Annotated in this window: 34 protein-coding genes and 19 pseudogenes (2 of these 53 only partly in view); 26 read left to right on the top strand and 27 right to left on the bottom strand. The window is 60.0% G+C overall.

What is annotated here, in order from left to right:
• A protein-coding gene (locus JN279_RS36910; protein ID WP_202351618.1) for an acetoacetate decarboxylase crosses the window boundary here: on the bottom strand, nt 1–508 show its 5' portion. The gene continues 236 nt to the left of window position 1, outside the view; the window shows 508 of its 744 coding nt (coding positions 1–508); it begins with the start codon at nt 506–508; its stop codon lies off the left edge, out of view.
• A gap of 1,219 nt (nt 509–1,727) precedes the next feature.
• Here JN279_RS36910 and JN279_RS36905 point away from each other — a divergent pair.
• Nucleotides 1,728–2,573, top strand: a complete 846-nt coding sequence (locus JN279_RS36905; protein ID WP_244734331.1) for a radical SAM/SPASM domain-containing protein — start codon at nt 1,728–1,730, stop codon at nt 2,571–2,573.
• Between the two features lie 85 nt (nt 2,574–2,658).
• Here JN279_RS36905 and JN279_RS36900 read toward each other — a convergent pair.
• A pseudogene (locus JN279_RS36900) lies at nt 2,659–3,430 on the bottom strand (GDP-mannose 4,6-dehydratase); the annotation flags it as partial.
• A 529-nt stretch (nt 3,431–3,959) separates the two neighbouring features.
• Between JN279_RS36900 and JN279_RS36895 the strand changes: the two are divergent.
• The 10 genes and pseudogenes from JN279_RS36895 (at nt 3,960) to JN279_RS36860 (ending at nt 13,230) form a co-directional block, all read left to right on the top strand.
• Nucleotides 3,960–5,264 (top strand): SidA/IucD/PvdA family monooxygenase, encoded by a 1,305-nt coding sequence (locus tag JN279_RS36895; RefSeq protein ID WP_202353885.1) that lies wholly within the window; start codon nt 3,960–3,962, stop codon nt 5,262–5,264.
• A gap of 765 nt (nt 5,265–6,029) precedes the next feature.
• Complete coding sequence (locus tag JN279_RS36890) at nt 6,030–6,809, top strand: phytanoyl-CoA dioxygenase family protein (protein WP_202351616.1); 780 nt, start codon at nt 6,030–6,032, stop codon at nt 6,807–6,809.
• Between the two features lie 326 nt (nt 6,810–7,135).
• Nucleotides 7,136–8,575 (top strand): class I tRNA ligase family protein, encoded by a 1,440-nt coding sequence (locus JN279_RS36885; protein WP_244734329.1) that lies wholly within the window; start codon nt 7,136–7,138, stop codon nt 8,573–8,575.
• On the top strand, nt 8,550–9,134 hold the full coding sequence (locus tag JN279_RS38605; protein ID WP_244734327.1) for a hypothetical protein: 585 nt from the start codon (nt 8,550–8,552) through the stop codon (nt 9,132–9,134). The genes JN279_RS36885 and JN279_RS38605 overlap by 26 nt, the downstream gene beginning before the upstream one ends.
• Nucleotides 9,135–10,969: 1,835 nt before the next feature.
• Nucleotides 10,970–11,434: pseudogene (locus tag JN279_RS38600) on the top strand (DUF269 domain-containing protein).
• Nucleotides 11,435–11,459: 25 nt separating this feature from the next.
• Complete coding sequence (locus JN279_RS36880; RefSeq protein WP_027033222.1) at nt 11,460–11,663, top strand: CCE_0567 family metalloprotein; 204 nt, start codon at nt 11,460–11,462, stop codon at nt 11,661–11,663.
• On the top strand, nt 11,660–11,977 hold the full coding sequence (gene fdxB / locus JN279_RS36875; RefSeq protein ID WP_202351615.1) for a ferredoxin III, nif-specific: 318 nt from the start codon (nt 11,660–11,662) through the stop codon (nt 11,975–11,977). Before JN279_RS36880 ends, fdxB begins: the two co-directional genes overlap by 4 nt.
• A gap of 37 nt (nt 11,978–12,014) precedes the next feature.
• Nucleotides 12,015–12,335 (top strand): exopolysaccharide production repressor protein, encoded by a 321-nt coding sequence (locus tag JN279_RS36870; RefSeq protein ID WP_202351614.1) that lies wholly within the window; start codon nt 12,015–12,017, stop codon nt 12,333–12,335.
• A gap of 209 nt (nt 12,336–12,544) precedes the next feature.
• A pseudogene (locus JN279_RS36865) lies at nt 12,545–12,893 on the top strand (IS21 family transposase); the annotation flags it as partial.
• 58 nt (nt 12,894–12,951) lie between these two features.
• Nucleotides 12,952–13,230, top strand: a complete 279-nt coding sequence (locus JN279_RS36860) for a hypothetical protein (RefSeq protein WP_202351613.1) — start codon at nt 12,952–12,954, stop codon at nt 13,228–13,230.
• A 63-nt stretch (nt 13,231–13,293) separates the two neighbouring features.
• Here the strand turns inward: JN279_RS36860 and istB (JN279_RS36855) are convergent.
• The 7 genes and pseudogenes from istB (JN279_RS36855) to istA (JN279_RS36825) all read right to left on the bottom strand — a co-directional run.
• A pseudogene (istB, locus tag JN279_RS36855) lies at nt 13,294–13,827 on the bottom strand (IS21-like element helper ATPase IstB); the annotation flags it as partial.
• A gap of 107 nt (nt 13,828–13,934) precedes the next feature.
• Nucleotides 13,935–14,156 carry a hypothetical protein gene (locus tag JN279_RS36850; RefSeq protein ID WP_202351560.1) on the bottom strand — a complete coding sequence of 74 codons (222 nt, stop codon included), beginning with the start codon at nt 14,154–14,156 and terminating at the stop codon, nt 13,935–13,937.
• Nucleotides 14,153–14,917, bottom strand: coding sequence for an IS21-like element helper ATPase IstB (istB, locus tag JN279_RS36845; RefSeq protein WP_202351559.1), 765 nt, complete (start codon nt 14,915–14,917; stop codon nt 14,153–14,155). Before istB (JN279_RS36845) ends, JN279_RS36850 begins: the two co-directional genes overlap by 4 nt.
• Nucleotides 14,907–15,155, bottom strand: coding sequence for a hypothetical protein (locus JN279_RS36840; protein ID WP_202351558.1), 249 nt, complete (start codon nt 15,153–15,155; stop codon nt 14,907–14,909). Before JN279_RS36840 ends, istB (JN279_RS36845) begins: the two co-directional genes overlap by 11 nt.
• The gene (gene istA, locus JN279_RS36835; protein ID WP_202351557.1) at nt 15,149–16,405 is read right to left on the bottom strand and encodes an IS21 family transposase; all 1,257 of its coding nucleotides are present in this window, start codon (nt 16,403–16,405) and stop codon (nt 15,149–15,151) included. Before istA (JN279_RS36835) ends, JN279_RS36840 begins: the two co-directional genes overlap by 7 nt.
• An 848-nt stretch (nt 16,406–17,253) precedes the next feature.
• Nucleotides 17,254–17,481 (bottom strand): annotated as a pseudogene (locus JN279_RS36830) (ATP-binding protein); the annotation flags it as partial.
• A 12-nt stretch (nt 17,482–17,493) separates the two neighbouring features.
• Nucleotides 17,494–19,005: an IS21 family transposase gene (gene istA / locus JN279_RS36825; RefSeq protein ID WP_202351541.1), complete on the bottom strand. Its 1,512-nt coding sequence runs from the start codon at nt 19,003–19,005 to the stop codon at nt 17,494–17,496.
• Between the two features lie 119 nt (nt 19,006–19,124).
• Between istA (JN279_RS36825) and JN279_RS38595 the strand changes: the two are divergent.
• From JN279_RS38595 to JN279_RS36805, 3 pseudogenes are all read left to right on the top strand, one after another.
• A pseudogene (locus tag JN279_RS38595) lies at nt 19,125–20,159 on the top strand (IS630 family transposase).
• Between the two features lie 72 nt (nt 20,160–20,231).
• Nucleotides 20,232–20,766: pseudogene (locus tag JN279_RS36810) on the top strand (ATP-binding protein); the annotation flags it as partial.
• 173 nt (nt 20,767–20,939) lie between these two features.
• Nucleotides 20,940–22,492 (top strand): annotated as a pseudogene (locus JN279_RS36805) (ISL3 family transposase).
• 324 nt (nt 22,493–22,816) lie between these two features.
• On the opposite strand, the gene JN279_RS36800 reads toward JN279_RS36805, so the two are convergent.
• Nucleotides 22,817–23,932 carry a saccharopine dehydrogenase family protein gene (locus JN279_RS36800; protein WP_202351610.1) on the bottom strand — a complete coding sequence of 372 codons (1,116 nt, stop codon included), beginning with the start codon at nt 23,930–23,932 and terminating at the stop codon, nt 22,817–22,819.
• A 943-nt stretch (nt 23,933–24,875) separates the two neighbouring features.
• Between JN279_RS36800 and JN279_RS36795 the strand changes: the two genes are divergently transcribed.
• The 4 genes and pseudogenes from JN279_RS36795 to JN279_RS36775 all read left to right on the top strand — a co-directional run.
• Complete coding sequence (locus JN279_RS36795) at nt 24,876–26,171, top strand: ATP-grasp domain-containing protein (protein ID WP_202351609.1); 1,296 nt, start codon at nt 24,876–24,878, stop codon at nt 26,169–26,171.
• 686 nt (nt 26,172–26,857) lie between these two features.
• Complete coding sequence (locus tag JN279_RS36790; protein WP_202351608.1) at nt 26,858–27,778, top strand: LysR substrate-binding domain-containing protein; 921 nt, start codon at nt 26,858–26,860, stop codon at nt 27,776–27,778.
• A gap of 1,057 nt (nt 27,779–28,835) precedes the next feature.
• On the top strand, nt 28,836–30,266 hold the full coding sequence (locus tag JN279_RS36780) for a hypothetical protein (protein ID WP_202351606.1): 1,431 nt from the start codon (nt 28,836–28,838) through the stop codon (nt 30,264–30,266).
• Between the two features lie 374 nt (nt 30,267–30,640).
• Nucleotides 30,641–30,903, top strand: a pseudogene (locus JN279_RS36775) (transposase); the annotation flags it as partial.
• A gap of 238 nt (nt 30,904–31,141) precedes the next feature.
• Here JN279_RS36775 and JN279_RS36770 read toward each other — a convergent pair.
• From JN279_RS36770 to istA (JN279_RS36755), 4 genes and pseudogenes are all read right to left on the bottom strand, one after another.
• Nucleotides 31,142–32,194: pseudogene (locus JN279_RS36770) on the bottom strand (IS110 family transposase).
• 61 nt (nt 32,195–32,255) lie between these two features.
• A pseudogene (locus tag JN279_RS36765) lies at nt 32,256–32,552 on the bottom strand (IS110 family transposase); the annotation flags it as partial.
• Between the two features lie 203 nt (nt 32,553–32,755).
• Nucleotides 32,756–33,496 carry an IS21-like element helper ATPase IstB gene (gene istB, locus JN279_RS36760; RefSeq protein ID WP_202295168.1) on the bottom strand — a complete coding sequence of 247 codons (741 nt, stop codon included), beginning with the start codon at nt 33,494–33,496 and terminating at the stop codon, nt 32,756–32,758.
• A 10-nt stretch (nt 33,497–33,506) separates the two neighbouring features.
• The gene (gene istA / locus JN279_RS36755) at nt 33,507–35,033 is read right to left on the bottom strand and encodes an IS21 family transposase (protein ID WP_202350295.1); all 1,527 of its coding nucleotides are present in this window, start codon (nt 35,031–35,033) and stop codon (nt 33,507–33,509) included.
• Between the two features lie 196 nt (nt 35,034–35,229).
• Here istA (JN279_RS36755) and JN279_RS36750 point away from each other — a divergent pair.
• A pseudogene (locus JN279_RS36750) lies at nt 35,230–35,771 on the top strand (DDE-type integrase/transposase/recombinase); the annotation flags it as partial.
• Between the two features lie 221 nt (nt 35,772–35,992).
• Here the strand turns inward: JN279_RS36750 and JN279_RS36745 are convergent.
• From JN279_RS36745 to JN279_RS36725, 5 genes and pseudogenes are all read right to left on the bottom strand, one after another.
• Nucleotides 35,993–37,281: pseudogene (locus tag JN279_RS36745) on the bottom strand (IS110 family transposase).
• A 213-nt stretch (nt 37,282–37,494) separates the two neighbouring features.
• Nucleotides 37,495–38,692, bottom strand: a pseudogene (locus JN279_RS36740) (IS110 family transposase).
• 157 nt (nt 38,693–38,849) lie between these two features.
• Complete coding sequence (locus tag JN279_RS36735; RefSeq protein WP_202351604.1) at nt 38,850–41,552, bottom strand: lyase family protein; 2,703 nt, start codon at nt 41,550–41,552, stop codon at nt 38,850–38,852.
• Nucleotides 41,549–42,607, bottom strand: coding sequence for a cysteine synthase family protein (locus JN279_RS36730; RefSeq protein ID WP_202351603.1), 1,059 nt, complete (start codon nt 42,605–42,607; stop codon nt 41,549–41,551). Before JN279_RS36730 ends, JN279_RS36735 begins: the two co-directional genes overlap by 4 nt.
• 9 nt (nt 42,608–42,616) lie before the next feature.
• Nucleotides 42,617–43,561 (bottom strand): GHMP family kinase ATP-binding protein, encoded by a 945-nt coding sequence (locus JN279_RS36725; RefSeq protein ID WP_244734325.1) that lies wholly within the window; start codon nt 43,559–43,561, stop codon nt 42,617–42,619.
• 476 nt (nt 43,562–44,037) lie between these two features.
• Here JN279_RS36725 and JN279_RS38590 point away from each other — a divergent pair.
• Nucleotides 44,038–44,381: pseudogene (locus JN279_RS38590) on the top strand (transposase); the annotation flags it as partial.
• A gap of 159 nt (nt 44,382–44,540) precedes the next feature.
• Here JN279_RS38590 and asnB read toward each other — a convergent pair.
• The 4 genes and pseudogenes from asnB to JN279_RS36705 form a co-directional block, all read right to left on the bottom strand.
• Entirely contained in the window at nt 44,541–46,370 is a 1,830-nt protein-coding gene (gene asnB, locus JN279_RS36720; RefSeq protein WP_202351601.1) for an asparagine synthase (glutamine-hydrolyzing), read from the bottom strand.
• 805 nt (nt 46,371–47,175) lie between these two features.
• Nucleotides 47,176–48,069, bottom strand: a complete 894-nt coding sequence (locus tag JN279_RS36715) for a LuxR family transcriptional regulator (RefSeq protein WP_244734323.1) — start codon at nt 48,067–48,069, stop codon at nt 47,176–47,178.
• A gap of 271 nt (nt 48,070–48,340) precedes the next feature.
• A pseudogene (locus tag JN279_RS38585) lies at nt 48,341–48,849 on the bottom strand (IS5/IS1182 family transposase); the annotation flags it as partial.
• A gap of 790 nt (nt 48,850–49,639) precedes the next feature.
• Complete coding sequence (locus tag JN279_RS36705; protein ID WP_202351599.1) at nt 49,640–49,888, bottom strand: hypothetical protein; 249 nt, start codon at nt 49,886–49,888, stop codon at nt 49,640–49,642.
• Nucleotides 49,889–50,298: 410 nt separating this feature from the next.
• Between JN279_RS36705 and istA (JN279_RS36700) the strand changes: the two genes are divergently transcribed.
• The 6 genes and pseudogenes from istA (JN279_RS36700) to istB (JN279_RS36675) form a co-directional block, all read left to right on the top strand.
• Nucleotides 50,299–51,825: an IS21 family transposase gene (gene istA / locus JN279_RS36700; RefSeq protein ID WP_202350295.1), complete on the top strand. Its 1,527-nt coding sequence runs from the start codon at nt 50,299–50,301 to the stop codon at nt 51,823–51,825.
• A 10-nt stretch (nt 51,826–51,835) separates the two neighbouring features.
• Nucleotides 51,836–52,087: pseudogene (locus JN279_RS36695) on the top strand (ATP-binding protein); the annotation flags it as partial.
• Between the two features lie 122 nt (nt 52,088–52,209).
• Nucleotides 52,210–52,554, top strand: a complete 345-nt coding sequence (locus JN279_RS36690) for a transposase (RefSeq protein WP_244734095.1) — start codon at nt 52,210–52,212, stop codon at nt 52,552–52,554.
• The gene (tnpB, locus tag JN279_RS39050; protein ID WP_202350284.1) at nt 52,551–52,895 is read left to right on the top strand and encodes an IS66 family insertion sequence element accessory protein TnpB; all 345 of its coding nucleotides are present in this window, start codon (nt 52,551–52,553) and stop codon (nt 52,893–52,895) included. The genes JN279_RS36690 and tnpB overlap by 4 nt, the downstream gene beginning before the upstream one ends.
• A 74-nt stretch (nt 52,896–52,969) precedes the next feature.
• Nucleotides 52,970–54,616, top strand: coding sequence for an IS66 family transposase (gene tnpC, locus JN279_RS36680; protein ID WP_446720356.1), 1,647 nt, complete (start codon nt 52,970–52,972; stop codon nt 54,614–54,616).
• A gap of 5 nt (nt 54,617–54,621) precedes the next feature.
• Nucleotides 54,622–55,128, top strand: a pseudogene (istB, locus tag JN279_RS36675) (IS21-like element helper ATPase IstB); the annotation flags it as partial.
• Nucleotides 55,129–55,209: 81 nt separating this feature from the next.
• Here istB (JN279_RS36675) and JN279_RS36670 read toward each other — a convergent pair.
• The 4 genes and pseudogenes from JN279_RS36670 to JN279_RS36655 form a co-directional block, all read right to left on the bottom strand.
• Nucleotides 55,210–55,767 carry a transposase gene (locus tag JN279_RS36670; protein ID WP_244734321.1) on the bottom strand — a complete coding sequence of 186 codons (558 nt, stop codon included), beginning with the start codon at nt 55,765–55,767 and terminating at the stop codon, nt 55,210–55,212.
• Between the two features lie 76 nt (nt 55,768–55,843).
• A pseudogene (locus tag JN279_RS36665) lies at nt 55,844–56,080 on the bottom strand (IS6 family transposase); the annotation flags it as partial.
• Nucleotides 56,081–56,232: 152 nt separating this feature from the next.
• On the bottom strand, nt 56,233–57,312 hold the full coding sequence (locus JN279_RS36660; RefSeq protein WP_202351598.1) for an ABC transporter ATP-binding protein: 1,080 nt from the start codon (nt 57,310–57,312) through the stop codon (nt 56,233–56,235).
• A gap of 4 nt (nt 57,313–57,316) precedes the next feature.
• Nucleotides 57,317–57,671, bottom strand: partial view of an ABC transporter permease gene (locus JN279_RS36655; RefSeq protein WP_202351597.1) — the 3' portion only. 473 nt of this gene lie beyond the right edge of the window; only the last 355 of its 828 coding nucleotides appear in the window; its start codon lies beyond the right edge, outside the window — the gene reads right to left on this strand; its stop codon occupies nt 57,317–57,319.

Genomic DNA, 57,671 nt, shown 5'->3' with positions numbered 1-57,671 from the left:
TGAGGAGGAAGTTCGGTTCAGCGAGCGAGGCCCTCACGCTCGCGAGGTCGGCGGCTCGGTGCTTGTAGCCCATGGTACCCGTCGCGATGCGGACCGGCCCGTAGTCCAGCGTGCCAACAAGGGTATCCGTCTCGGTTCGGAGCGTTGGGCTAGCGAGCTTCTTTGGAAAGCCCCACAACTCGCGTCCGCCCGCTATCGGCGGATGGTCGTCGAGAAACATGCAGTGGGTGTAGCTGCCCTTGCGGCCTCGGAAGGAGACCGGGATGACCTGCCCGCTTTCAGTGTAGTCGCCAAAGCCGGTCGAGTCCGGCATGCGAATGAACTCGAATTTGACCAGAGGGTCGCACACCTGAAGCGGCTCCGGCACAAGGTCGCGCAGTTTCTGCGGATCGGTGCGATATGTGATGATCAGATACTCCCGGTTGCCGAAGCGATATGGGCCGGCCGGGAAGGCCGGGCTGGTCAGGGGCATGGCGAATGCGCTCGCCCGGACGGTATCTTGGTGCATGTTTGAAATTCCTTTGTGCTGGATCAAGTGGGCTTATATCGGTCTGCATGATGGCGGCGAGGCTCTCCGAGGTGCTGTCGCAGCCTCGTAAGGGATGCATGGCGTAATCGCGCGTAGCCATTTTGCGCTGGGCAATTGCCTTGGGGCGCGATCATTGGCGACGGTCGCGCTCGCGGTTCCATGGCTCCGGTTGTGATCGAGGGAGGCAAGATTCGAGGTAAGGTGATTTTGTTCCTCATTTGAAGGCGCTGCTTCCCGTCTGCCCTCGTGGTAGGAGGAGGTGGAGTGGCGGCCAGGTCCGATTTCTCCTCGACGGGGTTTGCGGATCGACGCGCATGCGCCATGCCAAATGAGAAATCGTTCGAGGCTAGCAGGACAGACGGCCTCGGCGAGCCAGTCGAGAGAGAAGGTCTTCGCCTCACGCGGATCAGATACGAATTCCCGAGCACTGCGGTGATGTAGCAGGAAGGCCCGCGACGCCACCAAACCTCTGTCGCGAAAATATGGAGGTGACGCGGTATCCGCCGTCTAGCGAAACAGCTTACGCAGCATCCGGCAGCACGCACTCGACGGCCCGGCCTCATCGCCGGCTTCAGGAGAAAAGATCAGCTATGAGCCGGCAGGCAATCGCTGCACGCGGCGGTCAGGTCGTGTAGATCTTCCGCGCACACAGCCGGCGCCGGAATGATGCTAGATGATGAGCCGACGCCAACATTACCGCAGGGGAGACAGCCAAGTCTGTCCTCAAGCGTCTGAAATGCATGTCCAAAAGCTGACAGCGACAAAAAACATGTCTGGTCCAAAACAACCGGCCGCCTTGGGCGTGAGGTTTCTCGAAGCCTACTCGTGCAGTTGCGCGGCTAAGCGCGCTGGCACGGCCTTTGCTAGAGATGCGGCAATATTGAGTCGGGGCTGACCGCATAAGAACGCGAGACGATTGATGGTCTGCTGCGCCATCTCGGCGGCGCGTTCGCTCAACGGTCACGGCTACACCCTTGGCAACGGCTGACGCGCGACTTTGCGGTTGCGCCGCCCTGCCGCGCCGATGCGCCCAAAGTTCGTTGATAGTCCGCTCGGCCGATTGAGGAAACCGGCTGTTGACTGCTGCCAAGGCGGAGATGGCTGGGCTCATTCGGACTGTCTTGACCGTCGGTGTCATGAAGCCAAAGACACCATACTGGACGTTATGCATGACCAAGACGAGTGGGAGTCACAACGAATGATTTTACCGGAACTGCGCTCTGCTATCCCAGCCGGCAGAGTTTTGGAGATAACGACGACCACAGGATGCATCGTGGGATGTTCATATTGTCCGCAGGACAAGTTCGCTGACCGGCAAAGAAAGGTATCTGATACGAAGCATCTTAGTCTTGGAGATTTCAAGCGCTGTCTGGCGCGCGTACCAGCCTCCGTCGACATTAGTTTTGCCGGGTATTCTGAGCCATGGCTCAATCCGGATTGCACCGAAATGGTCGAGCACGCTTCCGCCAAAGGCCACGGCATCAGGATTTTCACGACGCTTGTGGGAATGAAGGGGCAGGATCTACAACGCTTGCAGGCGCTGCGGTTGGGGGTATTCGTGGTTCATGTTTTTGATGATGGCGCCCACATGAATAGCCGCCTTGTCGGAGCCAAGTATCGCGATTTGGTTGGTCAACTCGTCGACGCCGACATCCCTTCGATCCGATTCGTGGTTTTGGGTGAGCCCCATCCCGATATCGCCGACATTATCCCTGCCCAAGCCCTAGTTCGCGCGCGACCGGTGAGCAGCAGGGGTGGAAGCGTAGACCCTAAGATTGTAGAACCACGGCAGCCAGTCGTCGGAGCGCTGATATGCGTGGACGAACGGCAGTATCGGAATGTACTCCTTCCAAACGGCGAGGTCACTCTCTGCTCCATGGATTTTGAGCGGCGTCACGTATTGGGCAACCTTCTATGCGACGAATATGACGATCTCTTTAAAAGCCCAGTTTTTTGCGAAATCGTCGATCGCATGAATGGAGCGGCTGGTTTTCTGCTTTGCAGGATGTGTGAGTTTGCCGATCCAAACGATAGAACTGACTGACGCCGGCTGACCGCGGCGGGCCTGAAATGCCGACGTCCCTGAAACGGCAAGATGCACATGCCCGCGAAGTCATCGTGTTTTCACGTCACGCTAACACGATCCCGTAGGCGCGGCAGTCAGCCTCGACCATTTCCGAGACGAACTCATCGAAAGTGGTCTTCGGCTTCCAATCGAGTTTTGTCGGCTGCCTTGGAGGCATCGCCGATCAGCAGGTCAACCTCGATTGGCCCGAAACAGCGTTTGTCGATCCGGATCAGCGCTTGATTACTCATGCGTTCACGGCCCACCTCGTCAACGCCTTCGCCCTCCCAGGCGATCTCCTTTTCGACTCGCCTGAAGGCAAGCCCGACAAAGGTGCGGACCGTGTGTGTCTCGCCGGTTGCCAGCACGAAATCGTCCGGTTGATGCTGCAAGATGCGCCACATGCCCTCGACATAGGCGCGCGCCGAGCCCCAGTCGCGCTTTGCTTCCAGGTTTCCGAGATAGAGACAGTCCCGTTTGCCGGCCATGATCGAGCCACCGCACGCGTCACCTTGCGCGTGATGAAAGTTTCGCTGCGCGTCGGCCCTTCGTGATTGAACAGGATGCCATAGAGCCCGTATACCTCGCGGTAGTTCATGGTGATCCAGTAGGCGTAGACCTTCGCCACCGCACAGATCGAGCGTGGATAAAACGGAGTGCTCTCCTGCTGCGGGATGCCCTGGACCGAACCAAAGAGTTCGGAAGTTGACGCCTGGTAGAACCGCGTTTCTTTCTCGAGACGAAGAATGCGGATCGCTCGGCAGCAGCAGCGTGCCGAGCGTATCGGCATTGGCGGTGTATTCCCGGTCCGAAGGAGGCTGCACGTGGCTTTGCGCAGCCGGTGCAAGGTTTCGGCCTCAATGTCGGATACTCGACAGGATCGCAAACCTGCTTCCGTTGCTTTGCTCATGTTTTGCTCTGGCACGTTCGATGCAGGAGACCCTCCCGAACGCAGCAGCGGATGTCTTCTATGATCAAACCCACGGGAAAATGCTGTCGCCGCACTCATGACCGCGCCCTCGCTGGTCGCCAAGCAGGCCGAAGGTCGGCTCATCACGGTCGAGGCGGGCAACTGAGCCCAATTGCAATGAGGGATAGGCTGCGAAAGCATGTCACTGACCACGCGGGGGTCATCGAGGCGGGATTCTCGATGCCAGCCACGCGCAACATATCGCCGGCATGAGTGCCGATCTCATCACGGAGCCGGCATCCGCGGGCGTCACACCCGATACTACGAACGCGCGGACAAACTGTTGCAAGTCCTGCGGTGTCGACGATGCGTGCGGGAAGGGCAAGCCCAGCGGCCATGGCCGACATTCGCCGCATATAGCGCCTGATTGGGAGGCGTCAGCAGGAGCAGGACAACTGGATCTCTCTTGCATTGGGATCGGTGCTGGCCCGTCCAATTTGAGCCTTGCGTGTCAGATACACGAGCAAATCGGGCACGGGGCATTGTTCTTGGATCGGCAAGTTGACTTCCGCTGGCATCCAGGCAGCGCATTCGACTCTTCAGAACTCCAGGTCAGCCACGTCAAGGATCTGGTAACGCTGGTGAATCCGCGATCCGCCTACACTTTCATAAACTACCTGCACGAGAACGGGCGTCTGTACCACTTCCTGAATGCACAGTTCGATGCTGTGCTCAGGGCTGAGTTCGAGCAATACCTGAACTGGGCGTTCCGCAGGAACCCACTTGTGCGCGGCGGCGAGACCGTCCGCGAAATACGCTATGATGGCGAGTTTCGGGTGCGGACGGACGATGCAGTTCTCAGTGCAAGAGACCTGGTGGTCGGCATCGGCAAGCAAGCGCGGATTCCACCTCAATTTCAGGGCTGGATCGGACGCAACCTGTTCCATTCATCCGATTTGCTGCACATCCATCCTGAGGTGCCGCAAAAACATGTTTGCGTCGTTGGTGGAGGCCAGTCGGGAGCCGAGGTACTGTTGCATTTGGTCGCTGGGCCAAGAGAACGGCGGCCTGCCTCGATCACCTGGGTCTCGCAGCGCGAAAACTACCTGCCCCTCGACAACAGCCCGTTCACAAACGAGTTGTTCATGCCCTGTTTTTCGGATCGTTTCGCGGCAATGAGCGAGCCGCAGCGCAAGCTGTTCCTGCGGCGTTTCGTGCTCGCCTCGGATGGTATTTCGGATCGCACTTTGCGCGCCGTCTACCAGGCGCTGTATCGCCACGAATTTCTTGAGCCAGACCTATGTGACATCGCACTGCGGCCGGGTTGCAACGTTTCGCGCTGCATCAACGCCGGCGCGGGTCACAACTTGACGCTGCAGCGCGGCTTGGGCGACGTCGAAGAAGTCACGGCCGACATCGTCATCCTGGCCACCGGTTACGAGAACGCCGTGCCAAGCTTTTTGGAACCGATGGCGGATCGGCTGCAACAGACCGACAATGAGTTGGTCATCAACGCGGATTTTTCGGTGTGCTGGGACGGACCGCGTGACAGACGCATCTTCGTACAGAACGCCAATCCCGGGCAGCACGGGCTGGCCGATCCGAACCTAAGCCTGCTGGCCTGGCGAGCTCGCCGCATTCTTGACAGCCTTCTACAGCGCGCGCCGTGCGCGAACCCTGAGCATCTTGGCTTTATCAGCCGTACCACCGTCGAGAGCTGGCCCGACCCGGTAGCCGAAGAAATGGGCAGCGGGATATGACCCAGCGACTACTGATCATCGGCGGTGGCATCCAAGGAATGATGTCCGCCTCCGCTGCGGCGCAGTCCGGAGCCCGCTCCGAACTCATCGTGACTGAACATGCCCTTGGACCTATGGGCGCATCGCTTAATTCTGCGGGCGAGAATTTGCCCCACGGTCGTCGAAACCGTACAAGGTCGCTCACTCGAAAGTGCCCAGTGGCCCTAGCGGCCATGGCTGCGTCGGCCGTTAGCGGAGGCCTCCCGCCCGTAGCGATGCGTGTGGTGGCTGGACCGGGTGAGGTAAGTGATCGGGACCAGCTTAGGGAACCCGAGGACCCGGCTTGGCCTCGGATGGGTCAGTCTAGCGCCGAACTTGTGCGGACAATACTCGTTTTTGGAGCATCGATGGACCCGATGCCAGCGACGTGCCTCCCTGATCGCCCGACCGGAACGGGAACTTGTCGCAAAAATTTTCGCGGCGCACGACTTGCGTTGCGTCAGGCTGCACGAAAGGTCGTCTTATCGGGCAGTCGTACCATCAACAGCATGCTCGGCCGTGACTACCATGCAGACGTACCGGATCGATAGATCTTTACGGGCCTGGGCGATCTCTCCATTGAGGAGGGACAACAAAGCCTTGCAATCCACCCGGAGCGGAACGCACTTTGCGTCGCCGTCTGCATGCCGTGGAGTATCGTCTCCGTGGGCCCACACCCTGACGGCGCCCGACTGTCTCTAACCGGAATGTTTGACCAACCACTCTTTCCAACAGGAGGCTTTTCGCATGTTGACCGATGCACAAAGAGAAAAGTGGAAGAAAGACGGATACGTCAGGCTCGAGAGGTTCTTCGATCCCGCGACTCTGGAAGGTATTTCCAGATCTGTTGAAGACATATCACGCTGGGATGTCAGCGACGATAAATGGCTCATGTGGTTCGAGAAAACGACGGACAATCGGAAGATCATCTCCAAGGTCGAGAATTTTCTGGACTTCCATGACCCATTGCGTCTTCTCCTGCTAGAAGATCAGCGCATAGAGTCCGCGGTCGAGGATTTGCTTGCCGAAGATTCGCGCAGGCTCAAGGAGTTGCTGATTTTCCACTATCCCGATAGCGGCGGCTATCGCCCGCATCAGGACATTTATCACATTCCACACAGGCTGCCCGACCGAATGGTCCATGCGGTCGTTGCCATAGGCATTGACGACTCCGACCCGGACAATGGTGGCCTTTTCTTCAGCCCCGGCAACCACAACAAGGGGGTATTTCCCATGGATGCCGGCGGGGTGATCGATCCTGAAGTCACCGAAAGGTTTTCCTGGGAGCCCATAGTATGGAAGGCTGGCGACATCTTCATCTTCGACGATTACGCACCGTACTACTCACAACCGAACAAAAGCAATCGTTCTCGGCGAACACTCTACTTGGTGTTCCAGCGTGCTTCAACCGGTGGACCGAGCCGCGCTGAATATAACGTGCTTAAGCGCGCCCTTAATCCGCCAGAGGGCAAAGTGGCTGATCTCGACAACCTCAAGCTCCCGAACGGCATTTTCTATCGCGATTGAGCTCACGGAACCAGGCGGGAATGCGCACGAAACTGATCGGCCGCCAAAAAAATGCGCGGAGAGCATGGTTTTGATTGCCGGCTACTGGAGCATCGCCTGCAGTCCGTCACGACGCTTCGGTATGTCGATGTGGAGGTGTCGCCGGGCGCTCTTCTGTGACGCCTAAAGCCCTCCTGGCGGCCGTCGTCGCCCGCCTGGTCCCCAGAGCCGGATTATTCTGACGGAGGCGGCCAACGTGTCGGGCTACCGCCTCTCTTCGCAACTTGCAGCAGAGGCTGTTGCGTTGGCAGCCGAAGAGACCATTGCTTCAACAGCTGAGGTTCGTCATGCGCAAATCCACGTTTTCTCGAACGGAGCTGTCGCGGACGTTCGGTATCGACATGGCTGCGCTTGGGACGGGAAGCGCGGGCACCGGGTTTTCATTTGGCAAGGTGGCACCAGGCGTCACATCCGAGCCCCATCGGCACGACGAAATCGAGGCCTTCGTGGTCCTGTCTGGAGCGGGCAAGGTCAGGACCGACCTTGGGGAAATCTCGGTCGCAGCCGGCGATGTCGTTCTGTTCCATCCTTTTGAAGCGCATGTGCTGCACAACGATGGGCTCGAAAACCTAAACTTCGTCGATGTCTACTGGTGCGACGGCAAGGCGGCCCTCGAAGCTGCTGCACAGGTCGCGATTCCCCGCGGGCCGATCTTCGTCTTCTCCACGCCGCCGACGCCTAATGGCGATCTGCATCTGGGGCATCTTTCTGGCCCTTATCTTGGCGCCGATGTCTACACGCGTTTCCTGCGCATGAAAGGGGTCGAAGCCTATCACCTGACTGGAAGCGACGATTACCAGAGCTACGTCGCCACGCGTGCCGATGCCGATCAATCGACGCCCGGAAAGGTGGCGCGCCACTACGCCGACGAGATTCGAGCCACGCTTGCGCTTCTCGACTGTGAGGTCCACAGCTTCCTCCCCACCTTGGGCGATAGCGCTTATGCAGAGTTTCAAGCCGCGTGTTTCCGCAGTCTTCTGAGCAGCACGGCGGTAGATCTGCGCCAGAGCCCTGCGCTTTTCGATGCTGTGACAGGCGACTACCTTTACGAACCGGATGTAAGTGGCCGCTGCCCCGATTGCGGCGGCTCCGCTGGTGGCAACATCTGCGAGGAATGCGGCGCGCCGAACCTATGCCACGACCTAGATGCAGTCCGGTCGCGGCACTCGGCTGAGGCGCCGGTGGTAGGCTTCATGCGCCGCCCCGAACTTGCGCTGGAACGGTGCTACGTCAATATCGACCGGCATTTAAGGGCTTCGGGCGCCCCCGTTCGGATCATGGACCTCTTCGCGCGTCTACGCCAACGTGGCGACTTTTCCGTGCCCATCATCCACCCGTCGGACTGGGGGCTACCGGCCGAGGGGTTCCCGGGGCAGGTGACCTGGGTCTGGCCAGAGATGGCGTTTGGCTTTCTTTACAACATCCAGACGCTAGCTACATCGCTCGGTCGAGACTGGAATGCGGCCCTGCCCAGCAATGACTGGCAGATTGTCCATTTCTTCGGCTTCGATAATTCCTTCTATCACGCCCTGCTTTATCCGGCGCTTTATGCTGAGGTCTTCTCCCACTGGACCCCGCGCATCCGGTATCATGTGAACGAGTTCTACCTGCTCGACGGCCAGAAGTTCTCGACCAGCCGCGGTCAGGGTCTGGGGCAAAGAGGTTCTGGGCCCAAAGACAGTCGATGTTGTCCGTCTTCATTTGGGCCTGACACGCCCGGAAGGTGAGCGAACGAACTTCACGCTGGACGCGCTACGCCGCACCGAGAACGACGTGTTCCAAGGGATCTGGCTGAATTGGCTTGATGCGCTGCACCGCGAAATCAAGCAGGACTTTGGCGGCTGTGTGCCCGATGCAGGCGACTGGGCTCCCGCCGATCGCGCTTTCTTTGCTTGGATAGAGATCCATCGCGCGGCGATGGAACGCGCCTATTCGGACGATGGCTTCTCGGTCCGGCGCGCGGCCGCGCAGGCCTGCGATTTCGTGAGCGATTGCGTAGTCTACCGACAGGCGCAAGACTATGAAGCGGCGCGACGTCTCTATCCCGCCCGCACCCGCACTTCGCTCGCCCTTCAGACGACGGCTGCTGCGATCCTGGCGCAGACGCTCGCACCGCTCATGCCCCGATTCGCCAGGACGCTGGCGCGAGGTATCGATGGCGTCTCAGCCGAAACATGGCCCACGTCCGTCCGGCGCCTTGCGCCAGAAACGACCTTTGATCTCGGACCCGTGCTAGGCTTCTACGCCAGAGCAGACATTCCTGTTCTCGGTCAGGAGGAGGCATAATAGCCTATCGTGATTTCGACCAGATTTGGGCGGCAATCAAAGCCGAGGATGCCGAAGCTTACTCGCTACCACTGGCTGCCCAAAGGCCACTCCCAGACCATAGGCACAAACACTGGCCGGCCTCAACCAACATATCGTCGAGACGCCGGCCCGCGCCTTGGAGGATTGCTCGGTTGAAGCTTTCGGGCGCTTGCCATTCGTGCGGCAAATGCCGAGCGGGCTGCACTGCGCTGACCAACTTTTTCGGAATCGCGGATTTCAAGAAGGTCATGCGGTTCCGGCGCTGGGTCAGCCTAGCGCCCATGATAGTGCCCGATGGCGGACAACGCCTCTCGTCTATAGGGATGACCGGCCCCTATTTGCTGGCCGAATGCCTGTTCGACCCAATCGAGCTTCTAAGGACGACGGGCCATCTACGGCGCAGATTTAGTATGGCCGCGCTCGAACGTGAGCCGATCGTGTCGCTCGATTCCTGGCTGGAGAAGGGGAGGCAGCGCAGAACAACCGTACTGTGGTGCAGCATTGCATGTTGTCGGCGCTCAACGCCGCGCGGTCGAACGAAATGCCCGCCGACATGCCAATCGGATGGTGAATTATACGATGGAAGCAATGATCACATGCGGCGGTGGCCGCGCTTCGAGACAGCTTGGACCTCGGCGACAGACCCGTGTCCTGCGCGATGTCACGTTCCGCATGGGGCCGGGTGAGATCCAGGACCTTTCAACGGCATCGTCGGGCTTACCCCTCGCGACGACGGGGCATCCACTTCGCCTCGCAGCGGAAGCAGACGCGAATCCTGAGCACTGCGGTAGTGTACAGGAACCTGCAACGCTTCCCAACCCTCGTCACGAAAATATGGGAGGTGCATGCGGCAAGCTGCATCCGGCGTCTAGCGAGACAGCATACGCAGGCTCTGGTGGCAGCACGCGACGCGCTGGGCCTCGTCGGCCCGGCTCTCGGAGAAAAGATCAGGCATGAGCCAGCAGCCAGTCGCTGCACACGGGAGCCACTTGTGGAGATCGCCCGCGCATCGCCGGCGCCGAATGATGCCAGATGAGCCGATGCCAACATTACCGCTGGGCAGATAGCCAAGCGGTTCTCGCCCTCAAGCGTCTGACGCATGATGCGTGTCCACGTGTCCAAAAGCTGACAGCGGCAGAAAACATGTCGGGTTCAAAACAACCGGCCGTCTTGGGCTTGAGAGTTTTTCGAGGCAGACTCATGGCATTTACTGCGGGCAAGGCGCTGGCATGACGTTTGCTGGTTGAGATCGGCAATACTGAGTGAGGGCTGATCGCATGAGAACACGCAAGACTTTGATGGTCTCCTAACCCGTGTGTTCCGTTCTGAGAGAAGAACCAGCTCGCGCATAAACATCAGGAAAGGTGTGGGAATGGAGAACAACATGTTGCGTAGAGAGTCACCGGCTCCTCCGATCAAAGTGGACGACTGGCTGCGTGGCGGACCCCTCACGAACTTTCAGCCCGGCAAGGTGTAGGGATGACAAGTGGAACCCTGGTCAATTCGCCATTTTCTGCGGCGCGCCCGCAGTAACTATGTCCATGGAGCACGGGGTCGACCGTTTGCTGCAAGGTCAGGGCTCGGACCTTAATGACCTCCAACCGAATAGCCGCGGCCGCAATATTCGACGCGAATTTGGTCCGTCGTTGAAGACGTCACAGTCCAGGACGTGTTCAAGGTCGGCCACAGGGGCAGCATTTACGTGGAATCGGCCTGGCCAGGCCGGACGCCGGCTGCGTAAGCGGGCCCGAAGTCGGCCTAACCGAAAGCAGAAATCCTCCGTTGAGGACGAGACCTGAAATTGAGGAAACGAAATGTCTCACGCAGCGCTTGGCCCTGCCGTCAACAAGGACGGCAAGGCCCTTGCCCGCCCGTTCGTCAAATGCATCTTGCGTCTGATCCGTGCTCAGGACTTCCACGGCTCATGCCAACGGAAATCGGACACCGGGCTGCTGGCCGATTTCATCATCACCAAGGAACTGCGCCGGAATATCCAATCATTGGCAATCCGGATCCGGACGCGCTGTGGAGGCTCGATATGTTTTGGACCGTAGGGGAACTTGCGATCGAGGAGCGCTCAGGCGTGACATAGTCAACAACAGAAATCAAACCGACCGGTGCTTTCGGACGCGAGCTTTTCACGGTCGGGCAGTTCGCCGGTCTGTCGAAGGCGTCTACCGGTTCGCCTTCGAGACTCCCCGTAAACTCGCGGATACCGGCGCGAACTGGTCGGCGATGTGACTGCAGCTATTGCCCATCCCGACGTGGCGCGGGCGTGAAGAAACCGATTTTCGAGGAAGGATCATGTCAAACCTGGATGAGATGGCGAAGAAAGTCCGAAAGCTTCAACTGCGCGCGGCAATTGCCAAGACGAACTTGCGCGACCTTGCCGAGGGTCTCCCGGTCAAATGGATTGAAATAGAGGAAGTCGCCGAGAAAACGCATGCCGTTTATGCCGAGTTGGATGGTGCCAGGAGAGAGCTCGCCAAAATGAAGACTTTGCGATGAGGAGCACATTCATCAGCCGCGACGGCTCCACATGGGTGCCGGAATATCTGATCGCTATAGAAGGCAAGATCTGTATCGGCTGCGGCCGCTGTTTCAAAGTCTGCTCGCGCGAGGTCATCCATCTTTACGGCGTCGATGACGCGGGCGAAATCCTCGGCGCCTGCGACGGCGGTGACGACGATTTCGATGGTGAGCTCAATCGCATGATCATGGTTGTCCACCATGCCGGCCGCTGCATTGGCTGCGGAGCCTGCGGCCGCGTCTGCCCAAAGAACTGCCAGACCCATGTCGCGGCCGACCAGGTCGCAGCATGAGCTGCATGATTTGACGAGACAAAATCAGGAGAACGGCATGCGCTTCATCATCTTTTGTCGGCTCCTCGGGCTGGTCCTGTGCGGCAACGCTGTGACGGTTTACTTCGCCTCGCACTCTTTCCTTCTAGCAGTCGTCACGACGCTGGGCTGTTCGCTACTTCTTCAGCTGGGCTATTTCGCAAGTGTGCTCTTTCTGATTTGGCGATCCAGCTGCGCTGGCAAAGCCGGGCAAGAAGCTGAGCTTGTCGATAGGTCCCAGGAAGTTCGGTACCAGTCGAGCGACGATGAGCATAGGAATGAAACTCAAGATGTGCCCCAGCGTAATCAAACGCTCGGCATATCGCTGCTCCTCCCTTGAGGCGCTGTAACAAGATCAGAGCTCAGATTCATCACTTTGTTCAAAGTTGATTAGTCAGGCCATGGTTCCCTGATAAGGTCGAAGGCGACGGCATTCTCATCGTTCTAACGCTAGGGGAATGCAGTTTCGGTTCTCCGGGCAATGGTAGTCGATCGCAGCGCACGGCGCGCAGGTTGCTCCGTCTCGAAGGCGAACCGGCGGAAAACATAACACGTGCGAAGGTGGCACATGTCCGGCTCTGCCACAGCCGTATGATGTTCGTGCGGGCCTATCCACGCGAGACGCAGGAGATGGTGTTCGATGCCCACGACCGGACCTTCGCTTTCTGCGGCGGGGCCTGCACGCGCGGCATCTACGACAACATGAAGACGGCGGTGGAGACGGTCTTTTGGGCAAGGACCGGCAATACAATCGCCGCTTCCTGCAAATGTGCAGCCATTACCCGGTGCAGCCGGTCGCCGCACCCCGCCCTCCGGCTGGGAGAAGGGGCAGGTCGAGAACCACGTCGGGCTGGTGCGCGAGCGCTTCTTCACACCACGGCTGCGCTTCAGGAGCTACTAGGAGCTGAACGACTTGCTGCTCGACAAGTGCGTCGCCGGGGCTAATACCAACGGTCTTGGCTGCTGACTCTTTTGTGATTTTGGCCGATTTGCGCGCCGTGATTCCCTATTGCCGAAGGAGATTCGGCGATGGGATCAGCGGTGAAGTTACGGACGGACTTTTCGGCGGGGGAGCTTCGCCGTCTTGCCCGGAACTCAAAGGATGCGCGCCAGAGCAGCCGGCTGTTGTCGATCGCGGCGGTTCTGGACTGCGTATTCCGATGAAGCCGGCCACCGATTCCGATTTGAAGCCGGCCAGTCATTCCGATTTCATTCCGGCCACCATTCCGATTTGAAGGCGGCCAGTTTTCGGTCTGATCCTGGGTCTCGTTGATGTTTGGGTTGGGTTTTGTTTCAGGTCAAGCTTCGGTGTTTTCGGGGACGATCGGCGGGCGCTGTTTTCGCATGCTTTCACCGGTGAGATCGATGCGATAGGCGTTGTGAACGAGGCGATCCAGGATGGCGTCGGCCAAAGTTGGGTTTGCAATAATTTCCCACCAGCGATCCACGGGCACCTGACTTGTGACGATGGTTGAGCGTCGTTCGTAGCGATCCTCAACGATCTCCAGGAGATCGCGGCGTTGGTCGTCATTGAGTTTTTCCGGTCCCCAGTCATCGAGGATCAGCAGGTCGGTCCTGGCAAGAGATTTGAGGATCCTGCCGTATCGCCCGTCGCCTCTTGCAAGCGCGAGGGCGGCGAACAGCCGGGGAACCCGGTGGTAGGCGACTGAGAAGTCTTCCCGGCAGGCCTGGTGGCCAAGAGCGCAGGCAAGCCAGCTTTTGCCGACGCCGGCTGGCCCGGTGACAAGAAGACCGTGATGCTTTCTGATCCAGTTGCAGCCGGCAAGCGCCATGAACATATTGCGGTCGAGGCCGCGTGCGGCGCGGAAGTTGTTGATGGCTTTTCAAAAGCGCGTCTAAACGACGACAAGCGTTTGGTGCTCGTGGACGGAACAAAAAGGCGGCCTTTGCAGGCCGCCGAGTGTCGAGGATGTGTGCTTCAGAGCGAGGACGGGGCGTTTTCGATATCGCTGTGATCCGTCGGTGTTCGTTGCTGCTCCTGGATAAGTTCCTGGAGTTTGACGCAGTAGTGCGACCAGATGCTGTCGGCGAGATCGTTGAGGAACTCGAAGACAGCGAGCGCCTGTTCGGGTGTCCATTCGGGATTAATGAGGAACTGGATTCCACGACTGAGGCCGGACGGTTGAGGATCTGGTTTCATGCCGCGGGTACCTTTTCGCCGGAGGAGCGGCTGGTGCGTTTTTCGCGCTGTGCCTTTGATCGCTCGGCCGCTTCCTTGAAGCGGTAGGAATCGCCTTCGATTGAGATCACCTCGGATCGGTGCATGAGGCGGTCGACGAGGCTGACGACACAGGCGGCATTGGGAAAGACCTCCGACCAATCAGCGAAGGGTCTGTTGGTGGTGATGATGGTGGAGCGTTTTTCGTAGCGCCGGCTGATGAGCTCGAACAGCAGGTCCGCATGCCGGTTCGAGTAGGACAGATACCCGACCTCGTCGATCGCCAGAACGTCGGCGGCGGCGTAGTGGTGAAGCCGTCGGCGCAAGGCTGCGTCGCTGTCGAGGGCGGCGAGTTCGCCGAGCATCTCGCTGGCGGTTCGGAAGAGGACGGTGTGACCGCAGATGAGCGCCTGGTGCGCGACATTGCGAGCAAGTGTCGATTTTCCGACGCCGTTTGGACCGATAAAGACGATGTTGGCGGCATCGTTCATGAAGGACAGGGTCATCAGATCCTCGACGGCGGCGCGGTCGATGCGGCGAGGCCAGTGCCAGTCATAATCGGACAGTTGCTTGAAGTGGCCGAGCCTGGCGGCACGCATGCGTCGCCGCATCGAACGGTCGGAGCGCCATTGAAGGACGGCGGCCAGCCAGTCCGCGCCAGCGATTTCGTCCCAATGGGTGATCAGGCCATTGAGGCGCAACGCCTTGGCCCTGTTGAGCAGGATATCGGGATTATTCATCATCTTTGCCTCCAAAGGTCAGTTGGTCGTAGCTGTCGAGGCGATGCGGCCGTACCGTCGTATCCTTGCGCCGCACGTGTTCGGGCAGGCTCGTTTCGACCGGCGGCGGAGCACCGCGGGCGACCCGGCGGCGTTCCAGTACGTCGCGAACCGACCTGGAATGGGAGGCGCCGGCATGCAAAGCTTCCTCGACGGCGGCCTGCAGTTCCTGCGCGCCGTACAGGTCAAGCAGTTTCAGCATCGCGTTGTGATCGCACCGATATTGGCGCCACGCTCGGCGGCCCGGATCATCAGCGTCCGGCAGGCCGGCACGGCGCGCGCCAGGCTGTTGAGGCCGCGATGCTGGCGCGCCTCGCGCTTGATTGCGACGAGAGCCTTGAGGTGCTGAGGGTCCTCGATCTGCTGGTCACGATCATAGCTGCGACGGTGACTGGCGATCATCTTTGCGCCGTCGAAGACGCGGACCAGGCCGAGATCGGCGCGCACGCTGAGCGTGCGCCGGACATGAGCATGCGGTACCGAGTAATCGTTGAGGTCGAAGCGCACATAGGGCGTTTTGCCGACCCTGGCGGCGACCTGCTCCTCGACGGGGTAAGGGTTGGCGGGCAGCGGCAGAAGCAGTGGCTGCTCTTGCGCAAACGCCTGGCGGACCGTTATCGTCCGGTCCTCTGGGCATGGCCGGTCGGCTGCCTGGTTGCGGCACCACTGTTCGGCCTGGGCATTCAGATCGTCGAGATCGGTGAACTTGCGGGCGATGAAGAATGCTTCCCTGATATGTCGTATGGCGCGCTCGACGCGGCCTTTTTCGTTGCCCCGGGCAACCGCGACAGGACGTGGCTCGAACCGATAGAAGCCGGCGAAGGCAAGCAGCGTCGGATGGAAGCGGATTGCATCGCCCTGGCGCTCGAGCACCGCACTCTTGAGATTGTCATAGAGCAGGACCCTGGGCAGCCCGCACCATGTGTTGAACGCGCCGACGTGACCGCGCAGAAAGTTTTCCATGCGCGCGTCGAGGAAGAAGCGCAGGTAGATGTCGCGTGAGTAGGAAAGCACCATCACGAACGCCATTAGCGGCCGGCGGGCGTTGCCGATGTCGATGTGACCGAAGTGGGCCCAGTCGACCTGTCCCTGCTCGCCCGGCAATGTGCGTAGCCGCAGGAACGCCTCGGCCGGCTTGCGTGGACGGTGCAGGGCAACCAGGTGCCGAAAGTGCGTGGGCAAGCCCCGGTAGCCCCGCTCGCGCACCATCGCATAAAGGCGGCTGGCGGTCAGCGAGGGGAACTTTTCCAGCGTCTGCTCAATGAATGGCAGATACGGTTCAATGATTGAGGCTCTCTGCAGCGGCTTATGCCGGGGCAATCCCGCCTGGGCCAGAACGCGATGCACCGTCGTGTGATGGACATGCAATTGCCTGGCGATGGTGCCGCAGCGCCACTTCTCGGCGTGATACAGGCGCAGGATCTGCGCTTCCAGTTCGGGGCTGATGGTCATGATGCGGGCTCTCCGTCTGCGTAGTCAGCTTCACGGGCATAACGAGGCCCCCGGCGACGCACGAAGCCGGTGCGAACGAACGGCGACAGCCGACAGTCGCAGCGCCGACAGCACGGCGTGGGCATGACCGATGTCGTCGCCCGCCCGACGACGTCAGCAAAAGCAGCGACGACATCGTTCGAGGGGCTGCCCGGTAGTGCACCGGCAGGAGATGAAGGTGGAGAATGATGCGTCACTTTATTGTGCCGAGCCCGATATCGTCGGGCCCGGGTCGCATGAGCCAAGCGTCCACGGCGGCTGCGCTGATAACGCCGCCCCGCCTCGCGCACACTCTCGCGGCGGGCAGCACGGGCGCAGACCTCCCCGCAGTAGCGCTGTCCCCGGTCGCAGCTGCGGCAGATCGTTACCTGCGAACGGCAGCGGCCGCACAGAAAGAAGCGGCCCGTAAACATCCGCGACGGTCCTTTCGGAGCGCCGCTGGGAGTTCGGAGAAAAGGTCGACGGAATGCGCTGACAATGCGATAATGCAGGTCGCGCACCGTCAGTGGAGCGTGACACCGAGCCCGGACTTGCCAGTTGAGATCGGTGTTACGCCGGATTGGTTCTGCGGCGCTGATTACCCGCAGATCTACCACAAGGCAGGCGCATGGCGGGGTACGTCGAAAGCCGCCTCAGGGCGACTGGAGACGTGCCCCGCGTCTTCTCAACCTCAGATGATCAGCACCGCGCCGCAAAGGCGGTCGCCCGCTACAGCGCTAGTTGAAGAGCGCGCGGGCGACCGCCTTTGCTCTCTCCAGCGCTTCAGATCTTGTCGTCGCTTATCAGCGGTTTTCGACCGTCGTCGACAGGAAGTCGGCATTCTCGATCTGCGCGTCATGGCGAAGCTTGGCAGCCCTGGCGCGAGCCTCGAAACGCTTCTGACGGCGCATGGTCGCCTCGCGTTCGAGCAGCATGGCAAGCCATTCGCCGTGCTCGAGGCCGCGCACTTCGGACTGTGCGTCGAGTTCCTGGAAAGCGGTTGCCATGCCGTAAAGGCCGAGCTCTCGCAGCATGTCGATGGTGGGATTGATCAGCATGGGTGGATCTCCTCAATGAAAGTAATCAGGGCCACGCAGATTGGCGTGATCGACGATGGCGGTTGGTTCGGTGGAATGGCGTGCGGCTTTGTGGTTGGCGATGAGCGAAGCAATGCTCTTGCAGTTCAGGCCACCGATCTCGACAGCGCGGGCTGACACGGATTCGGCCCGATTGCGATCGATGTCGCGAAACAGACGTAGGATGCCCAGACATGTTCGAAAGCCCTGCTCGGGATGCGGACGGCTGGCGAGAATTGCGATGACCAGACCTTCGGTCTGCGGCCCGATCGACGTGGCCCAGCGCCGAAAGCGCTCCGGCGTCCATTCGGCATAGCGCCGGTGGGAACTGGGCATGTGATCCGGATCGGTTCCATGGCGAGGACCTCCATAGCGGCGCTGATGCACCGCGACGCGCTTGCCGCGGTGGAAGATCTCAATGGTGCGCGCCGTTGCTCTCAGATCGACCTGCTGACGAATGAGGCTGTGGGGCACCGAATAAAAGAAGGTCTTGAACTCGACATGATAATCCGTCGAGACGCGAGCCAAACGCCATTCGGCAAACTCGTAATCCTCCAGTGGAAGACTGGCCAAAGCCGGGCGCTCGACGGTCTCGAAGAGCTGCCGGCGACTGACGCCCAGCCGGCGCATGACGTGGTCGTTGATGCGATCGAGTGCCCGGCCAATGGCGGCATTGGCTTCAGCAAGCGAGAAGAAGGTCTGATTGCGCAGACGCCCCAGAATGCAGGACTGGGCGAAACGCACTCCATTCTCCACTTTCGATTTATCCCGAGGCTTTCTTGGCCGTGCCGGAAGAACGCCGACGCCATAGTGGGAAGCCATCATGCCGTAGCTGCGGTTGATCTCGGGATCGTAGAAACTGGCGCGACTGACGCCAGACTTCAGATTGTCGGGAACGACGAGTCTGGGAACGCCGTGAAAAAAACGAAACATCCGGACATGCGAGCCAATCCAGTCGGGGAGCGTTTGCGTCCAGGTGGCCTCGGCAAAGGTGTAGCTGGACGCACCCAGCACCGCCACGAAGATCTCCGCCTCGCGGATCTCACCGGTCTTGCGATCGACAATCGGAATCTTTTTGCCGGAATAATCCACGAAGACCTTGTCGCCGGCCGCATGCTCCTGGCGCATCGTCGGTGACAGTCGCTGCTTAAATCCCCGTAGAAGTTCACAAAAGCGACTATAGCCGTAACCGTCGGGATGCGACCCGCGATACTCCTCCCACAGGATGAGCAAGGTGACGCCGGGCTTCTTGAGCTCGACCGCAAGATCGGCCCAGTTCGGTTCCGTGCGTCGCCGCGTGCCCTGTTTGACGCCGTTGCGACTGAAGAGCTTGTGCTCAAGCGCATCGTCGGTCAGCTCCCCCGGCAAGGGCCAGCTCAATCCAACCGCGGCTGCACGCTGCAGATTATCCTGCACCGTACTGCGCGCTATTCCCAATACGACCGCAATCTCGCGGGAGCTCGTCCCGCTTCCGGCAAGCCGCAGCATTTGTCTCAATTGTCTCATGGTCAGCCTTCTCTTTGCCGGCATCAAAATGTCCCCGTTCATGGCGAGGTGATTGATGCCAAAGTTGCTGACCCAGGAGGTAATCTTCAGTGCCGAAAACTGGCCGGCTTTTGATTGGAATGGTGGCCGGCTTCAAATCGGAATGGTGGCCGGTCTTTGATCGGAATGGCGGCCGGCTTCACGTCGGAATCCGCATTCTGGACGGCATGAGCCGGGCCGATGCGGCCCGGATCGGCGGGATGGATCGCCAGACGCTACGCGACTGGGTGCATCGGTTCAACACGGCCGGCCCCGATGGTCTTGTCGACCAATGGGCGCCGGGACCAGCGTCCCGGCTGTCGCATGAGCAGCAGGCCGAACTCGCCGCGCTTGTGGAGAAGGGCCCGGATCGTGCCGTCGATGGCGTCGTTCGCTGGCGGCGGATCGACCTGAAGAAAGCCATCAAGGACCGCTTCGGCATTGATTATGACGCGCGCTATGTCGGGAAGCTGCTGCACAAGCTCGGCTTCTCCCACATGAGTGTGCGACCGCGTCATCCGGCGCAGGATGCCCATATCATTGAGGAGTTCAAAAAAACTGGCCTCGCACGCTGAAGGCGCATCTTTGCGACTTGCCGCCGCGCACGAAGGTGGAAATCTGGTTCCAGGACGAAGCAAGGATCGGCCAGAAGAACGGGATTGTACCGGCAGTGGGCCAGACGCGGCACGCGGCCGCGACAGCCGGCCGACCAGCGCTACAAGAGCGCCTACCTGTTCGGCGCCATCTGCCCAGCACGTGGTACCGGGGCGGCTCTCGCACTGCCGTTTGCCGATACCGAGGCCATGCAACTCCATATCAACGAGATCAGCCGCCATGTCGAAAAGGGCGCCCATGCCGTACTCGTCATGGATCGCGCCGGATGGCACACCACCGCAAACCTCAGCATACCGGACAACATCACCCCGATCTTCCTGCCGTCGCGCGCGCCGGAGCTGAACCCGGTCGAGAACGTCTGGCAGTATATGCGCCAGAACTGGCTCTCCAACCGTGTCTTCGACAGCTATGACGATATCATCGATGCAGCCTGCGACGCCTGGCAGAAACTCCTCGCAGCTTCCGAGACCATCACATCAATCGGGATGCGCCAATGGGCCCATGTCGGTCAAACCCCATGACTCTTGGTATAAGGCCCACGCCATGTCGATCAGCCGGACCGCACGAATCTGGGAGGTGTTCGAGGAGGAACGCGGCAGGCGCGCTCCATCAAATAGCAGCTGACCGTCGCCAAGCTGCCGCTCGCCAAGGAGATCGAGGACTTCGACTTCACCGACACGCCGGTCAACGAGCCCCTCGTCCGCGGGCTCGCCAACGGCACCTTCGTCGCCGACCAGCGCAATGCCGTGCTCATCGGCGGCACCGGAACCGGCAAGTCGCATCTGGCAATCGCCATCGCGCGCGCCCTGATCCGCAACGGTTCACGCGACCGCTTCCTCAACAGGCAAGCAGGGACGCATCGCTGACTACCTCACCCGACCCGTCTTCGTCGTCCTCGACGAACTCGGCTATCTCCCCTTCGTCCAAGCGGGCGGGCAGCTTCTCTTGAATCTCATCAGTCGGCTCTACGAACGCACCTCCATCGGCGTCACCACCAACCTGGCATTCGGCGAATGGCCGAGTTTTTTGCCAGCGACGCAAAGATGACGACGGCGCTGCTGGCTCACCCATCACAGCGAGATCATCGAGACCGGAAACGAGTCCTGGCGCTTCAAGAACCGCGCCTGACGCGCGCCCCACCGCCCAAACAATCCGCACTCGCCGGGCTGCGCAACCCCGACCAGCTCCGCCCGGCGAGCGCTCCCCGTCGCGCTTATTCAAGGGGTCAATATTGGGGTCAGACTCAATCTCGCTGCATGTGCAGGGTGATGTCGCGCAATTTTCGAGAGGGAATCAGCGCGATGGAACAGAGATTTGGGTCGACGAGACTGGCGCCGGCGGGGTTGCTCGTCGAGCATGCCGAAATCAACACGGATTGTGTATTTCTTGACGTGCGCGCTACGGCGCTTTCGGCAACGTGCCCGTGCTGCGGGACGAGTTCACGCCGGACCCATGGCCGATATATGCGGCAAGCCGCCGATCTGCCCATCGCTGGCCGGCGGGTGGTCTTGCGGGTGACGGTTCGCCGTTTCTGGTGCGACGCCGTTCTTTGCCGCCGCCGCATTTTTGCCGAGCGGTTTGGCGCCGCTGTTTTAGCCCCGTTATCGCGGAGAACCGGACGCCTTGAGACCATCGTTCATCACTTGGGACTGGCGCTGGGCGGCAGGCCTGCCGCAGCCTTTGCCGACCGCCTGATGATGCCGGTGAGCAACGATACCCTGTTGCGTGTCGTGCGCCGGCGGACTGAACAGCCGCGCGATAAGCTCGCCATCATCGGCATCGACGACTTCGCGTTCCGGCGCGGCCAACGATACGGGACGATTGTCTGCGATCTTGAGCGCCGCAGGCCAGTGACATTGCTGCCTGATCGCGAACATGCGACATCGCAGGCTTGGCTGGCGAACCATCCTTCCATTGTGACTGTCGCTCGCGATCGGGGTGGCGGATATGGCGAGGCGGCCAAGGCCTTGCCTCATGCCGATCAGGTGGCCGACCGCTGGCATCTGATGGAAAACGCCAGCCGCGCTTTCCTTGATGCAGTCAGCAAGTCCATGCGGCATATCCGAAAGACCGTCGGCAGCACCATCATCGATCCAAAGCTTCTCACCTATGCCGAACGGCTGCAATATGAAGGATATCTGCGTCGTCAGGAGACAAACGAGGCCATTCTGGAATTGTCGAAGCAGGGTGTGCCGATCAAGCAGATCGTCAAGCGTACCGGACATAGCCGCAAGCTCGTCCGCTGCGTCCTGCGCGGTCAGCGCTCCGACATGTTCCGCGTCCGGCAGAGTTCGCTCGAGGAATGGCTTCCCTGGCTTGACGGCCGCTGGGACCAAGGCGCGCGCAATGCTTCGGCGCTCTGGCGCGAAATGCGTAAGAAAGGTTTTCGTGGCCAGATCGGCGTCGTCTCTAATGGGCGCGGCGCAGACGCCTTGCTGAAAGGGCCAATCAAAGCGCACTTGCCCGCACGCCTTCGGCACGAAGCATCGCCAGGCTCATGACGCTGGCGCGTGACGACCTGTCCAAATCGGACGCTATACTGATCGCGGCAATCGAGAGCAATGTTCCTGACCTCGTCACCGCGCGAACGCTGATCGACGACTTTCAGCAGATGATCCGATCAAAGGCGGTCGCAAAACTGGACGCTTGGCTCGAGGGCGCGAAGGCAAGCCTCGTCGGCTCCTTTGCAAACGTGGTCCAAAAGGACATCGCCGCAGTCCGCAACGCCATTATCTCTCCGTGGTCGAATGGCCAGACCGAAGGCCAGATCACCAAGCTCAAACTCATCAAGCGGCAAATGTACGGCCGCGCCAAGATTGATCTGCTCCAGGCGCGCCTCGTCGGTGCAACTTAGGCTGCGGCCGCAGCGAGAGTGCGTCAGAGCCCCTTTTGCGCGAAAAAACAGGGTCCCGATTCCGTGGTCATTGACACGTTTGCGTCCCAGTTGAAGGACGAGCCGTTATCGTTGCAGGTGGGCAGCTCTGGCGCGATCGCCCGGTCGAATGAGCCGCGCAAGGGCACCAACCTCGATCCGCTCGACGGGAATGTAGCCGTCGGGTGCGGCAAGTTTTCCCGGGTTGAGCATGTGACTGTGATCCGCCTTTCCAAATTGGCTAGCTAGTCGCCGAAACGACCGCCGATCGATAGGGACCGCCAAAATGCCACTGGAAAGCCCTGTTCAGGCCGCAACAGTGGCGCCATGGTGCTTCGCCGCGTCTCCCTGCCGATAACACACCCCGAAGCGGTTCTCCAGAAATGCGTTGAGCCCGATATCTTCCTGCCGGATGAAGCCCTGGGCTGAAATCTTGTCGCCGACAAGCAGGTCGAGGACCGCGCAGATGCTGGATGCGGTGGTGATCTGAATCGCGCTTGTAATGCGCCCGCCGACCTCGGCGCTGTAGATTTTCTTTGCGTAGGTTTCCTGGACTAATCGGCCGCCTCTGCGTCCAGAGACGGTCACGAAGATGATCACGACATCCTGCAGCGTGGTCGGCAGGGCGCGTTCGAGCATGTCCTTCAGCACATCTCGGCGGTGCCGTAGCCCCAAGTCGTGCAAAAGCGCCTTCATGATCGCGGCATGACCCGGATAGCGTATGGTCCGGTAGTTGAGTGTGTTGACCTTGCCCTTCAGCGTTTCGCAGAATGTCCCAAGGCCGCCAGAGGTGTTGAAGGCCTCATAGGTGACGCCGTCGAGCGAGAATTCTTCACGTTCCTCCAGAGCGGGAACTTCGACTAGCTCGCCGTTGACGATCGCTTCGCAGGGCTGGATGTACTCGTTGATGACCCCGTCAGTGCTCCAGGTGAGGTTGTAATTCAAGGCATTGCTCGGAAACTGCGGGAGGGCGCCGACGCGCAACCGTACGCTGTCGAGGCTGTCGAACTTGTGCGATAGGTCGCTTGCTACGATGGAAATAAAACCTGGTGCCAGACCGCATTGTGGAATGAAAGCGGTTTTGGCGGCTTTAGCAATCCGTTTCACCTGCCGCGTGGATTCAACGTCTTCCGTGAGGTCGAGATAATGGATGCCGGCTCTGGCCGCAGCGGTGGCGATGGCGACGGTGAGCTGGAAGGGCGCCGCGCTCAAGACCGCAAGCTTGCCGGAAAGCTGCGCAGCCAAGACTGCGTCGTCGGTGACGTCGAGCTTGGCTGTGGAACGCGCGGGACCGCTTTCAATCTCCGCCAGCTGTTGGGCGCTGCGGTCAACGACAGTGACATGATAGTCCCCGGTGTCCGCGAGCAACCGTGCAATGGTGGCGCCGATTTTGCCTGATCCGATCACGACGATGTCTTTCATTATTTCCTCCTGCAACAGCACGACGTTTGACGTCGTTACACTTAATCAGATTGCGCAGCCGATTTTTATAAAAGTTCCATTAATCTTGAGCAGATGGCAGGGGCGATTGGCAGGTGCAGGTTTAACGCTTCGGCTCTTTCCCGGAGCGAAGCCCCCGCAATCGGACCATCGAGTGACTGGAGCACGAACCGGAGGCGTGGGCCACGCGCTTCCGCGGAAACAGCCTTTTCGGCGGGCGTCCGTATGCCGTAAGACTGTTGAGGCATTGAAGTTGCCATAGGCGGGTGCTTCAACTGGCCGGCAGGCCAGATCGCGTCGATCTGGAGTCGGACGGGAAGCAGGACGCTAGCATCAGACAAGCTATAGATGCTGGTCGGCGCGCCGCAACAGAACATGTTGGCTGCCCTCGCCCGCCAGCAAGGACCGTTGTGGCAGCGCCGTCAGGTCGAACGGCGGTGCCGCTGAGGAGACGTGTTCCTCAACGACTGACAAGACGTGTGGGCCCAACAGCCTGCACACCAGAACACCACCGCATCACGCCAGCCCCAGCGCGCCAAGTCGACGCCCGACGCAATGATGTCGAGCGATATCTGATTTCCAGCTGCCCGGCGCGGTGGGAATGAGTGCCAACCTGCGCAGTCTGGCCTCCAAGCTTCAGAAGCTCAGCCCCATCCTACGAGACTGGCCGCACCACTACCGCCACCGCGCTCAAACTGGAGTCCCCTGAAGCCCGAAATCTCCGAAGTCGGTCCAGGGCTTTCGTGTCACACCGCCGGCAACCAAAACGTTGCAACAGATCCTTCAACTAAATTTACAGAGACTTTGCGACCGCAGATAGCCTTCCAGTGCTAGCTTCACCACAAAGCCTGAGGCAGGCAAGGCTGAAAAGCTGATGCCTGCTACGCTCGGGTTGCCGCATAGCCTGCAACGGAGGTCGGTGCCAATGACAAGAAGAGCGCTCATCCTGCTTGAAGGCCATGGGAGTATTGGTCTGCTATACGTGAAAGCGGCCCAGCGTCTCGGGCTTCATCCAATTACTCTGTCGGCTGATCCAACTCAGTACGACTATCTTGCGGCGGAGGCCACTGAGGCGATCCGGGTCGACACCGACAATCTTGATGTGCTGATCCACGAATGTTCCCGGCTACGCGCGACCTATGACGTTGTTGGCATTACTGGCTTTTCGGGCGCCGACGAGTCGGCCTGTGTAACGGCTGGCAAGCTCTGCCGGCATTTCGATCTACCGGGACCAAACCCCGCAGCGATTGAACGATGCTGCGACAAGTTCGCTCAACGTCAGCTCCTCGCGGAGGCCGGCGTTCCAATACCTGCATATCGCTTGGCGGCGAATGCGACGGAGATAGAAAGCGCTGCCGAGGAGGTTGGGCTACCGGTGATTGTTAAGCCAGCCGTAGGCAGCGGCAGCAGCGGAGTCCGATTGTGCCGGAACAACGACGAGTTGGCCGAGCATGCGACCTATCTGTTGGGCGGGCAGCACATATGGCGGTCTTCGCCGAGGATACTGGTCGAAGAATTCGCACAAGGCCCCTTTTTTAGCGCTCATATGATGGGAAGTGAGATCATTGGGATTGACACAGCCGACTTCGACCGCCCACCGTATTTCGTCTTCCGTCATTTTACCTGCCCGGCCCCGCTAACTGATGATGAGCATGAGCGCATCGCCGATATTTCGCGGAGCTGTTTGCCAGCTCTCGGTCTTGGCTGGGGGCCTACGAACGTTGATCTCCGCTGGACGAATCTTGGTCCAGTCGTCATCGAAGTCAATCCGCGTGTTGCGGGGGGGACTAGTCCCCGGCTGGTTCAGGCGGCCTGCGGTGTCGATCTCATTACCGAGCACATCAAGCTTGTCGTCGGCAACGAATGGGATTTGCGCAGAAGTCATTCCCACATTGCGGCCGCGCAGTGCCTAAATGCTGATCGCGATGGCATCCTCGATTGGATCGATGGCGACAGTCGCGCGGCCGCTGTACCAGGTGTCGCCGAGGTCAAATTGTACATTAAACCCAAGACGCCGATCGTCAGGAAGGGCGACTACCGAAACCGCATCGGACATGTCATCGCCGCTTCACCCAACCGTGCCCGGACCGAGGCGATACTTCAGCGTGCCATCGACTTAATTAGTTTGTCGATCACACCATTTCCGATAGTTAGCGAAGAGGAACAATCTGCAGCCCCTCATCTCCCCGCACCAGCGCAGGTACCGCCAGGTGTGAGGTGATCGTCGCCGACCATTTTTGTGCAATTAAGAGCTTGAGAGTGCTGTTTTTGCTGCAAGGAGCTGAATTGGGCCGCATGGGAGGCTTGGTATGCTGCGGATCAGGCGGCGAGGATGGCGAATTGCTCGGCGAGGGTCGGATCGGATTGAAGGCCTCCCTTAGCTGTCTCTTGTGCATCCGAACGACCTGCATGACACTCCCTCCTTCATCGCAGTTGACTTTCGAGCTTCCACCGCGCCGCGAGAGCGAGGTCCATACCATTGCCCCCCTGCTTGCAAGAATGGATTTGGTTATGTCGATGGAAGGGCGGCTTCTATCCCGATCACGGCGCGCTTGCCTCGTCCCACATCTGATCAACCTTAAGCTAAGGCACTTGGGAGGGTCGTTCAGGCGCTTCGTGGCCTTCCGGCGTATCCGTTCATTCCCTGAGCGGGGCCTTTGACGTGATTACCGAGATAGCCGCACCATAGTCTGTGAACTCGATAGGACGGTCGACGTGACCGGGGAGGTCGCTGGCGTCGAAAAAACGCAATCGTCAATCATCCTCTCAACCGGATTCCGGCGCTAGGTTGAGATGGTTTGACCCGGGGGAAGCGAACTCTGCGCATCTCAAAAGGGCCGTCGTCGTCATTCTCGCAGGCCAAATTAGCTATGGACTCTGAGTTCCGCTCATAGAAGGTGTTGTGTCTTGCAGTCCGTAGGTCACCGCAATCTGCCGTCCTACCCCCTGTTGCGCAGCTTTGAGTGCGCTGCGCGGCACGAAAGCTTTACGCAGGCGGCGGAGGAACTTCATCTCACGCAAAGCGCCGTCAGCAGACAAGTCAAGGAACTTGAGGAGACGATCGGCGTGAGAATGTTCCGGCGGGTGGGACGACGCGTCACACTGACCGAGGCTGGCAGGCGGTTTGCGGCAGATCTGGCAGTCGATCTCGAGAACCTGAAGCAATCCGTAGCGCGGGCGATTGCCGCCGGCGAGCGAAATGCCACGTTGCGTATTGCCATCCTGCCAACATTTGCCATTCGTTGGCTGATCCCGAGGTTAGGGACTTTTCTGAACGACCATCCCAGCGTCGAAATCAGGCTGGAGACCCGGACCGTACCGTTTGACCTCATACGAGAGCACTTCGATCTCGCGATCCATTTCGGAAAGGCCAATTGGCCGGACGCACGTTTGAACAAGTTGTTCGATGAGGAAATGCTGCCGGTTGCATCCCCCAAATTCCGCGATACGTACTCGGCGAGCGACCCTGCTCGCCTCGCGGAGGCTCCACTTCTGCATCTCATTACTCGCGAAAGCGCGTGGATGGACTGGTTCGCCATAAAAGGAAACTCTGGTAAGCAGCAGATGAGCGGGCGACATTTCGATCAGTTTTCCATGATCATCTCGGCTGCCGTGTGTTCAATCGGCGCCGCCCTTATACCCAGATATCTGATTGAAATGGAGCTCGAGTGCGGCGTTTTGATCCCGCTAAGCGACACACCCCTGAAGACGCACAACAGCTATTTCGCAGTCAGCGCGGCGGGCGACGTTAACCCACAGGTTAACGCTTTTACGCGCTGGCTTATGACGACCGGACGGCGCGCTAGCGTGACGAATAGCCGCGAGTAGCTTCGCATTATCAATATTGATCCATGCTTCGCAACTCAAGTGCAGTGGTTGACGATGCGGGGCGCTACACTTCCGGTGATCGAGCAGCGTACTGCCGCTTGGCGTGAGACCGAAATAGGCGCCAGCGATGGAGGAGCGGCGGAAGCGGGAAGCAACTTAATAGGTCGAGGCGACTGTGCGTGCAATCACAGCGCACGCCAGGAGCTGTCATGAACAGGCGGGTAATGGCGTTCTGCTTGGCGACGGCGCGGACTCGCGTCGAGAAGTCGCGACCGCGCTAGGTAGTTTCGGCGCGCGCCGTCGAGATCGGCGGCCTGACCTGCAAGACCATTGCCTCGCTGATTGCCACCCACAAAGGCGCACGGCATTCCCACCGAACCCATCGCCGTCGTGGAGCACGCCAACCTGCGCGGCCCGGTTACTTTCACTGAGGAAACACCTCGGCGTTACGGCATGGCCAGTGCCTATCAGGAGCTCGAGGCGCAACGGAAGCCCAGAAGCCTCGAACATGACGAATGGCTCGCGTTGCTTCTCGAACGCGAGGCGACCATGGGCCGCCAGAGGCGTGGGATAGCGAGATCTGCGGCGGCTTTTGATCAAAGGAGCAATGGCCGTGGTCCAATAGGCATCACGGACGGAACTCGACCGTCTTGCTCATCGGCAAAGTGAAAGAAATCACTCATTCTCGGAGTGTCCACACACGCATCAAGGCGATCTCGCCCGCTTCGACATTCGCAGCTTCCGCTTGAGCCTGGGCAATGCGGCCGTCCGCGTAGCGGAGGGAACGCCGCCGCCGAACAACACCCGCCGAGTAGCACCGCTTGCTTGAGCGGCTCGGCGTTGGGCGTGCGCAGATCGGCGCCATTGAGGCGGAAAGCTACGGCCTTCAACACCAGTTCGAAGAATACTCTCTTCATGAATATGAGTCATGAACTGGTGACGAACATGGGCTTGTAACTCGGTGCGGTGCATCCGAAAAATAGACAATAAACGTTCACGCGGATCGGCCTCTGCTGCAGGCCGTGCCGATCGGATATTCAGCCCGGAGGTGTGCGCTATGAGTACCCTAGAAAAATACCTGCCATCAGAGCGTGAGCAGGCTTTTCTGGAAAAAGTCGTCAACGGCAAATACGACCGGCAGATCATCACTGGCATAGCCAAGTTCGCCAGAGAGGATGTGCCCCAAGATATGCGCGCATTCTATTCACGAGAAGAACTTCATCAGATCCTGGAGTTGAAAGGCACCCCGAGAGATCTGGAAGCCAGGATGCCGATCAAGATCACGCGCCACTACTACGAGCAGGCGCAATACAGCCGGCCCATGCAGACGCTGGTGAAAGCCAGCCCCAGAGAGACATACGACCTCGACGGTGCAGAAGATCCGGGCAAGCAGATGACCTACAGCCCGCGCGAGGGGCTGATCCATAAGTACGAGCTTGGTCTACTCTACGTGGCATCCACCTGCTCCGCACACTGTCGCTTCTGCTATCGCGAGGAACTGATCGGTCGCAAGCAGATCACCCGCGAGGACGGCACGGTAGCTCCAAAGGGCCTGGCGCAGTTGGGTGAGATTGTCGAATACATTCGCGGGCACAACATGCTGGTAGCCGCCAATGGTGGCCGCCATCCCGAGACCGGCCGCGAGAAGCTACGCGAGATCCTTATGTCGGGCGGCGATCCCATGGTTCTGGGAAACAGGAACATCGCCGCTTGGCTGGCCGGGCTTGCGGAAGCCGGCGTCGAGAATGTCCGCATTGGGACCAAGGAACTGGCATTCCACCCGCAACGCTTCGACCAGACCTTCTTTGCGATGCTCGACGGATTCCACCAAGCTTATCCCGAAACCAGTCTGCGGATGATAGTGCACTTCAATCATCCGGACGAATTTCTGCGCAAGACGCCGCAGGGCGGCTATATCGACAATCCTGGCGGTGGGCTCGAATGGATCGCCGAAACGCGGGCTGCTGTAAACGAACTCGCCCGGCGCAACTGGATCACCATGCACAATCAGTCGCCGATTATTCGCGACATTAACGACGACGCGGACTCGTTACGCATCATGCAGCGCGAGATGCTCCGCAATGGTATCGAAAACCACTACTTCTTCTGCGGCCGCGACATTATCGGCCACAAGGCGTTCAATATTCCGATTGAGCGGACATGGCAGGTCCTGAACGAGTCGCAGAAGGGCCTCTCCGGCGTCGAGGCGCATGCGCGGCTTTCAATCACCCATTATAAGGGCAAAACTGAAGTCGCCGCCGTCACGAACGAGCCCGTACCAGGCGTCCCTGGCGGTGAAAGGGGCGTGGTGATTTTCAAGCTGCTGCGTTCGGCCGCGGATGCGCGGGACCGATGCAAGGTGACCATCGTTGGTCGAAACCCGGACGCAATCTGGTTCAGCGGCTATGACGACCGTGTGATCTTCGATGAGGCCGGTCTCTACTCGATGTACGGAATTAAGCCTGCATTCCTCAAGGCGGTGGAGTAGCCGCCGTGAAGGACGGCCGAGCGCGCCCTTTCTTGGCGGCTTTCCCCGCCCGTAGCTCTATCAAGCGCACCTTGTGAGCAATCAGACTGGGCCGCGCCCACACAGAGTGCTTCTCCTTCGTCAGCTTACGCCACAGAGCATCGTCAGCTTGCGCGTCTGTGACGGCGGTCACCGAGACCATGTTTAGTCCTGACCCGGACGAAACAAGGCGTGTAGCCGACCAGGCGCTTCGCGGCTGCCCAGACGCCTACGCGAGCAGGGCGCTGGCATGGCTGCGCCCAACTTTGCTGATGCGGCCATGATGGGCAGTGACCTTGCCCCTCTGATCTAATCCGGTTTGAAGTCCGTCCTGGCCCCATCGAGAGGACCTGGACATGAAAGGTAGCCGCTTCTCTGAAGAGCAGATCATCGGAATTTTGAAGGAACATGAGGCTGGGGCATCGGTTGGCGATCTGGCCCGCAAGCACCGGATCAGCGAGGCGACGTTGTATAACTGGAAGGTCCGCTTCGGCGGGATGGATGTCTCCGAGGCTCGGCGACTGAAGGCTCTGGAGAACGAGAACACGTGGCTGAAGCGGCTTCTGGCCGACGCCAGGTCGACAATGCGGCGTTGAAGGATCTTGTGGGAAAGAATGTATGGTCCGCCCCGTCCGTGCAAGGGTTCGCGACATCGCCGATGACGCTTCCAGTTGCATAAATGTATCCGGCCTCTCGCGAGTGGGCTGCTGTTGCAGCCAGGCCATGATGAGATCCGCGCACGCCGTTCCCAATAAATGGTTCGGGCACGAAGCCCGCTTTTTTGCACAGGGCTTACGGCATGCTGATCCACTGTTTCGTCATCGCTATTCCCGAGCCTTGCAATCGAGCCGAGAGGGTCAGGCGAATGCAGGATCCCTGCGTTCGTAGAGCGCTCCCGGCTTGGTCAGGACAACCCAGACAATGCGCGCCATCTTGGCGGCGAGTGCGACAACGGCCTTGTTCGGGTGCATCCGGCTCTGCAAGCCGTCGAGCCAGCTTCCAAGGCGATCCCGGGCTCGATCCAGGTGTCGAAAGCAGGAGCGCGCGCCATGAACGAGGAGCTTGCGGACGTAGCGGTTCCCGCGCTTGCTGATGCCAAGGAGCTTCTGCTTGCCTCCGGTCGAGTGTTCCCGGGGGACAAGGCCCAGCCATGCGGCCAGATCGCGGGCCTTCCGGAACTGACGTCCGTTGCCGACGGCCGCAAGAAGGGCGGTGGCGCCCAGTGCTCCGATTCCGGGGATCGTCATAAGCCGGCGGGCAACATCTTATCGATCTGCAATCGCAGCGATCTCCCTCGTCACGTCGTCGATGCGCTGCTCCAGCCGGCGTAGGTCGGCGAACAGGTCCGTGAGCAGTTTGCGCATCGCCGGCGAGAGGTCGTTCGACGCGTCGTCCAGAACCAGTGGCAGGTCGAGTTTGAACAGGCCCGCTCCCTGTCTCAACGCGATGCCATATTCCAGGCAGAACGCTCGCATCTGGTTGATCAGACGGGTTCGCGTGCCGATCATCTGGTCGCGCACCCGATGCAGCGCCTGGAGGTCAGCCTGTTCCTCACTCTTGATCGCAGCGAACCGCATTGTCGGTCGCGTGGCGGCTTCGGCGATGGCCTCGGCATCGATGATGTCGCTCTTGTTCGACTTCACGTAGGGCTTCACGAACTGCGCCGGGATCAGGCGAACCTTGTGCCCCAGCGCATGCAGTCTCCTGGCGATCCATTGTGATCCTGCGCACGATTCCATCCCCACGATCGCCGGCGCTGCTCGTTCAAAGAATTGCAGCAGCGAGTCGCGTCGGAAGCGAGCTCGCTGGATGGGCTCGCCGCCGCTATCCAGGCCGACGACGTGAAAGATGTTCTTGCCGATATCGACTCCATAGACTGCCGCGGGGCGCGGCGCATTGCGTGGGGACATTGCAACCTCCTTTGGTGGGACCGCCCGGATGATGCTGCGGGAGGACGGGGCGGACCATCCCATCGATGATGTCGCTCTTGTTCGACTTCACGTAGGGCTTCACGAACTGCGCCGGGATCAGGCGAACCTTGTGCCCCAGCGCATGCAGTCTCCTGGCGATCCATTGTGATCCTGCGCACGATTCCATCCCCACGATCGCCGGCGCTGCTCGTTCAAAGAATTGCAGCAGCGAGTCGCGTCGGAAGCGAGCTCGCTGGATGGGCTCGCCGCCGCTATCCAGGCCGACGACGTGGAAGATGTTCTTGCCGATATCGACTCCATAGACTGCCGCAGGGCGCGGCGCATTGCGTGGGGACATTGCAACCTCCTTTGGTGGGACCGCCCGGATGATGCTGCGGGAGGACGGGGCGGACCATCCCATTAATGGTGACGCCCGCGGCCTGCGGATTCCGACGATGGCGCGCATGTATTCCGATCTGATGCCGCGCAGCGTTCCGATCTGATCGCGCGCAGGTGGAGCACCTGATCGTCGGGGAAGATGTCACTGCATTTGCGGTTCGGTCAAGCGGCAGCGGAGATGATGGATCTGCGCATGGATTCGCCGTTGAGTTCGAGCCGGTGAGCGTTGTGTACGAGGCGGTCGAGGATGGCATCGGCGTAGGTGGGATCTCCGATCAGATCGAACCAGCGGGCCACCGGGAGTTGGCTGGTCACCAGCGTTGAGCGACGCCCGTACCGGTCTTCGAGGATTTCGAGCAGGTGGTGACGGGCATTGCCGTCGAGCGGTTCGAGGCCCCAATCGTCGAGGATAAGGAGATCGACCCTGGCCAGGCTTTTCATGCGCGCGGCGATGCGGCCGTCGCCCTTGGCCAGGGACAGGTCATCGATGAGCCGCGGCAGTCGGGTGTAGAGGACCGAACGGTTGTCACGGCAGGCCTTGTGACCGATGGCGCAGGCCAACCAGCTCTTCCCGACCCCGGCCGGCCCGACGATGGCCAAGCTCTCATGGGCGGCGATCCAGTCGCCCTTGAGCAGCTTGTCGAACAGCCGGCGATCGAGACCGCGCGCAGCACGGTAATCGACATCCTCGGGCACGGCATGGTGGCGTAGCCGCGCATGACGAAGGCGGAGCGCAAGGCGCCGGTCATTACGGTATGTCGCCTCGTGATCGAGCAGCAGGGCAAGCCATTCGGCGTGGCTGAGGTTGTCGGCATCGCTGTTGCTTTCCAATTCGATGAACGCATGGGCCATGCCGGCCAGGCCGAGTTGCCCCAGCAGTTCGAGTGTCGGATGTTTGAGCATTGTAGTCCTTTCAGTTGTAATATCCGGAGCCCCGGATGTTGGTGTGGAAGATCGGCGTGTGGTCCGAGGCTTCGCGCGCCGGAACCTTGTCGAGCCCCTTCTCGAGGATCGATTTGACCGAGGGATAGTTGCGCGCCTGGATCTCCAGCGCGCGCCGCGCGGCCGCTTCCAGGCGTTCGGCGCCGAAGCGCTTCGCTAGCCCGATGATGCCGAGGCATGAACGGTAACCCTGCTCGGGATGCGGCCGATCCTCGATGATCTTTTCAACCAGCAACGACAGCATCGGCCCGATCCGCGCCGCTTCCTCCCGGATCTTCACGGGCGTCCATTCACGGTAGCGCCGATGGCTCGAGGGCATATGTTCGGGGATCGTCGTATGCCGCCCGTTGCCGCTGCCACGCATGTGCGCGGCGATGCGTTCGCCATCGAGGAAGATTTCGACGGTGCGTGTGGTAATTCGAGCCTCGACCTCGCGGCGGGCGAAGCGCCAGGGCACCGAGTAATGGTGGTGCTCAATCGCGATGTGATAATCGAGTCCGACTCGGCAACGCTTCCACTCAGCGTGGACCCACCGTTCCGCCGGCAGCGGCTTGAGGTTCGGCGCGTCGATCTCCTCGAACAGCTGGCGCCGCGTTTTGCTGAACTGGCGAAGCACCCGTGTGTCGTTGAGATCGGTGATGCATTCGGCGACCGCCGCGTTCACCTCGGCCAGGCTGTAGAAGATCCGGTTGCGCAAGCGGCCCAGGACCCAGCGTTCGACAATGCCGACACAGGCCTCGACTTTCGCCTTATCGCGTGGCTTCCTCGGTCTTGCCGGGAGCACCGCCGTGCCGTAATGACGCGCCATGTCGGTGTAGCTGCGGTTGACCATCGGATCGAAGTGACACGCCTTAATCACCGCGACCTTCGCGTTGTCCGGGACCAGAAGATGGGCCACGCCGCCGAAGAAGGCGAAGGCGCCATTGTGCGCCTCGATCCAGTCCGCGAACTGCTCGGTCCACGTCGCGCAGGCAAATGACAAGCTCGATCCGCCGAGCACCGCCACAAACAGATGGGCATCGCGCACCTCACCGGTCCGGCGGTCGACCACAACCGGCACCGTGTCGCCGGCGTAATCGACAAACATCTTCTCACCGCCCGCGTGGCTCTGCCGCATCGTCAGAGGCAGGCGGCCCTCCCAGCGCCGGAACAGGTCACACCAACGGCTGTAGCGATAGCCATCCGGGTGGGCGGCGACATACTCTTCCCACAGAACCTGCAGCGTCACATGCTTGCGCTTCAGCTCACGTGCTACCGCCGACCAGTCCGGTTCCGGCTGTTTGCGCCGGCCGGGCTTCATCCCAGGTAAGCCGTATAGGCAAGCTTCCAGGTCGGCATCGCTCATCTCGGCCGGGACCGGCCAGTTCAGCCCGGAGCGTGCAAACCGCTTCAGCATATCCCGGACCGTCGTCGGCCCGACCCCGGCACGCTCGCCAGCCATCCGCGTCGATAGCCCCGCTTCCAAGCTCAGACGTAAAATCTCGCGCACGTGGCGCATCCTAACCCTCCTCGTCGGCATCCATTCCTCCGGTCGTTGCCCGACCGGAACATGCCCCAAGGATCACGTTCTCCTAACTCCGAACTGCGCGCGATCGTGTCGGAATCCCGCGCGGGTAATTCTCGGAATGCTGCGCGCCATCAGTTCGGAATGCCGCGCGCGATCAAATCGGAACGGTGCGCGCGATGATCTCGGAATCCGCACCGCGGCCAAGCGGAAAGCTGGCGCTCGCCTGAAGGAGGCTTCGGGATGAGCGAACGGCGGCGTGTAAAGCCATCGGCTGTTGCCGCATGACGGTTCGCTACGAGACCAGCAGGCCGGACGACCGCGAGCTTCGCGAGCGGATGAAGGCGATCGCGCAGGAGCGTCGCCGGTTCGGCTACCGGCGTCTTCTCGTGATGCTGAGGCGGGAGGGCCTGGTCGTGAACCACAAGAAGCTGTTCCGGCTCTACGGGAGGAGAAGCTTGCTGCTCGCCGCCGTGGCGGCCGCAAGCGGGCGATCGGGACCAGGGCGCCGATGCTGGTGCCGCTGAGGCCGGACGAGCGCTGGTCGCTCGACTTCGTATCGGACCAGATCACGGACGGGCGCCGCTTCCGCATCCTGGCCGCCGTCGACGACTGCACGAGAGAGTGCCTGGCACTCATCGTTGATACGTCTCTCTCGGGCATGCGGGTTGCCGAGAATTGGACCGGCTCATCACCGAGCGCGGCGGGTCGAGAATGATCGTCAGCGACAACGTCCTAAGCGCGGAACGAAATGGAGCCTGCAGTCAAGGTCTCTCTATCCGCCAGCATGCTCTCGCTGCGTGACGTTGGTCAAGTCGTCGAAACAGGCGGCTTCCACCGGCAAGGGAAAAGGTCTCGTCCATAGCAAACAAAGGGTACGCACGGAGGCGGCCCTCACCGTCCTCAACACGAGCTTCTGATCCAGGCGAAAGACCCGAACATTATCTACAGGGTCATCGAAGCGATGCCCTCACGGCCCTTAGCTGACAGAGGTTCTTCCACCTGGCACCCGCCCTTCAACGAAGGGCCGGTAGTCGGAACCACCTTTGACGACAGCGTGCACGACGCGCGCCATCTTGGCGGTAATAGCGGTCATTGCCTTGCGGCGTAGATCGGGATTGTCGCGATCCCTGGCAATGTAGCGTTCGAACTTATGACGGAAGCCATTCTCCCGCTGGCGGATGGCGACTTGTCCGGCGATCCACAGGGTGCGGCGCAGCCGAGCATTGCCGAATTTGGAAAGGCGGGTCTGGCCGCGATATTGGCCTGACTGCTGTGTCGAGAGGTCCAGCCCACAGAACTTTAGAAACTGGCGATGATGACCGAAACGGCGAAGATCGCCGGCTTCGGCAATGATCGTCAGCGCATTGATCGGCCCGATGCCGGGGATCTGGCGAAGGAGCTGATAATCCTGGCTGTGCCGCAACAGCTCATCGGCCTGGGCTTCGATCTCATTGCGTTGCCGGATCAGGCTGCGTGCCTCGTCAATGACCATCCGGAACATGCGAATGGCAGGGGCATCGAGCGGCAGCGGCAGTCCGATCGATGAGCGCGCCGTCTCGTAAATATCCATCAGGATCTGTGTCTTGCTGACCTTGCGACCGACGACATCCCACGCTCCTGTCACAAACTCCTCCTTCGTCAAGGCCGTGATGCTTGCCGGGGTAGGAAAGGCATGGAGGAAAGCGAAGAACCAGTCGCTGCGGCTGTTCCCCCGGAAGCGATCGATCTCGGGAGAATACAGCGGCAGGTAGTGCGTCAGGATACGGTGCTGGATCTCGGTCTTGGCCCTGGCGATCGCTTCATGGGTCTTCGACAGCTCCTGCACGTCGTTGATGCCGGCGCGCAGCGGATCATGGTAGACTTGTGTCGCCTGGATCCTGAGCATGTGCAGCATCACCTGTGCATCCTTTGGATCGTTCTTGTCCCAGCTGTTGTGTAACGCTTCTCGTGTTCGGGCCAGCGCCAGCGACGACACCAGGCCGCACCTCAAACCCGCTTCAGCCAGGCGCCATGCTATCGGCCGGTGATAGTTCCCGGTCGCCTCAAAGGCGCAGACCACAGGGCGGCCATATGCCTGCAGCACCTCTATCAGATGGTCGTGCTCAGCACGGGTGTTGAGGACCAAAAGGCGACGCCGGCGCTTGTGACCTGGTGCTTCGATCAGAACTTCATTGCGCACCTTGGCAATGTCGATCGCTATCAGCACCGCGGCGGCGGGTGTAGAATCTGAAGTGGTCATGGTCGGTCCCTCCGGAATGGGTTGTGAACATTCACATTCTAGAGAAACTTTGACTGGCCATGGCCGCCTCGACAGCGGTGCGCGCCTGCAGCGAAAAGCTGCGCGCACCGCTCTCTCGGTCGCCGCCACTCCTTCATTCCGTAGGTGCTATGGCAGCGAGTTCACCTCGAACGCCATCCTCTCCTGGGCGGATCCAAGAATAGCCCCTTCTTCTCATTCGGCGGCTTTTTCCACAGCCTTCGGCCTTTCCGGCCTCGTTCGCCATCGGGAGGTCGCTGCGGCATAGGCAGCTTCCGCCTTTTTGACTCGGGATCGTTCTTCGGCCCGCTTGGCCGGGATGTTGTAGTCGAAGGCGGTGCCGCGCCCGGCATGGCTGGTCGGGAGGCCGGCACGCAGCTCGACCGATCTGAACTTGCGGGCGAGCAAGGCCGGCAGGGCCCAGATGTAGTGGGTATCCTTGCTCAGCATGTGCCAGATGATCATTGCAAGCTTGCGCGCAGTGGCGACGGCCGCGATATGCTTCCCTCGACGCGAGGCGATCCGCTTGCAGAAGGCGCGCAGAGGACCCGGCGAGCGCGCAGCCGCCCATGCCGCCTCGACCAGCATCCCCCGCGCATGGCCGCGGCCCTGTTTGTGATGCGGCGATGGTAGGCCGGTCCCTCACCGGACTGCCGCACGCTCGGATTGAGGCCAAGATAGGCGACGAGCCTCTGTGGATCGCTGAAGCGCTGTATGTCGCCGATTGCCGCGGCAACGCTTGCAGCCACCGTGACGTCGATGCCGGGCAACGTCATCAGGCGGCGGATTGTCGGATCCTGGAGGGCATGCACCGCGATATCCGCCTCGACCACCGTCAACGCCTCGTTGATCTGCGAGGTGGCGCTCGATCGCGGCGCGCTCATCCGCGGGCAATGTTTGCCTCGTCAGCCATTTGCGCCCGCTGATCCCGAACGAGGTTCCCATGCGGACACGGTGGAATCAGGCGGGCGTGGAGGATTGACTGGATCAGGTTCTCCAGCCGCGAACGCTGGCGAACCAGCTGTGTCCGTCTGGTGACCTGTCTTCGGATGGCAAGTGTCCCCGGATCCGGAACCCAGACCTCCGGCAGAAAGCCCGAGGCGTAAAGCTTCGCAAGGACAGTGGCGTCGATCGTGTCAGTCTTCACCTTCGCGTGCGCGATCATATGCACCTGCTTGGGATTGGCGATCACGATCCGATCCACGAAGGGCGACAGCACTTCAGCGGCGGCGGTGGCATTGCCGGTCGCCTCGATCACCACATGATCATCGTGGGTGAGTTCCCTCCTGGCGAACTCCTCGAGCTCATTGCGCAGCATTTTAACGCGGCCGAGCTTGACGATCTCGCCATCAAGCAACGACACGACCTCGGCGGCTACGCGGTGTATGTCCATGCCGATAATACGCACGGTTCCCTCCACCATCGATGGCAGGAGCGTGTTCGCTCTAGCGACAGGCCGGATAGTTTCATGCATCCTATGCCGTCGGCGGCCAGCAGCCCACCTTGCCTGGGAGGGGTCATTGTCGTAGGTGCCGCGCGTTGATCCACCTTCAGGTGGCTCGGTATCTATGAATGAATTCTCTCACCCTTTGTTTGCGGTGCATCTCGGCGCGCGCCCAGCGTTCCCCTGTGTCCGCGCATTTCCGCTGGGCCTCGCGAAAGAGCGTTTTTGCCACGGAAAGCTGGTCGTCTGTTGATTGTTTTCCGGGTCCGCCTCCGAACCGCAGAGCGTCCCTGCACTCTTCAAGACTCGCCGGCAACACATCAGCGAGATGGCTAGCCAGCTCGCTTCGGCGCTCCGCGACGCAGCTATCCTGAGACAGGCGTTCCGTGATCTCACCAACTAGTGTGTGGGCCTTCCTGAAAGGAGTGCCTCGCGACGCCATCCGTTCGGCGGCGACGGTCGTCATCGATGAGCCGTCTTCTAGATTTTCACGCATCGACCTCACGTTGAAAGACATAAACTTCACGATGAGCGACGTTAGGGTTATGGCCCGCTTCAGCGCATCTTTAGCAAGGCCCAGAGAAGAGCAGCCGTAGTTGCTTGCTTCGATCGAGTTGCTGAAAGGCGACTTGCAGGTAGCCGTTGCCGCAGAAACGTATGCGGCGATCACGGTGCTTGCCGACCCCTTGATGTGTTCAAGCAGAAACGGGTTCTTCTTTTGAGGCAGCATGGAAGAGCCGCCAGCAAGACTGTGAGGAACGTCGATGAGAGCGAACTCATGTGTCGTCCAAACCTGCAGGTCCTGGGCCACACGACTGAGCAAAATTGAAATGCCAGCGAAGACTGAAAGCGCCTGCAGATGATGATCGCGGCTTGCAACCGCATCGATTGAATTGAATGACGGTAGTTCGAATCCCAGAAGATTTGCGGTCTTCAACGGATCTATAGGCATGCTGGTGCCTCCGCCGGCACCCGCTCCCATAGGGCAGTTCCTGATGTCTTCCAGCAGGCAATGGAGGCGCTGGCGCTCCCGCCCCAGAGCGAAGAAGACGCCGAGCAGGTAGTGCCCGGGCGACCCAGGGAGCGCGATCTGATACTGACTGTACAACGGACTCACAAGTCCCGACGCCTCTTCCGCTCGTCGAAGCAGTGCATCCTGTACAATCCCTGTTTCTTGCGAGATTGAACATGCGGCTTCCCGAAGGACCAGGAGAGAAATGGTCGCGTTCAAGTCGTTGCGGGACCTCGCAAGGTGCAGCCAGCCGGCCTTTTCCGGTCCAGCTCTGGCGGCAAGTTCCGCCTCATAGGCTAGGTAGAGGCCACGCGGAGCATCGCGGCCCTCCAAAGACTGAAAGCCCTCGTCCTGGAGGTCCAAGATGTGCTTGAGGAGATCGGCAGCGGCTGCTTGGCTGACCAAGCCCTGGTCCGCAAGCATCACCAGATGTGCTTCGTCTATGGCCGCTTGGTAATGCAGAAGGCGACCGTCACGCGAGATTTCGATAGGCGGAGCGAGCAACTTCATCGCGTCGGGATGTAGGTTCCACATGCCGTCGCTTGGCCCAGCGACTTGCTTGTTGTCCGATTCGCCAGTAGCCGCCTCGATATCGATTGCAATGGAATCGATCATCTGTTGAGCTGCGGCGGCGGCAGCTTCGAGTTCATCAGCGACGCCTACGGCGTAGGCTACGCGGTCTCTAAAGTCGCCGTTTATTTGAACTTCCTCCCCCTCAGATTTCAGAAGCCCCGCGTCGGGTACTGTCGGCTCTGGATTTCGAGAAAAGCTCAGGCGTTTGAGCTTGCCGGATTTATGAGCGAGTTGGAAACGGATGGCTCCCGCCCTTGCGCTCACCCGTGGAGGCGTGAAGCCTTCTCCCACGTAAAGTCCAATCACCATGTCAAGGACTGACGTGCCCAAGGCGTGCGAGAGCATGACTGGAATCATTCCGCCAGCCAGCCTGGGGTTGACCTCGATGATGACGGGGCCCGACTCCGTTATCACGAATTCCACATGAGCCGGTCCGAACTTCAGGCCCAGAGCTGACACCGCTCGCGCAGCGAAAGAAGCCAGTTCCTTGAGGGATGGCTCCGGTAGCGGGGCCGGGAAGTCGTGCCCTATCTCGACGAAGCAGGGAGCCGGGCCTTTGTGCTTGGCAAGAATTCCAAGGCAATGCAGCGTCCCATCGTAAGCAATTATCTCGGCAGAGTATTCCTTACCCGGTATATATTGCTGGATGAGGATGTCGGGACTGGGCAGATTCACTTGATCCAACAACACGTCCTTTGCACTCTCAAATGCCTTGATGGCGGCTCCGGCACTATCGCACAACCGCACTCCGCTACTACCGCTTCCGGAGACCGGCTTCACGACCACCGGCAGAGTAGCTTGTGTAAGGATGTTCTCGACGTCTCTGACGGAAGTGGCCAACTGAGTTTTAGGGATCGTGATTGAAGCTCTTTCCAACTCGACCGCTTGCTGCCATTTGTTCCGGCAGGTGGCTATAGCACCCGAATCCGCTGTTGGCAGCCCGATCGCCGCCGCGAGGCTTGCCGCTGCTTCCACAAAATAATCTGAAGACGAATATATTCCCGCGAGGCTTTTTAATTTGACGGCGACCCCAATGAGTTCATCCGGGCTGCGGGTTTCAGCTTCGATCACTTCAGCGACGGAGTCCCTGAGAAACGGGTAACGCGCGGGATTGCGCGTGACGAGGTAGGGCTCAAAGCCCAGGAATCGGGCCCGCTTCATCAATAGTTCACCGGTGCCTGTCGTGTTGCTTTCCACGAAAAGGAAGCTACCCCGGTTCGTCATGAAGCATTCTCCAGCAAGTGTAGGACAGCTTCCCGGCTTCTCCGATTCCAATGATATCGGTTCCATGGTGGGAGAGCCGTCGAGGGATGATTTTCGGTTGCCGGCGCGTCCAGGGGTACACCTTCATCTAGACTTCCGTTCTGCTCGAGCCACTTATGATCGTAAACAGCTTCGACGTAGCGGTGGCCTTCATCAGGACATATGACGACTACTGTCTCTTCCGGATACTGCCGAGCGCGCCAGCGCCCCACGACGTAGCTCGCGCCGGAAGTCGGTCCGGCGAAAACGGCGTGCCGCTCGTGGAGAGTACGCGTGGCGGCAAACGCGAGCGGAGCCGAGATGAAATGCACCTCGTCGTATAGTTCGTGCTTGACGTTCTTCGGGACAAGACTGTTCCCCAGTCCCCGCAGTTTCCGTTCGCCATCCTGTTGGCCAAAAATGACGCTATTGAAAGTGTCCACTCCAATTAGCCGCGCGCCAGGGGCTTTTTGGCGGAGGCGCTCCATCGTTCCGCAAGTAGAGCCGCCTGACCCCACAGAACCGATTAACGTTATGTCGGCGTCCAATATCCCCGATATTTGGTCCGCGAAGTGCGCATACGCTGCGGGGTTGTCCGGTGTTTCGTATTGCCGGGGCCAGAAACAGGAGGAGCCCAACTGTCTCATCCTAGCGTGTAATGCGTCGAGGCGGCTTCTTTGATAACCACCCCGCTTCGCTTTTTCGGTTATTATGACAATTTCGGCTCCCAAGGAGATCAACCTGTTTTCCAGGCCTTTGTCCATCACTGGATCTGTGAAGATTTCGAGCTGAAAACCATGTTCCCGGCAAACTACGGCCAAACCGAGTGCGAAGGTTCCACTCGAGGTCTCGATAACTTTCATGCCGTCAGTCAAATTTCCTCGGGCTAGCGCTTTCTCAATGATATACTTCGCAGGGAGAAGTTTCATGAACGCGAACTGCGCAAGATAAAGGTTTGTCTCGCACATAATAATGCTGGGGAGAGCATAGGCATCAGAATAGCTGGAGAATGGCAGGCGTCTGCGAACAGCGTTCATATTGCTACCTCAGCGAGATCCAGTCATGGTCAGATATACTTTTGGCGAGTTGTCGATAGGGGATACATGGGCGAGCACGGACCGAAGCTTCTGTGGAAAGTCAGCCGCCATTCGGTCAAGCAGAATCCCAATCATCGTGCCGCTGTGCGCGACTATGACCCCGAGAGCGCCAGTTGACTCGGATGCTTTCAGCATCGAGTTCAGATGCTCCTTTGGAGCCCGTTCCTGATGCAGGAGCGCGCTGGTCGTAGCTATTCTGCCTATCGTGGCCGTGTCACCCCGCGAGATTGCGATTCGTGCGCAGTGGAGCAATTGGTGATATTCTGCTCTGCGACCGGCGGAGATTTCACCTCGCCGCTGATCATAATCGACGGTTTCGACAGTTCCTCCTTCATCGATGCCAACGATTGCTAGCGGCGGCATTTGCCCAAGGAAGGAGAGAAGGCCACATGCACGCTGCTGATATGCGACCACTCCTGGGTACATCACCCCGTCGGATGGCTCGATCTCCGCCATCAGCTTCTCGATCAATGATGTTCGGACTCTGCGTCTGAAGCAGCATGCGATTGACCGTGCCGTCGCAACGAGATCCGCAGACGAACTCGCCAGCCCTTTGCCTTCGGGGAGCTCAGATTCCAAAAAGAGGAATCCTCCTGAGGCGCCGAGCGCAACCACCAGGTTCTCAGCCAACCGCTTAGCTTTGATTTTATGTGGCGGACAAACGGTTACGCATTGTGTGCCTGCAATCGGCATGAAGTGAGCTCGCGCAAAGAGCGCGATGGGCATCGTGACCAAGAAGTGGGGGTCCCGGGGAACGGAGTCGACCGCCAACTGGCCTTGCAGCAACTCGCCGAATGTGCCGCAACAAAGAGCGTCGCTAGAATGAACTCTTGGCTGCCCGTCCTCGTCGGTAATGTGGGCTGCATCTGCGCCATCGAACGTCTGATAATACATGTATGGCCTCCACACTTCATCGGCGGCCGCTTCGAGAAGTTCTCTAGTCGAGATGCTCGCCCCGCTTTCTCGAGAGCCGATAGGATGCGTGGAATTTTGGATCACCATATCACTTCCCGCGTCAGGTATATCGAAGTGTGATTTGCTGCTACGAGCCCAGATCATCTTAAACAAGTCAGCGTTTCGGTTGGCGTACTTTTAAGTACCTAGGTGCGCTAGGCGCCTAACTCGGGATTTCGGGGTGAACGTACCATTGTTAGTGATTTTAGCTCGCAAAGATTCTGTGAAATTGTATTTAGGATCTGTTGCACCGTGTGAATTCCGGCGGCGTGACATGGAATGCCTCAGTGAAACGAATGCCTCAGTGAAACTCGTTGGCGCCGCGTCAAAGCCATTTTGAGCAGACCAATGGTCCTGCTTTGCCACCTTCGGGCGGATCTGATGGGACTGTCAGGAGTTCTGTGCGCGAGGCCATGATGATAGAAAGGAGAGAATCATCACATGGCATCGAGAAGGAACGTATGGACCAGTTGCTTGCTGGTCGTGATCCGAATGGGATTTTGCCAAGGGCGGATTGCTCAACGACCTGAGAAGGCGCTTCGGAGCGGATACTGAACGTCGAGCCAGACGAGCACCTCGATGAGGAGCGCGCCGAGGGCGGTGCCAATCGACCGAACGGCCATTCGAAGAATGCAGTTTTGACCGGCAGCTCGAACGACAATGTCGATCCCGCGCGGACCGGGCGGGACCTTCGCTGATCGCCAGGTACCGGCGCCGCTTTCCCTACTTCGACGCCAAGATCCTGTCGATGTATGCGCGGTTATGAGCGTGTGCGAGATCCGCGTATGGGGCGTCCTTTGCTGTTCTTATGTGCCAATCCGGCCCGTTGCGCGACAGGCGGGACGAGTTCGAGCTCGGCGTTGCTGTGTGCCCGCATGTCGCGCTACACGTCCTGCGCAGCGTTGCTTGTTCCGCAGTCTCAGACCGTCAGGCTCATGTTGTAATCGGTCAGGAAATCCTGAAGGGTCAGGATGCACTCCACCCACCTAATGCTGTCGGTCGCGTTGAGTAAGGTGCGTGCGCGGTCGACGGACAGCAGTGGTGCCACTGCGGCATTACCGTCGTCCAGCAACGTTGTGAACCGGGTGCGCAGCATTCTGTCATACGTCGGATCCTGAATGGGCGGGTACACGCTCTTAACTCGCTGCACCACCGACTGCGGCAGCAGGTCGGCGGTGGCGGCCCGCAGCAGGCTCTTCTCGCGCCTGTCGAAAGTCTTGTGAGCCCAAGGGGCGCCGAACACGTACTCAACGAGGCGGTGGTCGCAGTAGGGGACCCGCACCTCGAGACCCAAAGCCATGCTCAGCCGATCCTTGCGGTCGAGCAGAGTCGGCAGGTAACGCGTTAGAGCGAGGTAGCAGACCTCACGCATACGACGCTCGTGCGGATCGGCCGAGGCCGGCCCGGTCACGGCGGGTACTTCCGCAAGTGCCCTTCGGTACTGCTCGTCGAGGTATCCGGGGAGGTCGAGCTCCTCGACGAGTCCGGGGTCTAAAGACTGGTGCGCGATATCGACGTGGCCGGACCACGGAAATGTGTCGGCCTGAACGTGCGCGGGATCGTGGAACCACGAGTAGCCCCCGAAAAGCTCGTCGGCCGACTCCCCGGACAGGGCCACCGTCGAGTGTTGCCGGATCGCCCGGAACAGCAGATAGAGTGAGCTGTCCACGTCGCCCCAAGTGAAGGGCAGGTCACGGGCGTGCAGGGTGCTGGCCCGCACGCCCGGCTCCATGAGGTCATCCGCAGACAATGTTATATCCATGTGGTGGGTACCAACGAACTTCGCGACCTCCTCCACATACGGACCGTCAGGTGTGCCGCACATCGGGCCAGGGGTGAAATGTTCGGTGTAGCCGACGAAGTCGACGGCGAAGGACCGGATCCGTTCGTCGCTGAAGCGCGCGGCCAGTGCGGTCATGGCCGAGGAATCAAGCCCGCCCGACAAGAGTGTGCACAGCGGCACGTCGGCGATGAGCTGCCGCTGGATCGTGTCATCGAGCAACTCACGGACGCGCCGGACGGTGGTAGGCACATCGTCGGTGTGTCCGCTATCGGTGAGATGCCAATAGCTCATCTGCTTGATGCCATCCCGGGTAACGCGGACGATGTGGCCGGGCCGTACCTCACGCATGCCGCGGAACACGGTGCTGTCCGGGTCGGGGACAGAGCATAGGGTTTGACGAAGCCCGTCGGCGTCCATGGCCCGTTCCGCGAGACTATTGGCCAGGATCGCCTTTGGCTCGGAGCCGAATAACACTCCGTGCTCGGTGGGGTAGTAGTAAAGCGGCTTGATGCCGAGCCGGTCGCGTATGAGAAGCAGTTCGCGCTTGGCGGTGTCCCAGATTGCGTAGGCAAACATCCCGTTGAGTTCGCTCACGGCGCTGCGGGGGTCACGGCGGCCCCACTCAACGTGCGCGCGCAGCACGACCTCGGTGTCACTGCTCGTGTCGAACCGATGGCCCAGGGCGGCAAGCCGTTGACGCAGTTCGCGGTAGTTGTAAGTCTCGCCCGTGTAGACGAGCACCAGCGCCGGTCGGCCGTCTTCCTGGTGCGTCATCGGCTGGCGACCGCCCTGGATATCGATGATCGCCAGGCGGCGGTGTCCCAGTGCCGCAGTCCCGTCGATCCAAGTCCCCTCGTCGTCCGGACCACGAAAGGCCATGGTGGCCGTCATGTCAGCAAGCTCCCTTCGCGCGTCGGGACTCCCCAGGTCACGACCGAAATCAATCCATCCACAGATGCCGCACATGCTTTTTGCTCCTTCGCTAGGTAACTGTCGCGCAACTTCGGCCCGCGGTGCACCCGCACCCCGCCAACAAGCTATGAAGCTTCACGCCCGGCTCATCGACTCAACTTGAGTAAACTCGATAAGTCGCGACGGTTCGTTCCCAGATGCCGACTCCTATCATAGCGACACGCAACGCGCACCGACCTGTTCTGGTAGTGTGTCAAGTGTTATGGAGTTCAATTTCGATGGAGGCCGGTGACACGCGGCGCCGAGGTTTGTGCTGGCAGCACAATCTGTCTCAAACGGACTACCACCTCATAGCCAGTATTCATGAAGCACCAAGCTGTTTCGCGGCTCCGTAGGCCACGCCACGCAGCCAGCGTACGTTTGAACGCCCATTTTTCTGCATGAAGCACGCGTGGAATCCTATGAGTAAAAGTGTGAATCACCACCGGATCTTTGAGGTTTGACGGCGGAGCCGGTGCGGTCGCGACGCAAGCTGCGTCATTAGTCGGACGAGGACAAGGCGCCGATTTGGGGAGGCGTTCGCGCGCCGGGGGCGCAATTGCTTTGGCGATTGCCCACTCTCACGGATTAGGAGGTCTATGCACTCCACAACATGCCGGGAGTGGACATCTTCACCTTCACCCTGACGAGCGGCGTCATGCTCGCCGCATCCGACCGCTTCGACATCAAGTCGGCAAGGGCGGACGCGCGGCTCGGCTTCGCTTAACAAAAGTGCTCAAGTTCAAGATCCCCTTCTGATTCATACCTGCTTTCATAGAAAGAATGCCAACTTCTTTGCTCGCCAAGATCGGCTTTGCACCTACAACTCGATAATTCCGGCGTTTATCGCCTTTATAGCTGCAACCGTTCTGCTAGACGTATCCAGCTTTCTGAAAACGCTCTTTATGTGGAAATTAACAGTATTCACGGTTATCCCCAGAATGATTCCTATTTCCCGCGATGATTTCCCTCTCGCCGTCCACAAAATACACTCTTTTTCTCTTGAAGAAAGGCGAGGATCTTTCTCGAAGCCAATCGGATCCGCGAAATTTTCGAGCTTCAGATGGAAATGCAATGCAGCAAGTTGCAAGTAGGTGATTGTCTTATTTTGGAATTCGCAGCCACCGAGTTGTGCGAAGCTCATGATCGCCAAGCTGGCATCCGAGCCGTGTAGTGGAACGCTGATGCCTGACCTCAAGCCGCACGTCGCAGCCTCATCGAAAAGACGCCGTTCCTCTTCAGTTGTACCTATGTCATTGTACACCTCGCTCCACCGAAAGGCGCTTGCCCGCTTTCGACTCATCTTGATGATGGGATCGATCCTGTCGTAGCCCATTTCGAAATAGCGCTGCTGCCATTCATCAGGATATTTCGGCATGATCGCCGGACCACCTGAAAGTGAGTGATAGGCGATCCACGGGCAATCAAAATTCAGGGCAAATGCAGATAACAGGTCGAACAACTCCTCGGAATGAGCAACACCATCCGTCTGGTCGATAAATCGGCCGAAATGGGCCGCAAGCGCCTCACTAGTCGCCATCGGAAAATGCACCGACGGGACCAAGGAAAGTCGGTCGGACACGCTGTTAGTCAGCCGCCGCCGTTGAGTGACTGCGGTCTTCGACGAGTGTTCCATCTTCTCTCCTCCGCAGCCTGTGGCATCGGGACGCCGTCCCTGGTATGGACAAAGCTGCCGGCGGGCCAGCATCGCCATAGCCTACCTCTTTACAGCAAAGTATGAAGTTATTTCCGATTAAATGAGTATTAAGCTGCGATTTCGGAAGTGTGAAGGTATGTGATCATTGGTGCCTATTTGTCCTGCTGCTCCTCCTTGAGAGGGGCTTATAGTGTTCATCCGGAGCGTGGGGCACCGGGAGCGGGCAGGCCGTCTTCAAACCGACTGCCGAGAGCCCTCGGAGGCCGCGCCGCTATTTCGGAGTTGCTTCGCAAGCCTAGGTGTCGTCTACCGTGAACAATCTTGACGGCTAAGCGGCAAGCTGCTTCGTCCGGCTCAGGAACGCGTCGATCACGAGCCACAAAAACGCCTTCAGCCACCTGAGGAGGAGGGAGAAGTTGTAGCCGGCTCGGCCAGGATGGCGTTGATCGCATCGCCTGCGCGCGTGAGCAAGGTAATTGCGGTCCATTGTGTGTTCGTTCATGATGTGACTAATCACCGGCTGGACGGCCGATCGTCGTCGCATCTCGCAATTTGATGGCCGGCGTCACGCGGCGCTTCTGGCCTGCGTTGAAGATCCTGAGCTTATGGCTTTGCGGGTCATTGTGGCCTCGAAAGCCGGCATCAGCGAGGATGCGCTGCGTTTCGGATCCGATGATCCGTTGCATGTCGGGATAACCGGGCAGGCTATGGCCATCAGGTTCCCGGGAAGTGCTATGGCGTGCAGGGCGAACTGACAGTCCCCTGTGAGCGCGCTTCAGCGTCGTCGCCACGGACACCTTCACCCCGGGCGTAGAGCGCGTGAGCCTTGCCCTTGCCGCGGCGGACTGCGATGAAAGCAGTGGAATCACGGTTCGCCAGGCTGCCAAATCGCCAACTGGGATTGCAAGAAAACTATTCACAAACTGGCCGCTACCTGCGGAACCGCAAATTGGGCTTATCAGCGACTTGCGAATTCTTCACGGCCGACTCAAGAGCTTGAAAGCCGAACTGCTCTCGCGCACCGTCTCAGCCAAGCCAAGGCGGCAAACGGCCATTACGCTGATACGTCGTACAACTCTGTCCGGCGTCATTCGACGCTCAACGATCTCAGTCCGGTTCAGTTCGAAAACGCTCTCCACAAAAGCGGAGCAAGACCAGCGACCGCATTGTGCGGATCCGGCGTCGCTGATGATGCTCTTCCCGCTACGTTATGGCGGAAGAGACCGTGGCTTGGCCGAGGTCCCCGCCACTCGAGCCGGTGGCCTTCAAGTGAGCCCCGTGAACGGTCTGCGTATCAGCACGCGAATGAAGAACTCGACCATCGAGGTATAGTCGAAGACCGGAATGCCGGTCGCTTGCTGGACCGCCGCAGCGTATGGCGGCAGGTTCCGCACTCAAGCAGCAACACCCCAATGTCCGGCCGGTCTTTAAGTAGAGCCACCGCAGCATCGACTACTTCGGCCTCTAGGGCGCTGACGTCCAGGTCGCCGCTGGCCGTAACCCAATCGGCGGCGAACGCCGGAGCGCCCTCGAGTCCGGCGACGACCACCCTATGCTCGTTGGCTCGCAGCCCGGCCGCTTCCAACATGTCCTGAGTCAGCGAAGAGGAACTTCTTACCAATGATGCCTAGCGCTTTGCCTCTGGGAAGCATCTGCTCGAGGAAGGAGCGAGGAGAAGGCTTGATAGAAACACGGGCACGTCTACCGCGTCGCGGACCGCTTCCTGGTATCTGATCGAGTACTCGCAGCCGCAGGTGATCAGTTGCGCCCCCTCGCGTAGAAGTTCGGTCGCTGCCTGAACCACAACCGATGTCAGTTCCCCCGTGCCGTCGAAGTAGATGAGCTTGATGCGGTCGGCCCGCTTGGCCCGGAACACGTAGACCGCGCCCGAGAACGGTTATGTGGCGCGCCACATAACCGTTCTTATGCGTCGGGCGAGATTATGTGGCGGAGCCGCCCTGACCCCTTTCGGGCCGGCCAAACCCAGCTTGCCTCCGCCACATAACATTCAGATGGAGTTCAGCAGTTGCAGAACGGAGTCATTTGGTCGGAAACGCACGCCGTGATCGCCGGTGACGCCCGCTGCGGATTCCGAGATCATCGCGCGCACCGTTCCGATTTGATCGCGCGCGGCATTCCGAACTGATGGCGCGCAGCATTCCGAGAATTACCCGCGCGGGATTCCGACACGATCGCGCGCAGTTCGGAGTTAGGAGAACGTGATCCTTGGGGCATGTTCCGGTCGGGCAACGACCGGAGGAATGGATGCCGACGAGGAGGGTTAGGATGCGCCACGTGCGCGAGATTTTACGTCTGAGCTTGGAAGCGGGGCTATCGACGCGGATGGCTGGCGAGCGTGCCGGGGTCGGGCCGACGACGGTCCGGGATATGCTGAAGCGGTTTGCACGCTCCGGGCTGAACTGGCCGGTCCCGGCCGAGATGAGCGATGCCGACCTGGAAGCTTGCCTATACGGCTTACCTGGGATGAAGCCCGGCCGGCGCAAACAGCCGGAACCGGACTGGTCGGCGGTAGCACGTGAGCTGAAGCGCAAGCATGTGACGCTGCAGGTTCTGTGGGAAGAGTATGTCGCCGCCCACCCGGATGGCTATCGCTACAGCCGTTGGTGTGACCTGTTCCGGCGCTGGGAGGGCCGCCTGCCTCTGACGATGCGGCAGAGCCACGCGGGCGGTGAGAAGATGTTTGTCGATTACGCCGGCGACACGGTGCCGGTTGTGGTCGACCGCCGGACCGGTGAGGTGCGCGATGCCCATCTGTTTGTGGCGGTGCTCGGCGGATCGAGCTTGTCATTTGCCTGCGCGACGTGGACCGAGCAGTTCGCGGACTGGATCGAGGCGCACAATGGCGCCTTCGCCTTCTTCGGCGGCGTGGCCCATCTTCTGGTCCCGGACAACGCGAAGGTCGCGGTGATTAAGGCGTGTCACTTCGATCCGATGGTCAACCGCAGCTACACCGACATGGCGCGTCATTACGGCACGGCGGTGCTCCCGGCAAGACCGAGGAAGCCACGCGATAAGGCGAAAGTCGAGGCCTGTGTCGGCATTGTCGAACGCTGGGTCCTGGGCCGCTTGCGCAACCGGATCTTCTACAGCCTGGCCGAGGTGAACGCGGCGGTCGCCGAATGCATCACCGATCTCAACGACACACGGGTGCTTCGCCAGTTCAGCAAAACGCGGCGCCAGCTGTTCGAGGAGATCGACGCGCCGAACCTCAAGCCGCTGCCGGCGGAACGGTGGGTCCACGCTGAGTGGAAGCGTTGCCGAGTCGGACTCGATTATCACATCGCGATTGAGCACCACCATTACTCGGTGCCCTGGCGCTTCGCCCGCCGCGAGGTCGAGGCTCGAATTACCACACGCACCGTCGAAATCTTCCTCGATGGCGAACGCATCGCCGCGCACATGCGTGGCAGCGGCAACGGGCGGCATACGACGATCCCCGAACATATGCCCTCGAGCCATCGGCGCTACCGTGAATGGACGCCCGTGAAGATCCGGGAGGAAGCGGCGCGGATCGGGCCGATGCTGTCGTTGCTGGTTGAAAAGATCATCGAGGATCGGCCGCATCCCGAGCAGGGTTACCGTTCATGCCTCGGCATCATCGGGCTAGCGAAGCGCTTCGGCGCCGAACGCCTGGAAGCGGCCGCGCGGCGCGCGCTGGAGATCCAGGCGCGCAACTATCCCTCGGTCAAATCGATCCTCGAGAAGGGGCTCGACAAGGTTCCGGCGCGCGAAGCCTCGGACCACACGCCGATCTTCCACACCAACATCCGGGGCTCCGGATATTACAACTGAAAGGACTACAATGCTCAAACATCCGACACTCGAACTGCTGGGGCAACTCGGCCTGGCCGGCATGGCCCATGCGTTCATCGAATTGGAAAGCAACAGCGATGCCGACAACCTCAGCCACGCCGAATGGCTTGCCCTGCTGCTCGATCACGAGGCGACATACCGTAATGACCGGCGCCTTGCGCTCCGCCTTCGTCATGCGCGGCTACGCCACCATGCCGTGCCCGAGGATGTCGATTACCGTGCTGCGCGCGGTCTCGATCGTAAGCGGCAAGGGAACCCCACGTAGCGGCGGGTAGCTGAATTTGAGATTCATCGGCTTTCTGTTTGGAGCTGATGATGGGAATTTCTATAAGCACGCCTATGCCTGATGATAGAAACAGTCAGGTGATCGAGCATCTTGATATCCGTCCCCTTCGGGCCCGGCGCCAATGGTCGGAGGAGGCGAAGGCTCGGCTTGTGGCGGAAACGCTTGTGCCTGGCGCAAACATCTCGGCGATCGCGCGCGGTGTCGGCGTTGCGCCATCGCAGTTGTTCAACTGGCGGCGGAAGGCTCTTGGAAAGGACCAGCCGGCATCGGGTGGCGGTGATCCGGCGCTTCAGTTCACCCGGTTTGAGCCGCTCTACAGCGCGCCCGTGGAAATTGTCGTTGGCGACTTGATTGTGCGGGTGGGCAGCAGCGTGGACGCGGATCATCTTGCACGGGTGATCCGAGCGGTACGGGCGGCATGATCCCTTCGGGCGTGACGGTTTATGTTGCAAGTTCGCCGGTCGACTTCCGCAAGGGACCGGTCTCCTTAATGGCGCTTGTTCGCGACGGCGGTGTGGACCCTTTCGATGGTTCCCTTTATGTCTTCCGTTCGAAAAGAGCTGACCGGGTGAAGATCGTCTGGTGGGATGGATCAGGGGTTTGTCTCTATGCAAAAACGCTCGAGAAATCGCAGTTTTGCTGGCCGCGGATCGGGCCCGCGCGTGTCCGACTAAACCATGCGCAACTCTTGGCCCTGGTCGACGGCCTGGACTGGAAGCGGGTCCGGCCGGTAGCGGTAAAGCGGCCTCGGAGCGTGGGCTGAAACGCCTGAGGCAAAGTGAATCATGACTCTGAAATGATTGGGAAAAAGGTCACTCTTGTGCTGTGATGTCAGCCATGGAGACGGCTGCCGCAGACCTTCCCGACGACGTTGATGCGCTAAAGGCGATGGTTCTGGCGCTGACCGAAAAGGCGGCGCTTCTGGAGAACCAGGCTGCGCGAAACGAACGCCATGCGGCCGAGAGGATCGCGATCTCTGATAGCCGAGCGGAAGCGGCTGAGGCACGCATCAAGGCAGCCGACGAACGTATCGCCACCCTGACGGCGATTGTGAAGATGCTGGAGCGGTCGCGCTATGGCAGGAGCTCGGAGCGACTGGGCATTGGCGGACTGAGCGACGAGCAATGTGCCTTCGTGTTCGAGGAGATCGAGAGCGGCGTCGCCGAGGCGGTTGCGGATCTGGAAGCTGTAGCCCCGGATCGTGCGAGGCGCGCACCCCGTCCGCGCAAGGGATTTGCCGCCCATCTTGAGCGGGTGGAGCAGATCATCGAGCCGGAGGTGCCCGAGGATTGCGAGGGCTTGGATCGGCTGCTGATCGGCGAGGATGTGTCGGAACGTCTGGACGTCACGCCGGCGAAGTTCCGGGTGATCGTCACTCGCCGCCCGAAATATGCCTACAGAAACCATGACGGCGTATTCCAGGCGCAGGCACCTGCCCACATCATCGAGAGCGGCATTCCCACCGAGCGGCTTCTGGCCCAGGTCGCAGTCTCCAAATATGCCGATGGGCTGCCGCTCTATCGACAGGAAACTATCTATGCCCGCGATGGCGTCGAACTCAGCCGCGCGCTGATGGCGCAATGGATGGGCAAGGTCGGCTTCGAGCTTCAGCCGCTGGCCGATTATGTGCTGGAGCGCATCCGCCAGGCTGAAAGGGTGTTTGCGGACGAGACGTCGTTACCAACGCTTGCGCCGGGCAGCGGCAAAGTCCGGAAGGCATGGTTATGGGCATATGCCCGCGATGATCGGCCGTATGGCGGAACAGCGCCGCCCATGGTGGCGTATCGCTTCGAAGACAGTCGCGGCAGCGAGTGTGTCGCACGGCACGTCGCGGGCTTCACGGGCATTCTGCAGGTTGACGGCTACTCCGCCTACACCAAGCTCGCCAAGGCAAGTGCTGGAGCCAATGATGCCATGACGCTCGCAGGATGCTGGGCGCATTTACGCCGGCGCTTCTATGAGTTGCACATCAGCGGCGCCTCGCGTCTGGCATCACAGACGGTCGCAACGATGGCCGGCTTGTGGAAGGTAGAGGATGAGATCCGGGGCCATAGTCCGGTGGCTCGCATGGCTGCACGCCAGGATCGGTCCGCGGCGATCGTTGCCGACCTGTTCAGGCTATGGGAAAAGGAATTGCCTCGCATCTCCGGAAAGTCAAAACTGGCCGAGGCGATCCGGTATGCCACGTCACGTCGCGCAGCGCTCGAACACTTCCTCATCGACGGCCGGGCCGAAATCGACTCCAATATCGTCGAGCGCGCCATCAGGCCGCAAACAATAATCAGAAAAAATAGTCTCTTCGCTGGCTCCGAAGGCGGTGGACGCGTATGGGCGACCATAGCCACCATGTTGCAGACGGCAAAAATGAACGGCGTCGATCCACTCGCCTGGCTCCAGCAAACCCTTGAGCGCATCGCCAAGGGCTGGACAATCTCCCGCATCGATCAGCTCATGCCGTGGAACTTCAGTCCGGATACGCTGTGAGCTAACCGCTTACTCTCGATCGCCGGCTGTTCGACAAGCTGCTCAAGGGCGACTGGATCGCCGCCCATGAGAGCTTGGCCATCGTCGGGCCGGCCGGGGTCGGGAAGAGCTGGTTGGCCTGCGCCATCGGTCACAAGGCCTGCCGTGACAACCGTTCGGTCCTCTACACCCGACTGCCGCGGCTCATCGATGACCTGTCCCTGGCCAAGGGCGACGGCCGCATCGCCGCGCGCATGAAAAGCCTGGCCAGGGTCGATCTCCTTATCCTCGACGATTGGGGCCTCGAACCGCTCGACGGCAATGCCCGTCACCACCTGCTCGAAATCCTCGAAGACCGGTACGGGCGTCGCTCAACGCTGGTGACCAGCCAACTCCCGGTGGCCCGCTGGTTCGATCTGATCGGAGATCCCACCTACGCCGATGCCATCCTCGACCGCCTCGTACACAACGCTCACCGGCTCGAACTCAACGGCGAATCCATGCGCAGATCCATCATCTCCGCTGCCGCTTGACCGAACCGCAAATGCAGTGACATCTTCCCCGACGATCAGGTGCTCCACCTGCGCGCGATCAGATCGGAACGCTGCGCGGCATCAGATCGGAATACATGCGCGCCATCGTCGGAATCCGCAACCTTCCGCTCCCTTACGGAAGTCGACTGGCTTCGTCGCCACCATGACATTGACCGTTCCCATTGGCCCGATCACGACGTTGCCCTCAGCGCACGGATCACCGCTGCAACCGTCTTCGAATCCGCCCCACGACCCACCCGCATTGCGATGCCGTCGATCTCGAGCTCGATCACACCCGCGTCTCGAGCCGGCTCCCGCTTCCTTGGCTGTGGCCGATGCTTCCCCGTAGACTTCGGAGGCGCTGCCGTCACCACCGCCGGCACGAACATGGATTCCGATATCGCTGCCTCCCCCATCGGCCGGCGAGCAGCCCGACGCCAGATGAACAATTGCTGCGGGGAAAAGTCCATACCGGCGTGCCACGGCACAAACCGTCTCGCCCGCCTCGTAGCTCTCCGCCACTATCCGGGCCTTCTCCTCCGGCGGCCACTCACGCCGCCGACCCGAACCAGTGAAGATCTCCAGCCGACGGACCGGCTCCTCGTCCTTGGACTTAAGCGTAAACTCTGAAATCGTCATATGTCGAAGCCCTCAAAGGCCTCGAACATCGTCCCTTACATCCACGCGCGAAAGGTGCCGCCGGGACAGCGCTTACCCACTTTTCAGTGACGCTCCGCTTGCGGCGGTTGAATCGGTAGCAGCTCAAGCGAGAAGTGCACGACCCAACGCTGCACAGTCGAATGGTCGACGCTCAGGCCGCGCTCGGCTATCATCTCTCTTCCAGATCGCACAGGCTGAGATTGTAGGCCAGATAGCAGCGAACGCACAGCAGGATCACGGATCGGTCAAAATGGCACCCTTGAACATGACAAACTCCCTGAAAAAAGAGCAAGCGTCATGCAACAAATGACCTTTCCGAAAATTTACGGCAAAACCAAGCCAATAGGTCGAGAATCCGCCTGTTTCGTTCAATCCCTCTCCGATTCAGTCAATCAATGAACCACTCTAATCTAATTCGTTGCAGCAACATTGGAGCTGTTGCTCTTAAAAGACGAGAACGTCCGAAGCTGAAAACAAAGCGTTTACGGGCTGCCCAACAGCCAGGCCTCCCCCGACATTCTTGCGAATTGCCAGCAAACGGCTTCTCCCTATTAGTTCGACAACCACGTGCACGTCAGCGCCAAGAGGCGCCACGTCGAGGATCACACCAGCCAGGGAGTTGCGCTGGCGGTCATCAACGGTTTTCCCGGCGGTGCCATCGATGAGTTCGATGTTTTCCGGTCTGATGCAAAGTTCGGCGCTGTCCCGACGATCAGATGGGGCGGTGTTCGCGCGTATCTCTAGCCCATTTGTGGTCAGGTAGGAGCTAACCCCCTGGGCTGGCGGACCTTGCCTCGATCCGTGAAACCAATTTGACCTCCCCACGAACTCAGCGACAAACCTGTCAGCAGGCGATTGGTAGATCTCGGTCGGCGTGCCACGCTGGGCGACTCTTCCGGCTCGCATAACCACAACTTCGTCGCCCAAGCTGAGCGCTTCCTCTTGGTCGTGTGTGACAACGATCGTGGTGGCGCCAACCGACCTGAGGATCTCCTTGAGTTCAATGCGCAGTTCGAGGCGAAGCTTTGCATCAAGCGCAGACAACGGTTCGTCGAGCAGAACAATCTGGGGGTCGATCGCCAGAGCCCGAGCCAGCGCCACACGCTGCTGCTGTCCGCCGCTCAGCTGACGCGGATACCGAGCATCCATGCCGTCCAGTTGCACAAGCGCCAACATCTGCTTGATCCGGGCGGGTATCGCAGTTGCCGGCACCCCACGGTACCGCATCCCGTAGGCCACATTCTGCGCGACCGTCATGTGGGGGAAGAGCGCATAGTCCTGGAACAGAAGTCCGACATTCCGTTCGTAAGGCTTTAAATGACCGACATTCCGGCCGGAGATTTCCACGCTCCCGCTGTCAGGCTGTGCAAAACCAGCAATGATCCGGAGGGTCGTCGTTTTGCCGCAGCCGCTTGGCCCAAGGAGAGATAGGACTTTCCCCTTCTCTAGTTGTAGGGACACGGCGTCGACCGCAGTGAACTCCCCATATCTCTTACTGACGTTCTTAAGTTCCAGGACACTCATATACCTACTCTCCACTGATGCTGAGACCCATTGCCCGCTCGAGACCCAGCACCCGGTCCAGTACGACCAGCAATACAACGGTCAAGCCCATCAGGACCACGGCGGCAGCAGCGATGGTTAGATCGAAGTTCGACCTCATAAGTCCGAGTAGGGCGACTGGGAACGTGTATGTTTTGAAATCACTTAGGAACAGACTAATCGCCACATCATCCATCGAGAACGCGAAGGCGAAGATCGCCCCGGCTGCAATTCCGCTTTTTGCGAGCGGCAGGGTGACCGTGAAGAATGCTTGGCGGTCATTGGCGCCAAGACTCAGCGCTGCTTCGCGTAGGGTCCTGTTGATGTTCATAAGTCCAATC

It is taken from the genome of Mesorhizobium sp. 113-1-2, from assembly GCF_016756475.1.
Taxonomy (GTDB): Bacteria; Pseudomonadota; Alphaproteobacteria; order Rhizobiales; family Rhizobiaceae; genus Mesorhizobium; species Mesorhizobium loti_C.
This window is presented reverse-complemented; position numbering and strand designations above follow the sequence as displayed.

Coding starts and splice junctions, on each gene's coding strand:
- JN279_RS36905 (WP_244734331.1), top strand. CDS start 1,728: ATGATTTTACCGGAACTGCGCTCTGCTATCCCAGCCGGCAGAGTTTTG.
- JN279_RS36890 (WP_202351616.1), top strand. CDS start 6,030: ATGTTGACCGATGCACAAAGAGAAAAGTGGAAGAAAGACGGATACGTC.
- JN279_RS36885 (WP_244734329.1), top strand. CDS start 7,136: ATGCGCAAATCCACGTTTTCTCGAACGGAGCTGTCGCGGACGTTCGGT.
- JN279_RS36880 (WP_027033222.1), top strand. CDS start 11,460: ATGTCAAACCTGGATGAGATGGCGAAGAAAGTCCGAAAGCTTCAACTG.
- fdxB (WP_202351615.1), top strand. CDS start 11,660: ATGAGGAGCACATTCATCAGCCGCGACGGCTCCACATGGGTGCCGGAA.
- JN279_RS36870 (WP_202351614.1), top strand. CDS start 12,015: ATGCGCTTCATCATCTTTTGTCGGCTCCTCGGGCTGGTCCTGTGCGGC.
- JN279_RS36850 (WP_202351560.1), bottom strand. CDS start 14,156: ATGAAACCAGATCCTCAACCGTCCGGCCTCAGTCGTGGAATCCAGTTC.
- istB (WP_202351559.1), bottom strand. CDS start 14,917: ATGATGAATAATCCCGATATCCTGCTCAACAGGGCCAAGGCGTTGCGC.
- JN279_RS36840 (WP_202351558.1), bottom strand. CDS start 15,155: ATGCTGAAACTGCTTGACCTGTACGGCGCGCAGGAACTGCAGGCCGCC.
- istA (WP_202351557.1), bottom strand. CDS start 16,405: ATGACCATCAGCCCCGAACTGGAAGCGCAGATCCTGCGCCTGTATCAC.
- istA (WP_202351541.1), bottom strand. CDS start 19,005: ATGAGACAATTGAGACAAATGCTGCGGCTTGCCGGAAGCGGGACGAGC.
- JN279_RS36800 (WP_202351610.1), bottom strand. CDS start 23,932: ATGAAAGACATCGTCGTGATCGGATCAGGCAAAATCGGCGCCACCATT.
- JN279_RS36795 (WP_202351609.1), top strand. CDS start 24,876: ATGACAAGAAGAGCGCTCATCCTGCTTGAAGGCCATGGGAGTATTGGT.
- JN279_RS36780 (WP_202351606.1), top strand. CDS start 28,836: ATGAGTACCCTAGAAAAATACCTGCCATCAGAGCGTGAGCAGGCTTTT.
- istB (WP_202295168.1), bottom strand. CDS start 33,496: ATGCTCAAACATCCGACACTCGAACTGCTGGGGCAACTCGGCCTGGCC.
- istA (WP_202350295.1), bottom strand. CDS start 35,033: ATGCGCCACGTGCGCGAGATTTTACGTCTGAGCTTGGAAGCGGGGCTA.
- JN279_RS36735 (WP_202351604.1), bottom strand. CDS start 41,552: ATGACGAACCGGGGTAGCTTCCTTTTCGTGGAAAGCAACACGACAGGC.
- JN279_RS36730 (WP_202351603.1), bottom strand. CDS start 42,607: ATGAACGCTGTTCGCAGACGCCTGCCATTCTCCAGCTATTCTGATGCC.
- JN279_RS36725 (WP_244734325.1), bottom strand. CDS start 43,561: ATGTATTATCAGACGTTCGATGGCGCAGATGCAGCCCACATTACCGAC.
- asnB (WP_202351601.1), bottom strand. CDS start 46,370: ATGTGCGGCATCTGTGGATGGATTGATTTCGGTCGTGACCTGGGGAGT.
- JN279_RS36715 (WP_244734323.1), bottom strand. CDS start 48,069: ATGGCGATGCTGGCCCGCCGGCAGCTTTGTCCATACCAGGGACGGCGT.
- istA (WP_202350295.1), top strand. CDS start 50,299: ATGCGCCACGTGCGCGAGATTTTACGTCTGAGCTTGGAAGCGGGGCTA.
- tnpB (WP_202350284.1), top strand. CDS start 52,551: ATGATCCCTTCGGGCGTGACGGTTTATGTTGCAAGTTCGCCGGTCGAC.
- tnpC (WP_446720356.1), top strand. CDS start 52,970: ATGGAGACGGCTGCCGCAGACCTTCCCGACGACGTTGATGCGCTAAAG.
- JN279_RS36670 (WP_244734321.1), bottom strand. CDS start 55,767: ATGACGATTTCAGAGTTTACGCTTAAGTCCAAGGACGAGGAGCCGGTC.
- JN279_RS36660 (WP_202351598.1), bottom strand. CDS start 57,312: ATGAGTGTCCTGGAACTTAAGAACGTCAGTAAGAGATATGGGGAGTTC.